The sequence below is a fragment of the Pantoea sp. S61 genome, from assembly GCF_016625145.1.
In the GTDB taxonomy this organism is placed as follows: Bacteria; Pseudomonadota; Gammaproteobacteria; order Enterobacterales; family Enterobacteriaceae; genus Pantoea; species Pantoea rwandensis_B.
The window spans coordinates 518282-575494 of sequence record NZ_JACVUO010000002.1; the positions used below are offsets into that span (position 1 = coordinate 518282).

51 protein-coding genes and 2 pseudogenes (1 of these 53 running past the window's edge) are annotated in these 57213 nt (G+C 51.1%); 7 read left to right on the top strand and 46 right to left on the bottom strand.

Annotation, left to right across the window (positions count from 1 at the left end; all coding sequences use genetic code 11):
* The 11 genes from IAE30_RS07815 to IAE30_RS07865 form a co-directional block, all read right to left on the bottom strand.
* Window positions 1–2, bottom strand: partial view of a single-stranded DNA-binding protein gene (locus tag IAE30_RS07815; RefSeq protein ID WP_200678989.1) — a 2-nt sliver only. The gene continues 547 nt to the left of window position 1, outside the view; only 2 of the gene's 549 nt are visible here; its start codon straddles the left edge of the window (only 2 of its three bases are visible, at window positions 1–2); its stop codon lies beyond the left edge, outside the window.
* 75 nt (window positions 3–77) lie between these two features.
* Complete coding sequence (locus IAE30_RS07820; RefSeq protein ID WP_058970687.1) at window positions 78–569, bottom strand: STY4534 family ICE replication protein; 492 nt, start codon at window positions 567–569, stop codon at window positions 78–80.
* A 635-nt stretch (window positions 570–1204) separates the two neighbouring features.
* Window positions 1205–3217: a DNA topoisomerase III gene (locus IAE30_RS07825; RefSeq protein ID WP_200678991.1), complete on the bottom strand. Its 2013-nt coding sequence runs from the start codon at window positions 3215–3217 to the stop codon at window positions 1205–1207.
* A gap of 16 nt (window positions 3218–3233) precedes the next feature.
* A complete protein-coding gene (locus IAE30_RS07830; protein ID WP_200678993.1) occupies window positions 3234–3956 on the bottom strand; it encodes a PFL_4669 family integrating conjugative element protein in 723 nt (240 codons plus the stop codon).
* A 369-nt stretch (window positions 3957–4325) separates the two neighbouring features.
* Complete coding sequence (locus IAE30_RS07835; protein WP_370585517.1) at window positions 4326–5171, bottom strand: STY4528 family pathogenicity island replication protein; 846 nt, start codon at window positions 5169–5171, stop codon at window positions 4326–4328.
* Window positions 5149–6849 (bottom strand): ParB family protein, encoded by a 1701-nt coding sequence (locus tag IAE30_RS07840; RefSeq protein ID WP_200678995.1) that lies wholly within the window; start codon window positions 6847–6849, stop codon window positions 5149–5151. The genes IAE30_RS07835 and IAE30_RS07840 overlap by 23 nt, the downstream gene beginning before the upstream one ends.
* Window positions 6846–8210 carry an SPI-7-type island replicative DNA helicase gene (gene dnaB-PI / locus IAE30_RS07845; protein WP_200679115.1) on the bottom strand — a complete coding sequence of 455 codons (1365 nt, stop codon included), beginning with the start codon at window positions 8208–8210 and terminating at the stop codon, window positions 6846–6848. The genes IAE30_RS07840 and dnaB-PI overlap by 4 nt, the downstream gene beginning before the upstream one ends.
* A gap of 123 nt (window positions 8211–8333) precedes the next feature.
* Window positions 8334–9248 carry a ParA family protein gene (locus tag IAE30_RS07850; RefSeq protein ID WP_200678997.1) on the bottom strand — a complete coding sequence of 305 codons (915 nt, stop codon included), beginning with the start codon at window positions 9246–9248 and terminating at the stop codon, window positions 8334–8336.
* Window positions 9249–9557: 309 nt separating this feature from the next.
* Window positions 9558–10559 carry a site-specific integrase gene (locus IAE30_RS07855; protein ID WP_200678999.1) on the bottom strand — a complete coding sequence of 334 codons (1002 nt, stop codon included), beginning with the start codon at window positions 10557–10559 and terminating at the stop codon, window positions 9558–9560.
* Between the two features lie 55 nt (window positions 10560–10614).
* Window positions 10615–12225 carry a TraI domain-containing protein gene (locus tag IAE30_RS07860; protein WP_200679000.1) on the bottom strand — a complete coding sequence of 537 codons (1611 nt, stop codon included), beginning with the start codon at window positions 12223–12225 and terminating at the stop codon, window positions 10615–10617.
* Between the two features lie 66 nt (window positions 12226–12291).
* The gene (locus IAE30_RS07865; protein ID WP_200679002.1) at window positions 12292–13800 is read right to left on the bottom strand and encodes a UvrD-helicase domain-containing protein; all 1509 of its coding nucleotides are present in this window, start codon (window positions 13798–13800) and stop codon (window positions 12292–12294) included.
* Window positions 13801–14484: 684 nt separating this feature from the next.
* On the opposite strand from IAE30_RS07865, the pseudogene IAE30_RS07870 reads away from it, so the two are divergent.
* Window positions 14485–14772, top strand: a pseudogene (locus IAE30_RS07870) (tyrosine-type recombinase/integrase); the annotation flags it as partial.
* A 77-nt stretch (window positions 14773–14849) separates the two neighbouring features.
* Here IAE30_RS07870 and IAE30_RS07875 read toward each other — a convergent pair.
* The 10 genes from IAE30_RS07875 to IAE30_RS07920 all read right to left on the bottom strand — a co-directional run bounded on the left by IAE30_RS07875 (window position 14850) and on the right by IAE30_RS07920 (window position 29081).
* Window positions 14850–17735, bottom strand: a complete 2886-nt coding sequence (locus IAE30_RS07875; protein WP_370585522.1) for a TrlF family AAA-like ATPase — start codon at window positions 17733–17735, stop codon at window positions 14850–14852.
* A gap of 506 nt (window positions 17736–18241) precedes the next feature.
* The gene (locus IAE30_RS07880) at window positions 18242–18925 is read right to left on the bottom strand and encodes an N-6 DNA methylase (protein ID WP_200679015.1); all 684 of its coding nucleotides are present in this window, start codon (window positions 18923–18925) and stop codon (window positions 18242–18244) included.
* A 108-nt stretch (window positions 18926–19033) separates the two neighbouring features.
* Window positions 19034–19966, bottom strand: coding sequence for a DUF1281 domain-containing protein (locus IAE30_RS07885; RefSeq protein WP_200679024.1), 933 nt, complete (start codon window positions 19964–19966; stop codon window positions 19034–19036).
* A 105-nt stretch (window positions 19967–20071) separates the two neighbouring features.
* On the bottom strand, window positions 20072–21058 hold the full coding sequence (locus IAE30_RS07890; RefSeq protein WP_200679026.1) for an ArdC family protein: 987 nt from the start codon (window positions 21056–21058) through the stop codon (window positions 20072–20074).
* Window positions 21059–21168: 110 nt separating this feature from the next.
* Window positions 21169–21804, bottom strand: coding sequence for a hypothetical protein (locus IAE30_RS07895; RefSeq protein ID WP_200679028.1), 636 nt, complete (start codon window positions 21802–21804; stop codon window positions 21169–21171).
* An 82-nt stretch (window positions 21805–21886) separates the two neighbouring features.
* Entirely contained in the window at window positions 21887–22252 is a 366-nt protein-coding gene (locus IAE30_RS07900; protein WP_200679030.1) for a hypothetical protein, read from the bottom strand.
* An 88-nt stretch (window positions 22253–22340) separates the two neighbouring features.
* Window positions 22341–22709 (bottom strand): hypothetical protein, encoded by a 369-nt coding sequence (locus IAE30_RS07905; protein ID WP_200679032.1) that lies wholly within the window; start codon window positions 22707–22709, stop codon window positions 22341–22343.
* Between the two features lie 393 nt (window positions 22710–23102).
* On the bottom strand, window positions 23103–24281 hold the full coding sequence (locus IAE30_RS07910; protein ID WP_200679034.1) for a GIY-YIG nuclease family protein: 1179 nt from the start codon (window positions 24279–24281) through the stop codon (window positions 23103–23105).
* Complete coding sequence (locus tag IAE30_RS07915) at window positions 24274–26319, bottom strand: DEAD/DEAH box helicase (protein WP_200679036.1); 2046 nt, start codon at window positions 26317–26319, stop codon at window positions 24274–24276. Before IAE30_RS07915 ends, IAE30_RS07910 begins: the two co-directional genes overlap by 8 nt.
* Window positions 26316–29081, bottom strand: a complete 2766-nt coding sequence (locus IAE30_RS07920) for a class I SAM-dependent DNA methyltransferase (RefSeq protein ID WP_200679038.1) — start codon at window positions 29079–29081, stop codon at window positions 26316–26318. The genes IAE30_RS07915 and IAE30_RS07920 overlap by 4 nt, the downstream gene beginning before the upstream one ends.
* 450 nt (window positions 29082–29531) lie before the next feature.
* Here IAE30_RS07920 and IAE30_RS07925 point away from each other — a divergent pair, with 450 nt between their 5' ends.
* A complete protein-coding gene (locus IAE30_RS07925; RefSeq protein WP_200679040.1) occupies window positions 29532–30149 on the top strand; it encodes a recombinase family protein in 618 nt (205 codons plus the stop codon).
* A 65-nt stretch (window positions 30150–30214) separates the two neighbouring features.
* Here the strand turns inward: IAE30_RS07925 and IAE30_RS07930 are convergent, their stop codons facing one another.
* Both IAE30_RS07930 and IAE30_RS07935 read right to left on the bottom strand, forming a co-directional pair.
* A complete protein-coding gene (locus tag IAE30_RS07930) occupies window positions 30215–31114 on the bottom strand; it encodes an integrase domain-containing protein (protein WP_200679042.1) in 900 nt (299 codons plus the stop codon).
* Window positions 31115–32009: 895 nt separating this feature from the next.
* Window positions 32010–33044 carry a hypothetical protein gene (locus IAE30_RS07935; RefSeq protein WP_200679044.1) on the bottom strand — a complete coding sequence of 345 codons (1035 nt, stop codon included), beginning with the start codon at window positions 33042–33044 and terminating at the stop codon, window positions 32010–32012.
* A 354-nt stretch (window positions 33045–33398) separates the two neighbouring features.
* Between IAE30_RS07935 and IAE30_RS07940 the strand changes: the two genes are divergently transcribed.
* A complete protein-coding gene (locus tag IAE30_RS07940; RefSeq protein ID WP_200679046.1) occupies window positions 33399–33788 on the top strand; it encodes a hypothetical protein in 390 nt (129 codons plus the stop codon).
* 25 nt (window positions 33789–33813) lie between these two features.
* Here the strand turns inward: IAE30_RS07940 and IAE30_RS07945 are convergent, their stop codons facing one another.
* The 19 genes and pseudogenes from IAE30_RS07945 to IAE30_RS08035 all read right to left on the bottom strand — a co-directional run bounded on the left by IAE30_RS07945 (window position 33814) and on the right by IAE30_RS08035 (window position 48042).
* On the bottom strand, window positions 33814–35340 hold the full coding sequence (locus IAE30_RS07945) for a conjugal transfer protein TraG N-terminal domain-containing protein (protein ID WP_200679048.1): 1527 nt from the start codon (window positions 35338–35340) through the stop codon (window positions 33814–33816).
* Between the two features lie 2 nt (window positions 35341–35342).
* A complete protein-coding gene (locus IAE30_RS07950) occupies window positions 35343–35681 on the bottom strand; it encodes a hypothetical protein (protein WP_200679050.1) in 339 nt (112 codons plus the stop codon).
* Between the two features lie 10 nt (window positions 35682–35691).
* Window positions 35692–37167, bottom strand: a complete 1476-nt coding sequence (locus tag IAE30_RS07955) for an integrating conjugative element protein (protein ID WP_200679052.1) — start codon at window positions 37165–37167, stop codon at window positions 35692–35694.
* Window positions 37167–38156 carry a TIGR03756 family integrating conjugative element protein gene (locus tag IAE30_RS07960; RefSeq protein WP_200679054.1) on the bottom strand — a complete coding sequence of 330 codons (990 nt, stop codon included), beginning with the start codon at window positions 38154–38156 and terminating at the stop codon, window positions 37167–37169. The genes IAE30_RS07955 and IAE30_RS07960 overlap by 1 nt, the downstream gene beginning before the upstream one ends.
* Entirely contained in the window at window positions 38156–38554 is a 399-nt protein-coding gene (locus IAE30_RS07965) for a TIGR03757 family integrating conjugative element protein (RefSeq protein WP_200679056.1), read from the bottom strand. Before IAE30_RS07965 ends, IAE30_RS07960 begins: the two co-directional genes overlap by 1 nt.
* Before the next feature lie 249 nt (window positions 38555–38803).
* A complete protein-coding gene (locus IAE30_RS07970) occupies window positions 38804–39352 on the bottom strand; it encodes a hypothetical protein (protein WP_200679058.1) in 549 nt (182 codons plus the stop codon).
* Window positions 39318–39500, bottom strand: coding sequence for a hypothetical protein (locus IAE30_RS07975; RefSeq protein ID WP_004115527.1), 183 nt, complete (start codon window positions 39498–39500; stop codon window positions 39318–39320). Before IAE30_RS07975 ends, IAE30_RS07970 begins: the two co-directional genes overlap by 35 nt.
* 190 nt (window positions 39501–39690) lie before the next feature.
* On the bottom strand, window positions 39691–40068 hold the full coding sequence (locus tag IAE30_RS07980; protein WP_200679060.1) for an acetyltransferase: 378 nt from the start codon (window positions 40066–40068) through the stop codon (window positions 39691–39693).
* Window positions 40065–42306: pseudogene (locus tag IAE30_RS07985) on the bottom strand (conjugative transfer ATPase). The gene IAE30_RS07980 and the pseudogene IAE30_RS07985 overlap by 4 nt, the downstream one beginning before the upstream one ends.
* Window positions 42306–42716, bottom strand: a complete 411-nt coding sequence (locus IAE30_RS07990) for a TIGR03751 family conjugal transfer lipoprotein (protein ID WP_147199750.1) — start codon at window positions 42714–42716, stop codon at window positions 42306–42308. The pseudogene IAE30_RS07985 and the gene IAE30_RS07990 overlap by 1 nt, the downstream one beginning before the upstream one ends.
* The gene (locus tag IAE30_RS07995) at window positions 42716–43072 is read right to left on the bottom strand and encodes a hypothetical protein (protein WP_234472686.1); all 357 of its coding nucleotides are present in this window, start codon (window positions 43070–43072) and stop codon (window positions 42716–42718) included. Before IAE30_RS07995 ends, IAE30_RS07990 begins: the two co-directional genes overlap by 1 nt.
* Before the next feature lie 21 nt (window positions 43073–43093).
* Window positions 43094–44593 (bottom strand): TIGR03752 family integrating conjugative element protein, encoded by a 1500-nt coding sequence (locus IAE30_RS08000; protein ID WP_200679064.1) that lies wholly within the window; start codon window positions 44591–44593, stop codon window positions 43094–43096.
* Entirely contained in the window at window positions 44583–45533 is a 951-nt protein-coding gene (locus IAE30_RS08005; RefSeq protein ID WP_200679066.1) for a TIGR03749 family integrating conjugative element protein, read from the bottom strand. Before IAE30_RS08005 ends, IAE30_RS08000 begins: the two co-directional genes overlap by 11 nt.
* A complete protein-coding gene (locus IAE30_RS08010) occupies window positions 45533–46192 on the bottom strand; it encodes a PFL_4703 family integrating conjugative element protein (RefSeq protein ID WP_200679068.1) in 660 nt (219 codons plus the stop codon). The genes IAE30_RS08005 and IAE30_RS08010 overlap by 1 nt, the downstream gene beginning before the upstream one ends.
* Entirely contained in the window at window positions 46189–46545 is a 357-nt protein-coding gene (locus IAE30_RS08015) for a TIGR03750 family conjugal transfer protein (RefSeq protein WP_200679070.1), read from the bottom strand. Before IAE30_RS08015 ends, IAE30_RS08010 begins: the two co-directional genes overlap by 4 nt.
* Window positions 46546–46557: 12 nt before the next feature.
* Window positions 46558–46944: a TIGR03745 family integrating conjugative element membrane protein gene (locus IAE30_RS08020; RefSeq protein ID WP_200679072.1), complete on the bottom strand. Its 387-nt coding sequence runs from the start codon at window positions 46942–46944 to the stop codon at window positions 46558–46560.
* A 31-nt stretch (window positions 46945–46975) separates the two neighbouring features.
* Entirely contained in the window at window positions 46976–47218 is a 243-nt protein-coding gene (locus IAE30_RS08025; RefSeq protein ID WP_031592991.1) for a TIGR03758 family integrating conjugative element protein, read from the bottom strand.
* Entirely contained in the window at window positions 47218–47565 is a 348-nt protein-coding gene (locus tag IAE30_RS08030; RefSeq protein ID WP_200679074.1) for an RAQPRD family integrative conjugative element protein, read from the bottom strand. The genes IAE30_RS08025 and IAE30_RS08030 overlap by 1 nt, the downstream gene beginning before the upstream one ends.
* A 117-nt stretch (window positions 47566–47682) precedes the next feature.
* A complete protein-coding gene (locus IAE30_RS08035) occupies window positions 47683–48042 on the bottom strand; it encodes a hypothetical protein (protein WP_200679076.1) in 360 nt (119 codons plus the stop codon).
* 133 nt (window positions 48043–48175) lie between these two features.
* On the opposite strand from IAE30_RS08035, the gene IAE30_RS08040 reads away from it, so the two are divergent.
* The gene (locus tag IAE30_RS08040; protein ID WP_187800993.1) at window positions 48176–49009 is read left to right on the top strand and encodes an RNase A-like domain-containing protein; all 834 of its coding nucleotides are present in this window, start codon (window positions 48176–48178) and stop codon (window positions 49007–49009) included.
* Window positions 49010–49333, top strand: a complete 324-nt coding sequence (locus tag IAE30_RS08045) for a contact-dependent growth inhibition system immunity protein (protein ID WP_234472687.1) — start codon at window positions 49010–49012, stop codon at window positions 49331–49333. It abuts the gene before it with no gap.
* 330 nt (window positions 49334–49663) lie between these two features.
* Here the strand turns inward: IAE30_RS08045 and IAE30_RS08050 are convergent, their stop codons facing one another.
* The 4 genes from IAE30_RS08050 to IAE30_RS08065 all read right to left on the bottom strand — a co-directional run bounded on the left by IAE30_RS08050 (window position 49664) and on the right by IAE30_RS08065 (window position 54885).
* The gene (locus IAE30_RS08050; RefSeq protein WP_200538984.1) at window positions 49664–50923 is read right to left on the bottom strand and encodes a phosphatase PAP2 family protein; all 1260 of its coding nucleotides are present in this window, start codon (window positions 50921–50923) and stop codon (window positions 49664–49666) included.
* 112 nt (window positions 50924–51035) lie between these two features.
* Window positions 51036–52721 carry a phosphodiester glycosidase family protein gene (locus tag IAE30_RS08055; RefSeq protein WP_200538982.1) on the bottom strand — a complete coding sequence of 562 codons (1686 nt, stop codon included), beginning with the start codon at window positions 52719–52721 and terminating at the stop codon, window positions 51036–51038.
* A gap of 173 nt (window positions 52722–52894) precedes the next feature.
* Window positions 52895–53968 carry a porin gene (locus IAE30_RS08060; RefSeq protein WP_200538974.1) on the bottom strand — a complete coding sequence of 358 codons (1074 nt, stop codon included), beginning with the start codon at window positions 53966–53968 and terminating at the stop codon, window positions 52895–52897.
* Window positions 53969–54114: 146 nt separating this feature from the next.
* A complete protein-coding gene (locus IAE30_RS08065) occupies window positions 54115–54885 on the bottom strand; it encodes a DeoR/GlpR family DNA-binding transcription regulator (protein WP_200538972.1) in 771 nt (256 codons plus the stop codon).
* 643 nt (window positions 54886–55528) lie between these two features.
* On the opposite strand from IAE30_RS08065, the gene IAE30_RS08070 reads away from it, so the two are divergent.
* Together IAE30_RS08070 and IAE30_RS08075 are read left to right on the top strand one after the other, a co-directional pair.
* The gene (locus IAE30_RS08070) at window positions 55529–56110 is read left to right on the top strand and encodes a TetR/AcrR family transcriptional regulator (RefSeq protein ID WP_200539536.1); all 582 of its coding nucleotides are present in this window, start codon (window positions 55529–55531) and stop codon (window positions 56108–56110) included.
* Between the two features lie 73 nt (window positions 56111–56183).
* Window positions 56184–57026: a nitroreductase family protein gene (locus IAE30_RS08075; protein ID WP_200539535.1), complete on the top strand. Its 843-nt coding sequence runs from the start codon at window positions 56184–56186 to the stop codon at window positions 57024–57026.
* Window positions 57027–57213 lie beyond the last annotated feature (187 nt).

Genomic DNA, 57213 nt, shown 5'->3' on the forward strand with positions numbered 1-57213 from the left:
ATAATGATTTCCTCTTATGAATTGGGTTGAGAGGAGCACATCCACCGGGATGTGTTCCGGTGGTGTGTCCGTGACGCTTAGAATGAGTTCGGATCGTACTCTTTCGGAGCAGATGAACCGGATTCCGGCGTCTGGGAAGCATTGGGTGCCTGGTAAACCACGTCCTGGCCTTTCTTGATGAACTCCACCTTTATCAGGCGGGCCTTCAGAGAAGGGCGACTTTCACCAGCGTGATCACCCGACTGGAGGGTAAACACATCGGCTTTCAGTCCGCTCAGTACAAATCCGAGCAGCACCTTTTCTTCTTCATCAACGGCTTTCTGGCAGCGATTGATCAGTTTGGTTGCTTCCGGGCCCGCGATGGTGACATCAAATCGGGTATAGGAAGCATTGTCAGTCGGACCGGTCAGAGCGTTAATAACAGCGCAGGTGAACTCACCGTTAGGGCCCTGAACGCGACGTATCGAGTTCAGATAACCGATGCCGCTTACATTAAGGTTGAAAAACTCTTTTTTCTGATTTCCAGAGGCAGAGCCATTTGAAGCAGGGGTTTGATTAGTTGCAGTCATGATGTTTTCTCCGGAGTAAAACTGAACAGGTAGCGGAGAAACATTTGTCCCGTACGGGAAATGTTTCCCGCAGGGAGGTCAGCATAATTTGCCGACCGGCTGAATTGGTGAAGTGGACCTTTACCTGACTAACAGGTCCCTGTTTGCAAAGGTTAAACAGGTTTAGAACCGCCCGAAAGCGCCATCTCTCAGGTTGTGATGGCTTTGGCATGTGATTACCCGAAGGCGTCCCTCTCAAATCACTGGAACATTGGCAGTTGTCGGGAAGACAACGATAAGCCCCACAATCATTCATTCAGTCGCAACGGTTGTCAACGTTGAACCGCGCAAAAAATCATCACTGCATGAAAATAAAAAAGCGGCGCCATATGGCACCGCCTTCTGAGGTCTGCACCTTCGACCTGGTGTTAAGCTGTATTTTACAGTAGCTCCGCTGGCGTGTTCAGTTCCCGGCACGGTTTTCACGGAGTTTTCGTGCCTTACCGGCTCCCGTTCAGGTGTGGACGAGGCCAGTCAGACTGTATTCCGTCAGCACATGCATTAGATGATGACAGAACCCGCAGTCACGGGGTGCGGCTTCAGAGCCGGTGTCACAATAGCAAAGCCCCTGATGGCCCGCAATCGGAGACAACGGATTAATTCTTCTTTGATTCAGGAGACTTAGCCTTACGGGAACGTTTATTTTTACTGCCGCTGACATTAATGACGCCCTTACATACCGGATAGCGCTGACAGCTCCAGAATTCCCCTTTTTCTCCCTTTAGAAGTCGGGTTTTACTTCCGCACAGTGGGCAGGGAGGGGAGGGAGGCACGCGAATATTCACCCGCTGCTGCGCGCCCTGACTGACCAGATTGCGCGTCCAGCCAGCCTGCCGTTGCAGAAAGTCGTCAAGTGACATGCGACCTGCAGCGACCTCATCCAGCGCCTGCTCCCAGAGCGCGGTCATTCCGGGTTCAGTCAGTTGTGGGGGAAGAGCATCAATGACGTCACTACCCAGTTCTGTGGCCATAAGCTTACTGCCTTTACGCACAATAAAGCGGCGGTTCAGCAACTGTTCAATTATACCTGCACGGGTGGCCTCAGTGCCCAGACCCGCATTGTCTTTCAGTACCTTACGCAGCGCGATATCGGTAACGAAAGCGGAGGCGTTCATCATCGCACCAATCAGGGTGGCAAAAGTGTAGTGCGCCGGCGGCCGGGTCATTAGCTGCGCTACCTCAGCACCTGTCACGGCGCATGGAGCATTCTGAGAGAGCGGTGGCAGCGCCAGCGCTGCATCGTCATCCGCCTGCGCATCTTCATCTCCGGCTTTGTCAAAGAGAGCCTTCCAGCCCTTTACTGCCTCGGTGCGCCCCGTGGTACGGAACAGCTGCCCGCCGATGTCGAACTGGAGCCGGGTGATATCGGATTCATACAGGGGCAGGAACTGGGCGAGGTAATTGCGACGGATAAGAAGATAAACCTTACGCTCAGACTCCGTCAGGGCCGAGAGCTGAAAGGCGGTTCGAGTGGGAATAATGCCATGGTGTGCCGTAATTTTCCTGTCATTCCATATGCGAGACACAAATGTCAGGTCAAGACGAGTCAGTAATGGCACACAATCCGGATCAGTTCGGCCGATGGCATCGAGTACGCCGGAGACTTCCTCCTGCATGGATTCAGGCAGATAACCGCAGTCGGTCCGGGGATAGCTTGTCGCCTTATGCTTTTCATACAGGCTCTGAGCGGTATCCAGCACCTGCTGGGGAGACATATCCCAGAGTCTGCCGCAGGCCTGTTGAAGGGAACCAAGCGAAAACGCCAGAGGGGCCGCAACTTTTTCACGCTTCGTCTCACACCCGGTGACGACAGCACGTCCTGTCTGCCGGCAGAGTTGCTCCACCTGCTGCGCGATATTCTGGTGGATACAGCGCTTTTCATCGTCAGTATAGATTTTCGCCGGCACCCATTGCGCGGGGAAGGTAAGGCCGCCAGCCGAAAGAAGCGCTTTGACCTGCCAGTAGGGTTTTGGCACAAAAGACGCGACTTCGCGGTCCCGGCGGACAACCAGCGCCAGCGTGGGGGTCTGCACTCGCCCGACGGATATCACGCCGTCAAAGCCAGCTTCGGCGGCTCGCAGGGTGTAAAGCCGCGAGAGATTCATCCCTATCAGCCAGTCAGCACGGGCACGTCCCAGGCCGGCATGATACATGCCGAGCGTGGCCTGGCCGGGGCGGAGGTCCTGAAGTGCTGCACGGATGCTGGGTTCATCCAGAGCAGAGAGCCAAAGACGCTGCACCGGGCCTTCCCAGCTACAATAGTCCAGCAGCTCTCGCGCAATAACTTCACCCTCACGGTCTGCATCGGTGGCAATGACCACCTCATCAACCTGGCGAAGCAACCGCTCAATGACCTTGAACTGATCCTGCGTGTCCTTTTTTACAACGACCTGCCAGGGAGCCGGCAGGATCGGTAGCGCTGAAAGTGACCAGGGTTTACCGTACTGCTGACCGTAGGCTTCAGGAGAAGCCGTTTCAAGGAGATGCCCCACCGCCCATGTCACGGTCACACCGCTGCCCGACAAAAATCCGTCACCGCGACGAGTTGCAACCAGCACGCCAGCAAGATCTCGCCCCTGAGAGGGCTTTTCACAAATATAAAGCCGCATGGCTGCCTCCAGCGTCTCAGACAGCCTGATAACGCAGGCGAAGGAGATTCACGCTTGCTTCATTGACCGGTGGAGAGAAAGCAGAACGCTTATGTCCCAGCAGGATAGCTTGGTCAGGCTCTCCCGCAATTTCACAGGCTTTTTTCCAGATGTCATTATTCTCCGCTGCATCGATTCGGGTAGCTTCCACTCGGCGATATGAAAGCAAGGTTCCATAAATCTGACGCAGCAATCTTCCCCCTTCACTGAGATACGAATCGCGCGCGTTGCGGGTGATCAAACCATAATGAGATGCCTGAAGTACCTTTTTGGCAAACTGATCAAAGCCAACAAGAAGAAATACACATCGGTAACCAAGAGGAGTACGAGTAAAGACTTGAATGTCTAGAGGTTCAACTGATGCCACTTCTGTAAAAGTTACTCCTTTGGGTAATAAGGCGACCTCTTGCTCAAGCTTCTGAATCAATTCAGACATTCTTTCTGTTGCTGCTTTTAACTTTTCTTCAAGCCTGTACATGGCTTCATCTGCCCAAGGATTGTTTTTGAGCGAGTCTTGGTTGATAAGCGTTGCACGATGAAAAAACTGCGGCATTCCGATAATGCCATGCTTTACAGGAACATTACCCTCCTGTTTACCCGGCCGGCGCCCCTGCCATAAACCTATTGCATAATTTGTGTGGAGCGCAATTGTCATCTCTGACTGAAGCGAACCCGTCTTAGTTACTTTTTGATCTGCCATCGTTGTCGTCACCTGTGTTCAGTTAAGATGAGCAGGCATAGTCGTGAAACCTGTGCACTTACAACAATGTGAAACTCTTAATCATCAGCATGAAATTATTCTTCTGTTCATTTTTTAATCTTGTTGCGCCCCGCAACAAGATCATTATTTGAGCAGCTCAGGGTTGCTGATTTTCTCAATGATAGTGTCATTACAACAACATCTCTTCTGTGCATTTTTTAACCTTGTTGCGCCCCGCAACAAGGTCATTATTTGAGCGGTTTAATGTTGCTGATTTTTTGTAGGGCAGGTTCACTGCATTAACAGTACCTCTATACGATTATTAACCTCGCTGCGCCCTGCAAAAATGCTCGCTTTTAAATCGCTGTTTCAGGTGATTATTTTGTTTCGTATGGCACTGATCATTGCCCTGACATCCTCCGGTGACGGGCGACTGGTTGGCATCACTGGCAGATTCGCTGGCGGGACTTTTCGCGTCTCCGTCATACGCAAAGGCTCACCAGCGGCATCGCGCTTCGTCGTCTCGTCGGACAGTTTCAGTTCACCGTTTCGCGCCCGGCGCAGCATGGAAAACAGCCAGCCAGCAGGGTTGGCCAGTTTGCCCCGGTTAAGTTGTTCCTGCAGCATGCCAGCAAGGGCCTTTGCGACAACCTCAGGCAGCGAGGCCATCTGCGAGGTCAGCATGTGACGGTCTTCGCTGTTCAGCCCGTTCAGAAAATCACCAGGCAGATAATGGTTTTCGCAGGGTACGTACGTTTTTTTATTCACACTCTGTGTGAAAGAACGTACGTTACAGTCCGGATTTCGGACTCCGGTGTAACATGTTGATTTATCAATGAGTCCTGATTCAGGAACCGGTATTTTATCTGACGGAGGTGTACTGAGTCCGTTTTCCGGACTCAGTGAATTCTGGCTGTTTTTTATGCTCATTTTACTGAGTCCGTTTTTCGGACTCGGCTGTTCAGTATGCTGCCGACGGACCATCTGAGCAGGCGTCTCCGGTGCGCCCAGCCGACTCTCAATCAGCGCAAGGCGGCTGTGGCGATGCCGCATCCCCGTATCCTGGAGGATGTCATTTACTACGGCCAGCGCCGTCATCCGGACGGCTTTGTTCCGGCTGAGGCAGCTGTCTTCGACCAGCTTCAGCCAGCCCGGGTCAAAGGTTTCTGCATCACGGTAACCCAGCGGCTCATCATGCTGTGCATAAATGTTCACGCAGGCGACGGATAACCCGGATAAGGCGCATTGTTTTCACTACCGTAATATCATCAAAAACGGCGGTATCCGAAGGAACCTGCGACCCAAAGAAATTCAGGCAAAACATAAACATATTGAACTGCGAATTGGGAACTGAACCGGAAAGGCCCGCCAGAAACAGCGTAAATTCGCGGGTGCTGTCGGATACGGCAAAGCCGGCAGACAAAGGATTTTTATCTTCCCGGACACAGTCCGCGCAGCCCATGGCCTCAGCAATCTCAAACACAAGGCGATATGCCATATCCTGCAGATGTTCCGTATCGTCCTGCAGCGCGGAGATGTGCCAGATATCGCTGACCGGTTCCAGCCCGGTTTCCGCGAAAGCAACAGAACTGATTACCTCAGCAGAGGAGGCCTCTTCAGGATCTGTGAACGCCGAGACAAGCGAGCCGGTACTGAACTCAGGCGAGGATAAGGACGCATCCTCATCCGTGATAACTTCACTTTCGCCGCTGATGACAGGACGCCCGCCAAACAAATCGTTCTGCACCTCGCGACGCGGTTCACTGCCGGCAGTGACTGACGCTGCGTCAGGCAGTGACGTGTTCAAAGTCATGTCCGGCGCTGGTTCAGGGCGGCCGGTAGACGTTAACGTACCGCTCCGGAGACCCGTAGGCTGTAGGGCTGATGAAGTATCCGACGGCAGAATGGTCACACCTGGCTCAGCGCGTTCACGACCAGCAGACCGCCCGGGCGGCGGCGTGAGCGAGGGTAGCGGTGGCGGCTCACCAAACTGCTCACGGCGTTTTTGTTCGCGCGGGTCCAGTTCAATCAGCCAGCGATCGTAATTGAGGCTCGGATGTGGCAATGCCTTAACAAGCTGGCCGATAAATTCATCCCTGAACACATCCAGTGCATAGCAGTCAGGTTCGTCAAAGCCCTTGCATGTCGATCCAAAGACTTCATCCAGAGTTGTATCGGGCCGGACGTCACCGCTGAAAATTTTCCAGACCTTCATCGCCGAAGAACGAAGACTGAGCAGAGGCGTTGCCTGTCCCCGGCTCATACCCGATTCCAGCAGTCTTGGCATATGTGGGTACAGATAGTTGAGGGTGTCCTCCATCCGGCTAACGCTAGAGTAATCAATCGGGTAGCCCTCCTGCCCGAGAAGTTCTGAAAGCTCCCTCAACGTGACGCTGCGGCCCAGTTGCTCCTCATAAATGACGCGCGCTTTATGCACCCCGAAAGCTTTCTCTATATACGTCAGGTCGCCCCTCACCTCATTCTCGGCCAGATGGCCTACGAGGCATTTGAGCCTGCCCGGCCACGGCTTGAAAATGGTGTGAACACGGTGAAACCGTTCATCACCGGTCTCCTGCCAGAGCTCACAAAGGATCTGATATCGCGTGTTTCCTCCGTCACTGAAGATATAAACATCTTCGCCATCAGGGTCACGCGTGACCTTAGGTATGGAATCCAGACCGCGTGCACGCACCGAAGATTTGATCTCTTCATAACGTGGGTTACGGCCTTTACGCGGGTTATCGGGGTTGGGGCGCAACTGATCAAGGGTCAGTACCATCGCCATCTCACTGACCGGCAGTGGAGCTGTATCAGTACCGGCATTAACCTTAGCGGGCGATCTGCCCCGCTGTAGCATCGCTGAGCCCAGGTCCAGTTTGCTGACATTGCTCATACTGATCTCCCCGCCTGTTTGTGCATGGCATTAAAGCGGGTATAGCGACCTTCATACTGCAGGCGTATTGTCCCTGTGGGTCCCTGACGTTGTTTGCTGATAATGATTTCAGCAACACCTTTATCTTCAGTTTTCTCGTGATAAACCTCGTCACGGTAGATAAAAATAATCAGGTCAGCATCCTGTTCAAGTGAGCCAGAATCACGCAGGTCACCGTTGTTAGGCCGCTTATCCGCACGGTTTTCCAGCTGTCGGTTCAGTTGCGAAAGTGCAACGACCGGGCAACCCATCTCTTTGGCCAGCGCTTTCAGGGAACGGGATATTTCGGCGATTTCTTGCGTGCGGTTCTCCTGGTCCGGACAGCGCATCAGTTGCAGATAATCAAGCCCGATAATGGACGGGTGACCGTAGCGGCGGGCATTACGACGTGCGCGGATACGCAGCATCGCCGGCGTGAGCGAGCCTGTATCATCTATGATTAAGCTGTCCTTGAGATCGCCCATAAGCAAACTGGCCGCGGATGAGGCACGAGCCCAGTCCTCATCATCCATTAATCCACTTTTAAGATGGGTAAGATCAACATTGCCCAGTGATGCGACCATGCGCATGAGGATTTGTTCAGTAGGCTGCTCAAGACTGTAAAACTGGCCTATTGAACCCACTTTTTTCTGCAGTGAATTGAGCAAGAGGCTTATCAGAAACGCCGTTTTTCCCATAGACGGGCGGGCCGCAATGAGCACCAGATCACCAGGCTGTAGACCGCTGGTCATCGCGTCAAACTCGTCAAACCCGGTGGGCGTGCCGGTAATGCCATCGGGAACGTTGCACCGGCGCTCCAGCTCCGTCAGCAGCTTTTCCATACCATCAATTAGCGTCACGGCCTGTTCAGGCTCAGCACGTTCTGCCAGGCGAGTTATTTTCTGCTCGGCGGTTTCCATGAGCTTTTCAATATTCGTTCCGGGCATTTTGACTTGTTCGGTAATCTCAGCACCAATGGCCGCCAGCTGCCGCCCACGGCTGTTTCTGGCAACAATTTCACTGTAAGCAACAATGTTTGCTGCACTGGGCGTATTTTTTGTCAGCTCAGCCAGGTAAGCGAATCCCCCCAGTTGCTCAAGAGCGTCTTTACCGCGACGTTCAATGCTTTCAGAAAGCGTAATCAGATCAAGTGGTTTACCGGCTGATACCAGCCGGGACATTTCCTGAAAGATGGCCTTATGCACCTTGAGAAAGAAATCATCAGCACTCAGATGGAGAGCAACGTCATCCCAGCGATCGTTATCCAGCATCAGGCCACCGATAACAGACTGCTCGGCATCAGGTGAATAAATACCTGGAATATTTCTGCGGTTGTCAGACATACGCACCTCCCTTGAGAGAGGGCATTGCCGAGGGCCGCTTGATAACACCTATACTCAGCTGCCGTCCGGCATTGATTTTATTAACTATCATGGTGAGGGCTGCTGAAAAAAAAGGGGAAAGGATCATTTTGATCCCCCTTCTTCCGCAAGCACGTCGAACTTATGCTTCCATTCAGGGAACAGTTCGCAGGCAAGTTTGTGCATTGAGTCGAATGCTGAATCGCTCTTACGGGACGTTTTTTTCTCCAGGCGGTGAACAGGCTGACCGGCCGCATGCCCCTGCTTATAAACATCAAGATCATAAATGCGCGTCTGTAGCATGTTGATGACGATCTTGTCTGAATGCTGACTGTAATCGCCACTCAGTATGATGCTTTCAGCCTGTTCAACCGTGGTTTTCGCTAGCAGCGTATAGTCCATGCAGTTAACCAGCATGCGTATACTCGGAAGACTGATCCCAAAAGCCATGTAAGGGAGCAGTTCTTCCATCAGAGCAACTGTGCCGCGCATAAATTCACGCACATCAGGCAGCACAGGCTTGACCATTCCAATCATCTCGCCGGTTGCGGCCAGAATAATCAGTTCTGACATCACTGAACGTGACCCCTGCGAATCAATCAGGATGACGTCATACTGGCTAAATACCGAGTTTGACAATGCATTGCGCAGACGTACGCGCCCATCTGCAACATTGAGCATATAGGTAGGTAAAAGATTGCGCGGATCGTTTGAGACAATGACATCAAGGTTCGTGAACGCGGTGCGGGAAATGATGTTTTCGGCCTCGGATAGGTCGACGGTTTGCATAAGCAACTCGTAGAGCCCGCAAGGTGCTTCATATTCTAAGGGATAGATACTGCTGGCAGTTGGCTGGGCATGGTCGCCGTCAATGATGAGAGTTTTTATACCTGCATCTGCAAGAAAACCACCCAGATTTGCGGCTTGAGTTGATTTCCCTTCTCCACCTTTGGTTGAAACAACAGGTAAAATTTTGGGCTTTGAACCCTGTTCTTTATAAAGCTCTGATTTTGAATGCATTTGATACACCTGAAATTGATTCAGGTGCGATTAGCAATCCAGCAACAAAAAAGACCAAAACGTTAACACCCGGACACGGGGATTGAAAATCCCCGTGTCGGTGGTTCGATTCCGCCTCCGGGCACCACTATTCGAAGCACGCTGGTCAGAGGTGAGAAAACTGACGGGCGTTTAACGGGAGTGGTACTTGTTGATGTTGATCCTCACATCAGCATACATCAAGAAGTTACCCTCTCGATTAGGGAGCCTGTTCGCAGCAGGCTCCCTTTTCTCGATCACTGTGAATAATTACAATGACGTGACTGAATGTCAACCATTGTAAAACATCTCTTCAGCCTTATCGGTGTAAAGCGCCATTTCTTTCTCCAGCGCCTTACTGACAATATCCATACTGATATCAACGTATTCCATTGTTGTGCTCACATTACGATGCCCCAGCAATCCCTTAACCAGTTGCAGGTTTCGTTCAGGGGAGCTCATCAGTGTTGTGGCAAGCGTATGCCTGAACCGATGGGGTGAAATGTCAAATCCGCACTCTTTTGAAAGACGTCGGAAAAACGAACGTAATGGCTGCAGAGAGGGTTTTTGAGAAAGGGATACACTGTCAGCAGGCGAAGATACAAACCTCTCATAATGAAACAATGCATCATTGTTGCCGGCACCGCAGTCTCTTGCACGTTGCAGCAATCCCTCCAGTCGCGGACGTAAATGGCTGACAACGGGAACCCGCCACTCACGGTAGGTTTTGCTGCCTTCTGTCCTCAGCTCAATCCAGCCATCTTCAAGACAGACGTCTTTCAGACGAATGTGCAGCAATTGATTCTGACGCATTCCTGTATAACGCAACGTGTCCAGAACTGCGAGCCAGTACCACACTGGCTTTAATGCACATTTTGATTCGGTTATTCGTTCAGATGAAAACTGCTGCATGGTCAGCCAGATCTTTGTCATCTGATTTTTGGTGAGCGTCTTTTTTCTTTTCTTATCGTGTTTAACCGAAACACCGTTGAAGGGATTTTTTGTTAAGTCCGTCAGTTGAGAAGTAATGGCAAAATTATAGAGTGCGCGCATATGAGTGACCTTGTTATTCCAGGTGTGTGCTGACAGCCCCTGTTTTTTCAGGACGTGTCTTCGCCACTCAAGCACTTCACGACTGGTTATGCTGTAAGGTGTTCGCGCTTCCCCAATATGTTTTCTGAACCCGCGAACCACTTTCTGATAACTCCATTCTGTATCCTCACGTAGCGACTTACAGAAAAAATATTCATCCAGCAGTTCTTTCCATAGCCAGTCAGTGTTCATTTCGTTCATTTTCCATTCCTCTCTAAGTTACAGATACGCACCAGATGTCAGACCGGGATTACGGTCATGGAAACAAAAGGAACTGACTGTCCTGAGGGATTGTCTTTTTGAATACCTGTCTGCTTTTAACCAGATAGCCTTTCATCCGTTTAAACTTGCCTGACTTATCGGGGATATCGAACAACTGAGCAAAGTAAAACCTCCTGTTATCCCGGCGCTTATGTAAATTAAGTTGTTCAAAAGACGCCTGAACTTTCTCCCGATCATCTGCGGAGCCGGTGGCCTTAAGGTAGTCAAAAAAAATGCCGGGGACGGGCAAAAAGACGTAACCGGCAATAACGTGGACTTTGTCATCTTTACCATTAAAAGTGATCTCTCCCCGGTTGATCCCTTCCCGAAGCCAGTCAAAAAAACGCGTTCCTTCCACTTCTTCAGTACCGCTGACTGCCCCGGATGCGGAATGTAATCTTTCCTCACGTTTGTTAACAAATGCAACCGCAGAATTATCTGAATTCCCCTCGCCAGCATGACTATTTGCGCTTTCAGAAAATTCAATAGTTTCAATGGGGTATGACGGATCTATTTTTTCGTTCACAGTAAGGGGTTCCTCAGGTGAGACCTCACTGCTATTACTGCCTGTTGCCATTTTTTCTGGCACTTCAAACAGAGACAAAAGCGCGTCAGTGTCGTCTGAAACTGCAGTCATTACCGGTTCGTTAGCTGGATTACTGAGTTCCTCTGACAAAAGACTGTCAATTTGAGAGGCCGACTCAATACTGGATGCAAGATCAAAACTTGCCGGAGCCGCGAGAGCATCTGCCGTATTCGTTTCTGATTGTTGAGAAGAAATGTCTGGGGATAAATTTGAAGCATGTATAGTCTGGACAGCGGTTTTATCTCCAGGTAGTCCACCTGCTAAGGTATTTACTACTTCGTCAGCCTTCGACTCTATCAGAGGAGAATCTGTTTTCTCTGCAGCCTGCTTCATCAGACTGCGTATCAATGGCATGCCCGGATGCTGATTCCAGAGTGCGCCGGCAAGGTTGCCCAGTGCCTCGGGATTCTCTGCCAGCCAGCCCGTGGCCTCTGACGGCATAAGTTGCCCGGCGGCAAGCGCCGCAAGCGCTGATGCGTTCTCTGCCTCCCGGAACCGGAAACGATAAGGTGAGTCCGGAACGGTCATTCCCGGAAGCCAGCTTTTACCGTCAAGCAACTCCCCCTCCAGCGTCGCAAGAAGAGGCAGGTGCCAGAACAGCGCAGACCAGAAAATCACCGCATTCCACATCACGTTCTGCGCTGCCTGCTCTTCCGGTGCCGCTCCGGGAGGGAACATGTACCCTTTTGCCAGCCTGACCGCACAGGTTGTGAACTGCAGCGTAAGGTCGCCGAAGCCGTCTGACTGCGACCACCTTCCCTGCTGCGTGGCCGGCACATTCTGTACCCGGGCTAATAAACCATTAAGAGGCGCTAAATAGAGTCGCTGATACAGGTCTGCGGGCAGAGAGCAGTTCTCCCATATCTGCTGCAGGCAGGTTTTTCGGAGAGGGGTGGCACACAAGATACCGGCCCCACGTGGGGCGTGGTAGCCGGCAGGCGTGACTGTGGCTATATGATGTACTGCTTCTGGTTCACCTTTTGAAAACGGAGACCCCAGGGTCCGGATTTTGCTGAGCATGATGTTCTCCTGGTACAGGGCTGGTCAGTGTTATGACCCTCCCTGCTCCACACCATAAAAAACCAGTTATTCAGTCCCGGAAGTTTCTCCTGTGTCGCCAGGGATATCTGCATCGTTCTCATTATCGCCCTCACCGGCTTCGCTGACGTTTTCATCATCGTCCTCGCCGGCCTCGCTGAGCCAGCGCATCAGCTCGTTCAGCACGAGCGTCTTTCTTGCCCGTGTGACAGCCACATACAGCAGATTAGTCTCATCCTGTCGCTCTTCCTGCGAGAGGAGCGGGTCCGTAATGTCAGTGAAATCCTCACTCAGCATCACCACCGGCCATTCCAGCCCTTTGCTGCGGTGTGCGGTTGAAACCGTGACCTGAGCGTCTTTTTCATGAATGGCGACCTGGCGGCGCATAATGGCCAGCTTTTGAGGAAGCGGGAAAAAGTCATCGAGCAGGCGAACAGCCTGATTCATCTCCACGTCCTGGGTGGCTTTGGCTATTGAGCAGTACTCGTCAAAATCCCGGTAGTCCCGGCTCAGGCGCGGGGACTGCATCTTTTCAGGCATATCGGCGGAAAACCAGTACAGGTCTTCCAGCTCCTCTGTTTTGTAGCCTTCAATCCCTCCGACCCAGAAGACTTTTTTCTCCATGAGGCTTGCCGTCAGGGCGCTGTCGATCACGCCGGACACCGTCCGGCTCAGTACAGCAATGTGCTCAGCCTCATCCGGGATGCTGCTTACGACGGCGTCCTGTCCCCCGTTACCCGTCACCCGCTTTTCTTCTCCGGCACGCTCCAGCAGGATATTGGCCATACGTGCGACCTCAGGGCCGAAACGAAAACTTGCCGTCAGCCATAACCGATCTGCCTGCGCCAGCTGGCGGGCATTGAGAGCGTTGTCTGCCCCGCGAAACCGGTAAATCTGCTGGTAACGGTCTCCGACCAGAATGACCCGGCAGGGCTGATTCAGAACAAACGCACTGGTCACCGGGTTGGCGTCCTGAGCCTCATCAAAAAGGATGGTGTCCCAGCGTTTAGACAGGTCAGGCTGAGAGAGTTGGAACAGTTTGAGGTAAGTATCGTGAGTAACGGGGAAGGTAGAATCGGTCCGGCTCATTTCATACCAGAGGATCTGAATCGCCCCCAGAATTTTACCGGCATCCAGACCGTGGCGATCATCCTCAGCGGGCAGATGTATCAGTCCCGGCTCGGGGTCTGCGCTGCAGAGGAACATGTTCAGCCCACTGAGCGCCAGCCTTGCCAGCGGCCAGTGGCGGGTATTGAGCTTTCTGGCCACATCCGTAATGCGCAGACTGGCTGTCAGCCGGTCACTGAAATGTTTACCGAAGCGTACCCACGCCAGCTGATGCGACGTTTTACACTCTACGTTATAGGGGAACCTGCGTTCAGCCTCATCGCGCACGGCGCGGTTGTAGGCAAGGTAAAGCATTTTGCTTTCCGGGTTGGCTTCAGCGTAGCTGACTAACGTGGTGGTTTTTCCTGTGCCTGCAAATGCGTTTACCACTAGATGAGTGCCCTTCCACTCGATGATGGCGTTTTGCTCGGCTGTGTTTTTCCAGGTCATGGGGTTCTCCGGCAGCTGCATATGAAAAAGCCAAACTGACAGTTGGAAACAGGCACTTCGATAAAAAACCATATTCCTGTGTTAAAAATTTATAACGAGCCTAGGCAGAAGCGCCAGCGGTTGTCTCACTTAAAACACGTCGAAATCGGAAGCTATCTCTACGTTCTGAAAAATGCTGAATGCTCTGCAGAGGTAAATTTTTGACAGTAGTAACTGTTGTTTTATTGCCCGATCATATGAACAGAAGGAATGCTCCGGCTTATGTAAAACATGGCTAAAGAAGTAGACAGAAATGATGAACTATGAAGTAAATAATCAAAGGCGCATTTTTTACCGTAAAAAATGGAGAGGATATTATCTTCGAATTGCCTTCTTTCGATAGTTGTCTCTGAATCATAAATGAATTCATAACACATTAAAACTATATGATATGTGTTAAAACAACGGTAAAAGAATAAAGCGCCGGGACAGATAAATCATTATAAATTCTAATCACTGGCATGCCCGTCAGTCACTCAGATGATTTTGAAACCCTGCGTAAACAAATACTAAAAATAAAGTCATCAGAGATTAAATAGCTACGTCTAATACCGCTTCAACTGCCATTTACTGATGGGGGGCATGGCATGTTGCATATGAGCAATATATCTCCAGTTCAGTGTAGCACGGTCAGCCTCTTTAACCAGCCCTGATGCCTTGCACTGCATGGGCTGGCAAAAAGTGGAGAACTACCCCACGCAGCTATTTTGTAGGAATATTCCAAAACAGCCGATGAACAGTCAAACTGCAAATGCTGCTTTGAAACGTGTAGGATACGGCGGCAGACTGATCGCACATGGATTGCGTTCTATAGCAAGCACTGCTCAAAACGAACATAGATGCAATGCTTATGTTACAGATACGGCCCTTGTTCATAGTGAAAAAAACGAAGCAAGGCGAGTGTATAACCGCTCCACCGATTTTAATAAATGAATCGAGCTAAAGAATTTGTGGGGGAATTCTTATCGCTGATCAATTAAAAGTGACTATTATATAGTCACTTCTTCAAATTAATGTTTCATGCCGTATTTTATTTCTCGCTCTTTAAATGCTTTCACGCCCCCCTCAAGAATATGGCAGACATGATCTCTAATCGTGCTTTCAAAAAGGATGCCTTTTCTATTCGGGTCTATTTCATTATTCTCCAATGAACCAAAATTGTATTCAAATTGATATTTTTCATTTTCGTTCCCAGCTTGCTGTCCCGATTGGTTGGCCACAATGATGCACTCAGCGTCCGTTGAAACAACCAGATTAGCATTATGCGTTACCATGATTATTTGTCTATCACGTTTCTTGCTTCTAATGTAACCCTTCAGTTGGTCATATATCGTCCTATTATCTAAGTTATCTTCTGGCTGATCAATTAATATAGGATGCTCTGAGTTACTCAGATGTAATAAAACACTCATAAGCACCAACCCCCTTTTGCCAGGTGACATTTCAAGTATCTCATCATTTTTATAGAAAACAGAATAATCGATCCTAAAAAAATCTGAATATAACTTACTTAGAAGATCTTGAGTAGTTATGCCACTTTTAAGATTAGGTAAATCCTTACCCAATCTGATCTTATCATAAACTGCCGTTATTTTTTTTGCATGAGTACCGTGATCGTACTGAATATTTCCTTTTTCATCTAAAAGTCCTACCATGAAGTCTAATAAATTAGTTCTACGGTCAAATAAGTCTAAGAAGGCATTAAACTTCTCGTTATCATAAGTCACTTCTGCTCTAACTGTAATTTCATCATCGAAGGAGTTTATTGGGTCATTGACTAATGAAACTATAGAGCCATAACCATCCATTACAGATTGATAACTTTTTTGTAGTGATGCTTTAACATCAATTCCTATCTGAGTTTGCTTATCTATTTCAGTCTGCTTTTCGACGATACGCTTCAACTTTGTATTTTCTACGATAAGCTTTTCATTTATCTCTTTTAGCTTTGACTGCTCTTTCACCTTTGTTGTAAAAGGAAGTAATCGCTCATTTATCTTTAAATTTTCAGCTGTGATTTTTTCTATCCAATAGGGTATTTTTTTAACTTTATCTCTTAATTTTGACTCTATAGTAGGGAATACGGACTGCAAGGTTGATTTTATGAGTTCGAAATAATTATTCAATGCTTTTGAATTTGTGTCGTATCTAACATCTTTCTTAATAAGTGACAATAAGTTTAAAAATGAACTTGGTGAGTTCTTCTCGTATGAAAAAATGATATCTCTTGTAATCTTATCAAAGTCTATCAGAAACTGTTTCCGGTTAAGTATAGTTTTACTTCGAGACGTCAATTCAGAGTATACTTTTTGTTCTGCCTCTGAAAAACCTGACTTTTTTCTAATCTCCTCTGCTTGGCCATTAAGTTCTCTTATTTCCTTTTCTATATCACCTTTTAATCCAATTTCGAGAGACTCTTTTTTAAGTATATTGTATTGTTCAATGCAAGAAAAAAGCTCGCTTAACTTAGTGGATATATTGATATTGTTATCAGAAATTTCACTTCTAATCGCGTCTGATTCTGATTTGAACGTTTCCCTCTGACATAAAACCTTGCTAATTAATTCATTCAGATCATTCTTACCCTCTTTTTCAGCAAGTTGATTAATGTATAGCTGAGGTATATATGTTATGGGTTTTGTTTTTTCATCAGATAACGTACATACTTCACCATTATTCCACTCAACCTCAAAGTCGTAAGAATGAGACTGAGGATATGGCTGCATTTTGGCAAGAGCCATTTTCTCGACCACCTCCACCTTATTATTAGCTTTTGCCAAATTATATAACAATAGAGATTTACCAGAAGATTTACCGCCAATTATAGTATTCAAATCTGCATTGAAATTTATCCATTCATTTGTAAATTTTTTGTTATGAGATTTATCAATAAACCTAGCGCGTTTAATAATTTGATAATCACTCTTCTGTTGTGGGTTATTTTCTTGAATTCTCACTCTAGATTCTGGATCATATACAACTTGTTTTAATCCTGAAAAACTCAGATCAGCTTTAACCCATGTACATCTATTCAAATCTGGTTTAAAAAGCTCTTCTAAAGAATGTGCATCTGATCCCCACAGGCATGGTTTAATCGCACCAAATTCATTTACATGTAGTTCTTTATTATATTCTCCCAACATAAAACTAATTGTTTTAGCGTTTGAACTGAAAATAAAATGAGATTGTTTTATCAAGTTTTTCCTAATACTATGGCTTTGCGAGTCCCAGCTAACTTGGCTTAAATCCTCATCACTTGGGATTCCCAACATGTACTTATTATTAAAGCGACTATTATTTTTTAATATCTTTGCCAAGTCAGACTCATTTATTGAAGCATTGCACGCACCAATGTAAAAATCACTTCCTTTAAATTTAGAATGTTCTGCTTTGAGACGATGACCAAACTCTTCGATGTTACGTTTAGTTAAAGGCCTCCTTTCTGTCGCATCTCCAATATCTGCATCATATTCAATACTTAGTTGGGAAATAATATCACTTTCAATGCAATCAATATCCAAATCACCGCAAAGCAATAGGTGATAATTAAATTTATTACCCCAACCCTTAGTTTCCTTATCGCTTGTTAGTAACTTACTTATCCTGAACTCAATGTTTGGGAATATATATATATTACGTATCAACTCAATTTCTGAACCTGTGAATAACTCCTTTAATTTACATTCATTATTAAGATAATCTTTTTTAATCTTCTTGTAACCTTCTGGTATATAGTAGTCAGTAATACCAATCGCCTGAACACCTTCTTTAATTGCTGCTTTAAATAGCTCTTGAACGTAAAAATCCCAATCTCCAAATTGATTATTAAGTACTGAAGCTGGCGTATGCACATGAAAATCCCACTTCCGCCATTCAGATCCTCTTGATAATTCCATAACAACCCCCAAAGGATTAAATTGACGCATCAGAATGCTCTACTTAGGTTTTAGATGCACACCCTAATGCACTGTTTATTTAGACAGCATTTTGTTATCACTGACCAAAAATAATTTACAACCACACATTGAGAAATGCGATTGTTTTTCATCAAACCATTAAGGATTTTTTACGATAACGTCGGGTAGGTACATGTCCACATGAAAAGAGAGCAAGCCTAATCTTCTTAGTAATTAGTTGCACCTGAAACCGCTAAACTTGCTGTTAGCTGTTGGGTGGCATGTTGCTTATGGGCAACATATCTCAAGCTCAATGTCGTACGGTCAGGCACAGGAAACAGCCCTGATGCCCTGCACTACATGGACTGGCAAAAAGTGAAGCACTATTCCGCGCAGATATTCATTGCCCCATTTAAATAAACCGTTGAGTAATTCATTGTGTCGAGTAGTCGGGTATTTCCCCACAATCATAAAAAACGCTCCCGGTCGGGAGCGTGTGGTTATGATTACGCTGCCTGAAAGTGACGTGGATCCAGACGAACAGGCCAGCCGCCAAGATAGTGCCCGGGTGTGTGGAGTATCCGGCGTCGCTCATTCGCCAGGGTGTTACCTACCACCACTTCCCCGGCAATCCCGCACAGTGAAAGCTGTATATAAGCCATTCCGGCCGCAAGCGGATCGATATCTGTCGCGGAGACCCACAGATACCGGTGCGGTGGCCACCCTGCCTTTTGCAGAACATCAGCAAATGCCAGCACCATGCAGCCGGCCCCGCACGCAGGTTCACTCAGGGTGACGAAGGGTTTGTCACGGAACAACGCTTCCGTGTCGCCCAGCTGCATGGCCGCCATCATTCTGGCCACGTCCCAGGGCGTGAAAAACTGCCCCCTGTATTTGTCACCCAGCTCCAGCTGCATAAAGACGCGGCCAAGGAAGTCTCCCGGCGCGTCACCCAGCCCGTTAACAACGTGGGCAAGCAGCTGCGCCATGCGCGTGACGTCCTCCTTTTCGTATCCACCGACTATACGCAGATACTTTTGTTCCCGTATTTCACTGAAGTGAAGCCGGTTTTCCAGCGCGATGACGCTGCAGCTGATGAAGTCTTCAAACACTTTGAACCGGTGATGATACCGGGCCGTCTGACTGAACAATTTAACAAAGGCTTTTTCGTGGTTAATCATGTCAGGCATGCGTTTCTCCATAAAAAAAGGGACACGCACCCTGACCAGGGGACGTGTCCCCTGAGGGTAAAAAAAGCCACGGCAGTGCCGTGGCGGGATTAACGGAGGCGCAGGCTTTTAACCCCTGACCTCACGATATGATGCAGCGTCCTGAACCGGTGAAGCGGGCTCATCGCTGACCAGATAAAGCACCTGACCGGACTGAGGCGCGCCGGACGCGCCTTTATGTCCGTCAACATGTTCACCACCGTCATAGCAGTCGTATCCGCTGAGGCCGCTCACGGGCTCGCTGAAGCTGTGACGCACCTCGCAGTCAAACACCGCTGAGATTTCCCCGACGACCTCACCTGACGGCGGGAGCCAGGGCGTATCCATCTGCAGCGTCAGACTGTTTGGCGAATGTCGCTGCCAGCTGACATTGTGCCCGGCCGGCCACTCCATACCGTACTGCCGGCAGTAGAGGCTGGTTGTGGTCGACACACCGGACATCAGCCCACCGGCCCCGTTCAGCTCTGCAGCCAGACGGGAGGGTATGACGGCCAGCATGTCGCAGGGCTGGGAGCGTTCAGGATACTGGCTGAGCCGTTCCCAGGCAGTTGCGGTATCAGACTCATCGCCGGCACTGACCAGACCAAACCAGTCGGTATATTGCCTGGCAATCAGCTCCGCCATAATCTCACGTGCCGGGGCGGGTGTATTCTCCCACTTCAGCGCGCCGAGACCTGACTGGTGATACAGCCGGTCAATGGCCCGGATGGTTTCCGCATCAAGGACGGCATCCTTCAGCAACAATGCCAGCCAGCTTTCAAACGCCTGGCTGGCCGCAGTGGAGAGTCCTGTGCCTGCACGGACCAGCCCCTGAAAAGGCGGATACGACGTGGTGCGCACCGGCTTGAGTATCCCCGCCGCGCCGGCCAGAAACAGCTGTATGCTCTGCTGCACGGCATGGCGGTGACGCGGGACGTCAGTCCCGTTTATCCACTGCAGCAAAACATCGATACAGACGGATTTACCGGTAATTTCCAGGCGGTTATGACACCATTCGGACATAGTGAATACTCCTCTTTCATGAAAAAAAGAGGACACAGCCCCGTGAGGAGCGGTGTCCTCACGGGACGGTGACAGTTACGAAATAACCGCCACCGGATAAGTTACTTACGCCGCCACAGCCTGACGTTCAGGCAGTGCCAGCAGGTATTCCGACGCTTCCCGGGCATGCCGGCAAGCGCGGAACAGGGCCTTTTTGTCAGATTTCAGCACCTTCAGCCAGTGGTCCACATAGCTGTCGTGCTGAACCTCACCGGATACGCCGAGCTGGGCACACAAAAACGCACTGCCCATCTCGGCGATGAGCTCTTCAAAGGCATACACCGGGTCCCCGAACTGCCGGGATGAAGAGGTTATCCCCTCCCGGTTAAGTCGTTTCGCATGACCGGTGCTGTGTACCAGCTCATGCAGCAGCGTGGACCACCAGTCCGCTTCCGTAAAAAACTGCCCTGCCATTGGCATCACAATTTCATCCGTCAGCGGGCGGTAATAAGCCCGGTTCTGAGGCAGCGTCCGGTGCTTAACCCCTGAGGCGTTAAACATCCGGACCACCCTGTCCATCACGTCCGGACTGAGTATGCCGTCCTCATCCACCGCCGGCGGTTGCTCAGGTGAAGCCGCCACCTCTGCCGGCAACCCCTCACACTGCTCAGCGTTGAACAGCTGCAGGGGTTTAAGCATCGGCACGGTTTCCGTCAGCGGTTTGCCGTCACTGTCATAAAGGCGGTTGCCCTCACGGTCCTCCGCCTGTTTCGTCCAGTCCTTGTACACCACGGCCAGGGTGGCTTTCTCACCCTTACGCACCTGGCCGCCGGCCTGCTGCGCCTGCCGGTAAGTCAGCCAGCGGTCATTGCGAAAACCCTGCTCTTCCGCTGACATCCAGAGAAGCAGGACATTCACACCGCTGTAGTGACGTCCGGTTGTTGCATTCAGGGGGAGTCCGGCCAGACCGCTGCCGGCAGCTGCACGCCACGGCTTACGCCAGGGTGCGACACCGTTTTCCAGCGCGACGACGATACGGTCGGTTATCTGGCGATAGAGATCAGTCTGTTTTGCCGGGCGGCTGACCGCCTTACGTGAAGTAGTTTTTTTCATGAGATATACCTTTAATCGGAGGCATACCCCTGCGCCGGCGGGCGCAGAGATACGCCCGTCAATGGGAACACTCACTCGGGGGTGAGCGAAAGATAAGAGATTACAGCGGGTCAGTTTTCAGTGACGCGCTTCAGTTCGTACAGATGGAATTCCGCCAGCACGAAGGCATTCCAGTCCTCACTGCTCAGCACCCGCTCACCACCGGACAGCAGCTGCAGCAGCAGGGAATCAAACGCGCCCTCACTCACCGGCGTTTGCAGTACCGGCTGAGGCGTTGTCAGTGACGGATGCTCAGGCAGACCAATATGGCGCTCAATCCAGCGCAACGGTATTGCCCAGCTGCGGCCTTCGTCAGAAGAATGTATCCGGAAGCTGCCCGGACACAGGTTGTGCAGCAGGACCATCACCACACGCGCAAAGAAATCGCAGGGCTGATGCTGAAAATCCAGCTCCTGGATACTCAGCGTATTGTTGTTGCGCTCCCGCTCAATGGTCATGTTGACCGGCCAGAAACTGCCGCCTGTATCACCACAGAACGCCATGACATCAGCAACCGGAAACAGGTCAGCCGCGCGATTAAGCGAAGGCAGATACATATTTCCAGGACGCAGGCGCACCGGCAGTTGCCAGAACGTTTCTGTGACGGCCAGAACGAAAGCATGCCAGTGACGTAACGGAACCGTGCTGACGTGCTCAATGGTATAAACAACCGACATGGAAGCCGGGGAAGAAGACAGGTGTTTCATTGATAAATCCTCCGCAAAGAAAAAAAAGGGGGATTTATCCCCCGGACGGGAGTCAATCCCCGTCAGGGTGTGCTCTGTCTGATTACATCATTTCGAGGGCGGCGATAGCTTTGTCACCACAGGCCTCATCCTGCCTGCGGGCCACAGCCTGCTCCCAGAAAGGCCGGTTAATTTCTTTACCGAGACCGTCAAGGGTGCAGAGCAGTTCTCTGGCAGAGGCAGGCAGCGGTGGAATATCACCGTCCCTGAGAAAACAGACAAACCAGCCATAGGCTGTGCCGGCGTTAATGATGGCTTCTTCCGGATACGTCAGCTCATTCGGTTCATCCCGGTCCGTATGAAGGCCGAGACGCTGAAATGCCCTGATGCTCAGAAGCTCACTCTCAAGCAGGCAAAGCCAGCTGAGTGTGTCCAGAGGTGTTTTGAGTGCGTAAACGTCTGCGTACATGGGTATATCCTCAGTTAAATAACGGGATATCCCCTCCGACGGAGAGATATCCCCGTCAGGGTCCACAACATTTGCTGGCTGACAGCTATCAGCCTTTCAGTTCAGAGCATATAAGGAAACGATAGCGCAGGTGTGCCAGGTGCTGTGCCTGACGGCAGGCATAACGGTATGCGTTCCGGCGACCTGTCATTCCCTCAGGAAAGGAAACCGGCAGACGGTGAAACACATACTCAGCGCGGTGGCACCCGGTACGGACGGTAAGAAAGACCCTGACGCCCTGGTCTTTGACGGAGGTGATATACGCACGAACGGCATAATTGCCCGAGCCGTTGACATACCAGCCGCTGTTGCGGCGCAGATAAAAGAGAGATTTTAATCTCCGGACAGATGCGTCGGCAGACTGCTGAAGTTGCGTAAGAAGGTGTTCAGGGAAAACCGCAGAAGAGATGACAGACATGATGTTTCTCCATAAAAAAAAGGAAACACCTGCCCGATCGGGAAGTGTTTCCCGTCGGGGAGTCAGAAAAAATGACATTCTGACTGTCTGATTAGTTGAAATGACCTCAATCACTGTTCAGTGATCTCCGTTTCCAGAGGTTAAACGGATTTACCACCCGAAGGTATCCTCTCTCAGGCAATGAGGATTTTCCGGCCACCCGAAGGTGTTTCTCTCAGGCCGGTGAAACGTTGGCTGGCAGTCACCCGAAGGCGCTCCTCTCAGACTACCGGAGCATTAGCTGGTTGCACGAAGCAACGAGTAAGCATATTCATTTTCAGAGCAAATAGTGATTATGTCAACTGACGAACTGGCACAATACTACGGCTAGGATTATTTATATATTTCGGTGTCTTATACTTTGACTAACTTCGCAGCCATGGGGTCGTAAACGTATCCGATAATGCTACCATCCTTGATACGTGCAACAGCTTCGTCTATGACGAACAACGGAACGAGAAACCATTCTTCGGGGTGCACAGGATGGCCGAAACGGTCATTAATAGTGATGCTAAGCCGAGAGGGTGCGAACAGCCTGTGAAACAGGTTTTCCATCCGAGCTCGGTTGATGCCTGCCAGCTTGTATGAGGCTACCACCTCGACCTTCGCCAACAGATAGGTGGAATCGTGTTCAGCATTAGCGATACGAGTCTCAACTTTGCCGCCAGTCACACCAATCTTGTGAATGACGTCACGATGTGATGCCACATAAGGGTTATCAGATAGAGAACGCAACACATAAATGGTGCCACTTTCTAGATCGTTCTCTTCTAAAGCATCGCTGAATAAAGGCCCCATATCTGGATCGGAAATTCGGCGTGCTGTTTCATCTTTATACAAAGCACGAACCAATGACAGTCGAAGTAAGTTGCTTTCCGTACCATTTGAGTAAACGACACGCAACCGAGCATCTTTCTTCCCCTGTGGCGAATCAAACTCTTCACCTTCCTCAACCACATAAGCCGTTTGACCATCTAGGATGAACCAATGGCCTACTTCAATCGTTGCATACTGCCCAAAAGGTCGGGTTACTCTCAACCCTGAACTTAGATCACTGCGCACCTGCTCAAATAGCGGTTTAAACGCATCAAAATCCTCGCACGGCTTGCGATCCGCGATCCCTTGAACAGCACGCTTTTCGGCACTAGCACGAACATGACGTAAGACTGTGATATCGTCCTGGCTGGTAACATCAGCCAGTTCGGCAGCCAAATTATCGATATCGATAATTTCGTCCGCTGACTCCGCTACCTCACCCCCTCCGATCAATAAGCCCTGATGATCCAGCGGCTGAAGCAAAGCACGGCAGTCTGGAAGATTGCGTAGACGGTCGAGTCGCACAGCATAGAGGCGCTCGAAGACATCACGATCTTCACCATGTTGAGGCACACGCCTATGCTGCTCAGTGAAGCGCTGAATCTCCTCAAAACCGCCGATGATGCGCTCCTCGGTAGCTGGACGTCCTTTTTTCTTCTCAGGTGGTGCAAACTCGGCAAGTTCGCCGGCCAAATAGTCTAAATCAGAATTACTCATAACGCCCCTCCGCCCTGAAACGCATAAACGCTGCTGCTCCTTCGGCAAGGTGTTTTTCCCACGCATCCGACGAAGTTAACGATGGAAGTCGCTCACGTTCACGCTTGAATTCAGCAGCACGCTTAGCGATCACTTTAGCATCTTCAGGCGTAATCGAGGTGCGCTTAGCGGAGATGGCCGCCGCGACCTGCTTCAAACTATCTTCGCTCATCGTCTTAGCAAGGATGGCATAGGCTTCCCCGAAGGGGTTGATGCGGTCGATAAGATCTATGTCTAAATCGCGTACGTCCATCGCAAAGCGACGCACTCCGTCGATAAGTGCAGTATTAAGCGTCCCATCGTTCTCTTTGGTGATAAGCTGCTTGGCCTGCTGTGTGAGGTTAAGGGCGGCGATAGCGTGCTGACGCACTGCCTCCTGATCTTCAGCGTCAAGTTCAGGATATTTTTCTTTGACGATCTTACCCATACGAACCTGTGTTAATTCTTCGGGAATCAGTTCTTCATCGAATAGACCTCGTTCGAGGGCAGGCTTATCCTGCACGAAGGCCGCGATCACCTCGTTTAGATCTTCCTGACAGATGCGTGCTGCTTCTTTACTTTTGGGCTCGGTAAGTCCCTTAATCTCAATTTGATACGTCCCAGTCTCCTCATCAACACCAACATTACAGCTATCCGGGTCATACCCTCCATCGCCATAGTCAAAACCTGGAGTCGGGCCGCTTTCAGGATTCTTGGGCTTGAACTCGAAGCGTGGAGCCAGTACCTGCTCCATCAGCAGGCTTGCCGCAATGGCTTTTAAGGTATCATTAACTGCCTCGGTGACTGCGCCCTCTACAGCGTCCGGCTCGGCGATCAGGTTAGTAAATTTCGCGCTGGTCTTACCCGGTGCATCGCGAGTGGCGCGACCGATGATCTGTACGATCTCAGTCAAACTGGCACGGTAGCCAACAGTCAGTGCATGTTCACACCAGATCCAGTCAAAACCTTCCTTCGCCATACCTAATGCAATAATGATGTCCACATAGTCACGGTCAGTATTCATTTCGGCAGCACGAAGGCTTTCCTGAATCTTACCTTGGCTGGTTGGGTCCACCAAGTCAGCGATACGTAACACTCGGCCATCAAGGCATTTGACTAGTTGGAAACCAGTAGCAGGGTCTGCTCCTTGCCAATCTCCAAGCTCACCGAGAATGTGCTCGACCTCCTTGATCTTATCCTTAGTACTCTCGCGTGAATTGACGTTCGGAATATGGATGATGGTCTTCTTTGCAGGATCAAGGACATTGAGGATGTCATCGACGTAGGAGTTGCTATAGAAAAAATAACCGATATTGAGCTGCTTAAGGTATTCGTAACCGTTGAGCTGTTCATAGTAAGTATAGGTAACGGTATCGAACCTAGATTCATCCTGCGGGGCTAGCACAGCCTCAGCATCGCCCCGAAAGTAAGAACCAGTCATTGCGACGATATGCGTTTTGTCCCGTGCGATGAACTGCCCCAAATGCTGACCGAGCTTGTTATCTGGGTTGGATGATACATGATGAAATTCATCGATGGCAATCAGGCGGTCATCAAATGCTTCTATGCCGTAGGCATCAACTGCGAAGCGAAAGGTCGCATGTGTGCAAACTAGCACCTCATCACCACCATCAAGAAAAACGCCGAGAGATTTCACCTTACCGCCGTTGTCGTTACCAGGCGCGTTGCACAAATTCCACTTAGGTTCAACATGCCAATCGGTCCAGAAGCCATACTGTGACAGAGGTTCATCATTAAAGCTTGCTCCGATGGATTTCTCCGGTACAACGATAATTGCCTGCCTGAGCCCCTGGTTTTCGAGTTTATCGAGTGCGATGAACATCAGCGCACGGCTTTTGCCGGAAGCGGGAGGTGACTTAATAAGGAGGTATTGTTCTCCGCGCTTCTCATAAGCCTGCTCTTGCATGGGCCGCATCCCAAGGACATTGGCCCTAGTCGATACTCCGCTGCGTGCGTAAGAAACTGAAACGGACGGTACTGACTTAACCTTGATGGTCATATGTTGGCTCCTGCTTTATGCTTCTTGCCCTTTGCCGGTGCAGCCGAAGCAGCTATCTTGGTATAGAGATCGAACAGCTTATCAAGCCGCTCTGTATCATTCTTAAAGCGACGACCGATGTAGATGCGCTCAAGGACTTCGTCGTTGCGGTCATGCGCAGCTCGCAGGTCAGCAGGCATGTTTGCCGGGTCGTACAAGTCCGCAATGGTCGCGGGGAAGTGATGCTCACGTGCTAGCAGGATATCTTCGGTACAGCGGGTGAGATCGGCTTTGTTTTTCTCGGTCAACGTCGGCACAGGAAAAGTGTTCCAGCCGAGAGTATTAGAGTAGCGGTAGCGCGTTTCCAACTTGCCGCATACTGTTGCGATCCAGACCAGATGTAAGCGGCTGGTAAGAATTGCCATGTTCCAGAGAGGAGCGTCGTAGAGCGCATAAGCCTGATTAGTCGTTCCCGTCCGACCAGGAAGTACCGCAACCGGGAGGTACTCTCGAACTTCAGAACTCACCGTAGGCGCAAGAATGGTCAATCTGGTTGCTAAATTTCTGTCACGGAATTGATGTGGTCGGTCCACAAGCGCGTTGTAGCTCGAGTCACAGCTTTCCTCGCGTATTCTTCTTACACCGTCCAACCGCCGCCGCACAAACTCACTCTGACGAGCAAATTCAAGATCTTCTTCGTCAATCCATAAGCAATAGCGTTGCAATCCCCGAATGAACTCTTTAGCGCCGTATAGCGGCAATATAATCCGCTCAAACTTAGGGTTCTCATGTAGCAGTCGGTCTCGATCCGACATGCTCAACGTCAAGAAATTTCCATCACCGGGCAGGTTTCCATAGTTCATCCGAGCAAGAAGTGAAATCGGAGTACTTCTTGTTTCCACTACTTGCACATCAGAGCTTGTCAGATATGCATTGATGTGGGCTACCTCATAACGCTGAAGATCATCGAAGATGATCTTAGGCAACCGTGGGTGGCCAATTCCAAGAATTACACAGCTCACTCCGGCGTTGTCGGATGCATTATTACTCCAACGAAACGAACGATGAGCAAAGTTGATCCGTAAACCTTTTGAGAACAAATGCGGCCAGTAAATGGGAATTTGAGTGCCCTGCGACACTGAGTTTGTTGTTACAAATGCGAAATTGCAACGTGTCTGAAACGCATAGTCTGCAGCTTTCTCAATCCAGCAAAATACATAGTCCAGCGATGCACTAGATTTAACCTTCTTCCCAAGTACGAGCTTGATTTCCTCTTTCTGCAGAGCAGTCTGATTGCGACGTCCAACATAAGGGGGATTGCCACAGATGTACGTTTCCCCCCCTTCGTTCGCGAAGTCGATCTCCGCCTGATCGAGCGGCGCCTCAGAAAGGTCATCGACCTGCAACTTCACCCCCGTTCCAGTCGCAGGACAAACGCTCAACCAGTCAATTCTTAGCGCGTTACCACAAGTTATCCAGTTATCGTTTCGCAGGGGTAGAAACTCGGCCAACGCTAGCTTCAAGCCTCTATACAGCACATCACACTGATACTCGGCGATAACCAGCGCAAGCCGCGCAATCTCTGCAGGAAAATCACGGAGCTCGATCCCGCGAAAATTGGTGATCGGTATTTCCGATCTTATATCTGGCTCGCCACGACGCCGATTGATTTCCGCCTCAATGCCACGCATTTCTTTATAAGCAATGACCAAGAAATTGCCTGAACCGCAAGCTGGGTCGAAAATTCTTATTCTGGCGATACGTTTGCGTAGGTTAAGCAGGGCACGCGGGTTGTCGCCAGCCTCTTCTAGCTTCGTACGCAAATCTTGAATAAACAGAGGGTTAAGCACCTTCAAAATATTGGGAACGCTGGTGTAATGCATGCCCAGCTCACCGCGTTCTTCGTCTTCGGAAATGGCCTGAATCATCGATCCAAAGATGTCTGGGTTGATTCTGGTCCAATCCAGATTACCAACATGCAGTAAATAGGAACGTGCAATCCGGCTAAAACGCGGAACCTCATCACTACCTGAGAACAAAGCACCATTAACGTAAGGAAAATCGATAGCCCAGCGCGGAATACCGAGGGTAGTTCGCTCATTGCGCAGGGTATTCATCGCGCGGAACAGCGTGGCGATGACCTCGTGGGTATTTGAAGCGTCTCGATCACTCATCTGCGCAATGGTGTCAGTGAATGATCCCTTGCCGATAAAGATCTCAGTGTCTTCGGCGAAGAAGCAGAAAATTAGGCGCGCCATGAATTTGTTCATGTCGTGACGACGCCCTGCAGTGCCCCATTCAGGGTTATCTTTCAGTAATTCGACATACAGACGGTTTAGACGGCTGGTAGCGCGGATGTCGAAGGCGTTTTCGCTAATCTGGCGAACTGTGCTGATACCCGCCAGAGGCAGAAAAAAACCAAAGTGGTCGGGAAAGTCTTTAAATGCGCAAGCGATAGTCTGACCGCTTGTGAGATCTTCGGCTTCGAAGTCTTTCCCATCCGTGGCGAGAATGAACTTGGCCTTGGCCTTGCTTGTTGACGGGCTGGCCTTGAGAGCGGCCAGCATCTCTGTCACCGACCCAGCTTCGCAGACGAGAATATGAATATTGCTACTCTGAAGAACACCACCCAAATCAGACTTGTTCGATGCGCCGGCGCGCAGGCGTTTGATAGTCGTTGCTTTGTTACCAAAAGCTTCAAGAAATGTATAAGGAAACTCCGAGGGCTCAAAGGGTTGTTCCGCGAGATCCGTTATGGCTTGTTCAATTTCTACGGCGTTCATTTGCGTACAGCTCTCCTTTGGCATGTGGCCGCCCTGCAGCTACCAGTGTGCAGTGTAATCATGGCTTATCCTGCATTTTTTTTGAAAATTTTTGACAGCAAGCTTAACAGAATAGAATCCGGCTCTGTAGCGGATTCAATCCCGGTAGGAGCTTCACGAAAACTGTAGTGGCGCATTAACTAACCTATCCTAATAAAGATGTGGGATGCCCGCTTCTAACACACAGTAAACAGACATATGGCGCGTAAGGTCTGCTATATGCTGATGAAGAATTGTCTTTTGATGAAATGCAATTGCTACAACTTTAAAAGTTATTAACATGAGCCCATGCTGTATCTTTAGGGTAGACCTGTAAAATACTGTCCAGTTTATTGACAGAATATAATTAAGTAACTATTCAAATGATACTGACTAAAATGTGACTATCTTGATGTTACTACCGGAGGGACTTTGTTCATATTTGGATATCTTCGTGCTTCAACTCAGGAACAGGATGCGTTGCGTGCGAAAACGAGGCTCAAGGACTTTGCTCAATTACACAACCATCGCATAGCTGGCTGGTATGTTGAAAATGCTTCAGGTGCAGCATTGCACCGACCGGAGCTGATGAGACTGCTTCAGGATACAGAGCCAGGGGATGCGATACTTATAGAACAAGTGGATCGGCTTTCACGCCTGGATGACAATGGCTGGGCATCTTTGAAAAAGATGATTAATGAAAAATCACTTTCAATAATAAGCCTTGACCTTCCTACAAGTCACCTTGCCCTTTCCACATCATCAACAGATGACTTTACCAGTAGTATGCTTCGTGCAGTGAATAATATGATGCTGGACATGTTAGCAGCAATAGCCCGTAAGGATTATGAAGATCGACTCAGAAGACAGATGGAGGGAATTAAAAGCGCCAGGGAAAAGGGGAAATACAGGGGAAGGCTGGCAGACAAGGAAAAACATGAATTAATAAGAACGCTTCGTAAGGAAAATGGAAAGTCAATAAACGAAACGGCAAGACTTGCTGGCGTATCACGCATGACAGTTATCAGAGCATGTAAGGATTCAGATTAGTTTTTAATAAGCCACAGCCCTGATTGTGCTGTGGCGTTACGTCCTGAAGTAAGGAGTAAAAAATTCTATTCTGTTTCCTCACGAAAATAGACCTGTTTGATATACCGCCCCCGGCCATCACCATGCCCTAAATCCATCGACACTAATGCCTCGGCTTCATCACGACTCATTCCATTTTTAATGTGATGATTCACAGCATCGCGAGAGTAAGCATACCGTAAACTGTGCGGCGCATTTTTACCATACATTCCTGCCTCTCTTACAATATTACGGTAGCGTTCAATAGCGGTATGCAAAGAGGGTTTATCAATCAGTTTTCCATTATGTTCACTGACATAATTAATTGCCTTATCAAGAATTGATAAAACTTTTTCGCGATTAAAAACTGTCGTTTCCCTTGGACGTCCGCCTTTAGTCCCGAAAACAACACGGACACGCTCATGATTATTAATCAGTGCCTGCCTCCATGTCTTTAAAGACTTTGCAGACTGAACGGTTTCTTCTGTTCTCAATCCGAGATATCGGGAAAGTTGCACAGCAAGAGCAACGCCTTCATCTTTTCTTTGAGCAAAGCTGACCACCGCATTAAGTTTTTCGTCTGTAATAGGAAGTTTAGTTCCATCCCGGTTAGCACCAGAAATTCCGAGCGCCTGATTACTTAGGTTAGTGTGACTGGGATCGGCCAGTTTATTTCTTCCTGCTGACAATAAAACAGAACGGATAGCCGACATCTCATTCTGTAACGTCCTTAGAGACAAATTGTCTGCCTTCCTGCTCTCAATATACTTTTCAATATGGGAAGTTTTAATATGTTTTACGTCCCTGATCTGAATATTCAGTTCAGACAGTCGTTCAGAAAAACGTTCTGCAATTCTTGAACGGTCAGCCACCGTTTTATAACTTCCCCGCCCCTGACGGGCAAGAGTGACGAGTTGTTTGCACAGCTGTTTACTGAATCTGGACATTTCACCCTCTCCAAAGGCATACACGTCCCTCTGCTTGTAGAGAAGCAGACGGATCTGTAGACCAGCAATTCATTCCCCGACGACACGGTTGCTTTTGCGCTTCCTGCGTCTCGACTGGTATCTGTGCATCGGGGCGGCGAATTGTTGAGTTCTTGCGAGGCACCCCAGATCTCTGATCTGTTTGCTGCTTATGCAGAGCTGACTTACGTCAAGCTGCCTCCAACACTACTGCTCGTAGTGTCGCCATCGATACCGAGTCGATTTCCTCCTTACTGATAGTTGAACGTTCAGACGGCCTCCCGTCGTGCTTACGTTGATGTAAAAGTGATTTTAAAACCGTACTGATGCGGGCTACATGTTGGTCAGATTGTAATAAAACGTTGAAAACCACGTCGTACGTGGGTTGAGACGTTATGCGCTGCGCGCGTCACTTGGTAGTGTCTTCGCCACTTCACAAGTGACGCCGCGCAGCTTCGTGCTCCTAATGCAACGCCGTAAGCGGCCAAATGTACCAAATGGCCTTATCCGTCGATGCAAAAGTCGTACGAAACTCAGGGCGTATCCCTGACAAGAATCATAACGTAGTGAAAGATCAGAGCCTGATTCAGCTCCTTTGTAGACAATTCATCATCATAAAGACGTGAATCATTGATGTGATAGCCGGTCATTCTCAACCGGTAACCTTGACCAGATTATGGTTCCCGTTTTCAAAGGTTAAACGGGTTTCCCGCCCAAAGGCGTCCCTCTCAGGTTTTCGGGACTTTAGCTGGCAGTCACCCGAAGGCGCTTCTCTCAGACCGCTGAAGCATTAGCTGGTAACCGCCCGAAGGCACCCCTCTCAGGTTACTGGGGTTTTGGATGGTCGCCGTAGCGACGGTATACGCAATCAATCCTATCAATGTGTGGTTTTTGGGTCAACCGCTGCTGCTGCAATACAACTAATTTCAGGGAGGCTGTCATCAATAAATCTATATTCAGAAGAATAATCTTTATGGTCTTTCGACAAATAAAAAATTCTACCTGGATTTGCAACGACATTAATACGAGAATATTTGGTCGTAGCAACTGGAGTGATTATCCTAGTAATGAACTCATCAGGGATTTTTTTGTTTCTAAGATCGATATCGTAAAAACATCGTTGCTCTAACCCTAATCCGCTAGACCTAATACTTAGCGAAGTTATTTGATCTGGCATGCTAAAGAAAAATATTTGAGAAAGACATAACGCTACTAAACACTGAAGAAAAAAGCCAGGAGACTGATTACCTCTATAAGGAATGAAAACAGTTAAAAAAATTAGAAATTGAAACACACACAGAGACGCAATGGCTACACTATCTGGAATCCCCCTTAAAATTTCCTTATATAAAATGGAAAGCATGCCTACAGAAAATAACATTATAAAAACATTTGCAACACCAACTATGGATATTATTATAAATTCCTTTATCAGGCGTTTTTTATGTTCATTTATTAGCAAGGTGAAATGAACCATTAAAACACCAACTGGGAAAATAAGTGCTATTATAATTGAATAATTTATCAGTAGAGGCCACAGGGAAACAATAAGGTAAAATAACAGCATTTTTAAGTTTGTGCTTTTAACCAATTCGAACCATTGCTCGCCGGAAAATAAACTTACATATTTAACTTTAGCATTAACATTAAGAGGCAAAAGAATAGTAAATATCGCAATAATTATGGCGCACGACATTAAAAAAATAGATGAGAATGCAATAATAAGATTACTCTGGAGAAGATCAATAAATCTTACATGATGCTTTTTTGAAAAAATAAAAAGCTGAAAAGATCCTGAAACCAACAGAAAAAACACTAATACTGGAATTACCTTTGCAAGAACATCTATGAACGAAGAGCTTTTTCTTATTTTCAGAAAACCATTAAATTTACTACCTTCATAATTTTCCATAGTCCCTCCCTTAAAAATCGTCACACTAATAAAAAACTTTTTAAGTCTGGGGAATGTTATTTCCCATCCTTATTCACTACAATAAATCCAGAAGCAAAAGAATATTTATCGCGCCACCTCTATAGCTATATTAACTTGCGAAACTTTTAATACATGTTTAAATTTAAGATAACAGATTTATTCCAATAAGGCGATCTAAGTTAATTTTCATAATCTCTCTGAATTTTGAGACTCATAAATTATAGCCAACTTCATGTGGATAACGATTAACATTAAAGACGCTATGAGTCGCACAAAAAATCGGCTATAGTTGTATGGGATTGTATCCAGCTTAATCTCAATCTGGAGGGGGAAATGCATCAGGATCAGGAAGAACGGGCTTTACAGCGCGGAGCTCGCGCGGCGGTTCTATGGAAAAAACTGTGCTTGATTATTTTCGGGCTTGATCACCGCTGTGTCGTATGGGCACAACGGCATAATCTGCCAGTATGGAGTGGCCACATACCTATTATAAGCTTGGTGATAGCATCAGTGGTTATATGTGCAATTGGTGGATTCCTTTTAATAAGTGCAGTCTTTATCTGTTGGGCAGCTGCGCTTGTTTTTGGCTTCCTAAGAACTCCTGTACAAGTTGAGATAACAAACTGGGATGACCACAGAAAATCCAGCTATGAACGATTCTCCTGGGAAGCTGACAGACATAAAAACACGTATGATAAACATTCTTGGCATCAAGATGATTAGCCGGGAGAAAACCCGGCCAAAGAAGTTAAAGTCGTTTTGCTGCTTTCTGAGTTATTACGCTGCTAGCCGCACTGCCTAATTGGCTTCCTGCTGCTTTTGCATCCTGCGATCCAGATGATAGGGATTGCCCGAGTGTTTGACCAATACTCACCCCAGCCCATGAAAGCGCCCCCAGCCATACAGCAGGTAGTACGAGAAACATAGTGCCCATAACCAGATTCATAATCAGGTCATCGGTACTGTTCTGCAGCCCTGCCATATTAAAGCGGCTGTGAGTGTCTGAACTGTACAATGCGGTTAACAGCCAGCTGTCCAGCCATCGGGCCAATTCCCACCAGAACGTGAGGAAGTTCAGGGCGAACATCACAAAGGTCAGCGTAATAACGGTCTTGAACTCGTAAGCCGCAAACGCCAGGATCAGCGGTAACATGACGTAGACTGCCATCAGCAGGATGGCCTGCACCATCGGCAGCGCCTGCCGCATCGCATCGAACGCCGGGAACGCGGCCAGACTGCCCAGAGAAGCGCCGGCAACAGAGGCCACGCGCGCAGCTGCATTATCCAGGGTAAAATCGGCGTTACCGCCATAGCCGGCATACACATGCCCGGTCTGTGAAACTGTCAGGCTTTCAGGACTCACCAGACGACGGATGACGGCTTCCTGATAGTCACTGTCGTTAAAGCCTGACATTTTCATGGCGGCCGAGATACGCAGCCACATATCCGGATCGGCCTGGTCCTTCACGCGGGCTTTCAGACCGGTATCCGCACTGCTCCACCACTCGCTGCAGGTGGGATACCCGCCTCTTCCGGTATTGGGCCGGCCGCTGTCCCGGCTGTCGTTCCACGGGAACGCTGCCCGGGGCAGTTTCGACTGCAGCGAGGGATAGTACCGGCTCAGGAAGGTACTGCTGCCAATCCATTCGATATCACGCAGCGTGGTTTTATCCTTTGTCTGCCCCTGGTCCTGCTGCTTCCAGAGATAGAGCGCGACTGAGTAACAGTCGTTGGTGAAGTCCTGCAGCTCCTGCGCCAGCGCTTTGTTATCGATGCGCGTGTGCTGCACCTCAAAGCGGATTTGCCGCATGTCCGGCCGGCAGGGAATGGTCGCCACGGCCGCCTGGGTGACCCCCTTCGAGAGTTTATGAATCAGCACCCACCACACCGGTGCTGCAGCCGTCTGGTCGTTGAGACTGGAGACCACACCGGCATAGCCGCTTTCATCCGGCGCTTTCGGGGTCCAGACGCCACAGGTTTTAGCCCGGGTTGTATCATACTGCATTGTGCTGAGGCTGACGTTAATCAGCGGCACACAGCAGGCAATCATCACCAGGAACCCCGCATACAACGCATTCTCGATACGGGGCAGCGACAGCATCCCTTTGTTGCCTTCATCTTCCCCCTCTTCACGGACCTTCAGCCAGATCCCCACCACTTTAAACGCCAGCGGCAGAACAAATAAGCCGGTGCCAAGCAGGACGTTCCACAGGCCGTTATTGATCACCCAGCCGAGCAGTGTAAGAAAGTACTCAAGATAGCTGTTTGTTGTCATCGTCAGACTCCCGGACCGGTAAACATCGCGTACTCACACAACGCGATAAAAAGCACACTGACCACGCTGATGCGCAGCAGCGGCCACCGGTACTCTTCCCGAAAACCCGGCGCATGCCGGATTTTCCAGAGGCCCCACGCAACCAGCGCATACAGCGCCAGCCGCCATATCAGCCAGCCGTCGCGCGTCGACTGCATCCAGCTCCGGAATGCAGCAGCCTCCCCCGGGTGTTTCATGGCGGTGTCCGCCACCATCAGTGAGACCACCATGAACAGCGCCATGCAGGCCAGAAAGATGCCGGTGCGGGTCAGGGCTTTCCTGACAGTCATTTTATTGTGCATGCCTGTTCCCTCATTCGGCCTGTTTCGGCGTGGCCATCTGATTGAAGCGGCTGTCAGTATTGTCATCAGCCTGGGTCTGCGGGTTGGTTTCAACACGCTGATTTTCGCGCTCGATAATGGTCAGAACAGAGTTGCGGGACAGCTCGCGCTTCATCTCCATCTCGGTTTTGAGCGCCGCGATTTCACGGTCCAGCGACTCAATGCGCTCACCGGCAGCACCAATTGCTTTTGGCTGGGCGGCGGCATTGGGCTCTGACATGCCCGTGACCATCATGCGGCGCATCAGGAGGGCCGTTTCAACCGTGTCGGACATGGCCAGCTCGCCGGCAAGCCGGGCGGTCAGGGCCGCATTATCCGGATCACGCTGCAGGGCTTTAATCACACCGGCCGTCACCGGCAGCCCGCCGGTTTTCAGCTTCGCCAGATTCTCCGCCGTGGGCTTCTCTGTGCCGTTGACCAGTTTCACCAGCTGTTCCGCATTGGCTTTGGTTGCGTCTTCCAGCAGGGGCGCAAAGCCGGTGCCGGCAACGGTCGTCCCGGGCTGGTTCTCGGTGCTACCACTGGTGCATTCGCTGGCGTTGGCGCATGTGCGCATGGATTTGTCGCCCAGCACCTTGACGGTCATGGCAGCCGCCTCTTCCGCGCTACCAAACTTTGCACACGCACCGCCGTTACAGCTGCTTTCGCCTACCGTTGAATTTGCCGTAACCGGCAGACCGTTCATCATGTTGTAGCCGGCAGCGATCAGATCATGGGTGACCCGTATGGCGGGCTGGCCCGCGCCGCCGCGTTTTTCTCCCCCGATCCAGTTGTTGCCCGACGAACCGGTCACTTTTCGACCCGCCTCATCGGCCCGGATCGCATCAGCCTCGCCGCTGTTCACGATGGACTTGTACTCATCCATCATGGCCTGCTGCGTCCAGTTACTGCTGTCGCTGTAGTCCATCATCTTTTTCGCCATGTTCTGGCAGTTGAGCTGCGCCTTGTCGAATGACACATTGGCCTGAAGCACGCCGTTGGTGAGCATGTCATACAGCCCCGGGTTGGCCCGCTGAATGACCATCGCCGGCAGACTGGCCACCGCGCCGGTGGCCCCCTGAATCACGTCCCCCATCAGGTTTTTAAAGCCGGATGTGACGCCGTTGAGCTGGTTGCCGACGGTGGTTTTCAGGTCGAAATTGCCGCACATCATGTCACTGCTCCAGCCGGTGTTCAGCCCCAGCTTCTGCATATTCCCGCGCGTGGCCGGCTGGGAAATGACCGAGCCGCCCCCGAGGGTGTAGAACAGTTTGTCAGACACCGCACCATCGACGGACTTGCCGTAACCGATGGCGCTGTTGTTCACCTGCGGCAGGGACATGCCCAGGATGGTATTGTCATCATCGGCCGCGTGCGCGGCCGGGAGGACAGTCAGCAGGGAGCCGGTCAGCAGCAGGCTTACGCGAACGGCTGAAAATGAAGGTGATTTTTTCACGGTTTTCCTCATCAGATATCAGTGCTGCCCAGAAATTTCTGCCCGCGCTTTTTGCAGCAGCTATAGGGCTGCCAGAGCGCAAAGGCTTCATTGTTATCGCTCGCTGCGGTATAGCTCCCGTCCGGGAAGACGGCACATGACTGTGTCATGTGGGGGGCCAGCCGCTGCCATTTGTGATTGCGTATGCCGGTGTTTTCCGTGACCTCGCCCGGTGGCCAGTACCCGTCATGGCGGTTGCCTTTGAGCACCTGATAAACATGGGGCTGCCCGGCTCGGGTGATAATGTCTGCCACACGCTGCGCCACCACGGCAGAGGCTTTGTCATCATCGGTCTGGCTGATAAACCCCGAACGGGGATAGACGTTGCCCCACATGTTCGCCGCTGCCTGACTGCCGATTTCCCGCTGGCCGGGCACAAGCGCTTCCGGATACAGGGACTCCGGCACGCCCGTGCGCCAGGCCGCCGAATCCAGCGTACTCAGGAAGTAAGGCATTAACGGGGTGGCGGCGGTATCACAGGAGTAGCCCGGAATACTGCCGCCAATGAGGGACGTGGCCGGGTGACCAATCGCATCGGCATACTTGAAACGAACGGCGGACTTGCGCTGGCCGGGATTTTTCATGTCGGCCGGATTGGCTCCGCCGGCAGAAACACCGGAAAGCCCGCTGGTCACGGCACTCTCCAGCCCGCCGGCAGTCTGGCTGACAAACGCCATTTCCTGCCACGAATTGCCGCCCGGCGCGACATAGGTCGAAACGACTGTCTGGGGAATAAAGTGGGTGACCTTGACGGATGTGCGAACCTTGCAGCCAAAGGGGGTGCAGAACAGCCAGTAACAGATGCCGCTCACACGCCAGCTGATACAGTTTTGCGACACGGCGCTGGCAATAATCTGCGCAGTATTAAGTGCTGCGACAGCAGCCGGGGCGGTTGCCGTACCAAGCACCGTGGCAACCGCCAGCGAGCACAGCGTGGTTCTGATGCGGGAGGGTTTTGTCATCACTGGCCACCTCCCCGGTTACGCAGGGAAGTGGCCACGGCCACATCCGTGGTGCCGTACACCACATCTCGGTCATCAAACACCACCGCCGGCACTTTTTTAAGGCCCAGTTCCCAGGCCCGGACCACCTGGCGATAAGAATCGTTTAGTTGCAGCTGTTTTTGTTGCCAGGCAGGCGACGCCATAACCTGCCTGACCTGCGCCTCAGCCTGTTGCGGGTCTGCAGGCAGTTCCCCGAACATGTCGGCCTGCAACCGGTCGGGGCCATCAAGAAGCACCATCGGCACGTCCGGCGGCAGATTTGTTGGCAGATGCTGACTGTCGGTGAAGACGACCGTGCCGGCCAGTACGGATACCGGCAGCAGCGCCGGCAGGAAAACAAGAGAGGTCAGTTTCATGAATCGGGACTCCGTCAGACTGAATCGCCTGACAGCGTGCCCGTGGTCGCTCAGAAAAGCCGCATTAAATTCTATATCCAAAACTACAAATTAATCAGAGGGAATGATTTGCTAATGAGGTAGGTTCGAGAGTGTAATTTATGACTGAGAGGAGTAAATGGGTGGTACACATACTGATGTCAGGTAGGCAACTGATGTACATAACTTAAGCCAGGTCAGGCGTTTAAGTTATGTACATGTATTAAGGCTTTAAGATGGGGATGATTCATCAGGGCTGCCTTCGGAATCAGAACTGTTCACATCCACGGAGTAATTGAGAGTCTGAGCATTTTTTTTGCGCTTTTCGCGCATGTGTTCTGGAAGCTTCTTTTCCCAATTTTCTCCGAAGAGTGTTGGGTGATCGCTGATAGCATGAATAACCGCCAGCTCAAACCCCTTATCATATCCTTGCGGAGCAGGAATAATTTCATCACGAAACGATATTACGATCAGGGGATCGTTTTTCCAGGCTTCAACTCGCCCATGAAAAAAGCCAAGATACCAGTTTATGCCGGCATCATTTTTTGAGTCAGATGCCTTTACTCTACCCCAGAGTTTGTCATCGTCATGATCATAAATGAGAATACAATTCTCATCATTCCATTTTGCCTGGAGACGGACTGCGTAGCGCAAGATTGACTGCCCAGTTTTGACATTAACTTTAGAGATAACATCATAACCGTACTTAAAGTCTTCACTGGCTTTTACAAAATCTTCGCTAAACTCAGCCTTCGTAATAAACCTTTTCTCGATCCCCACGGTGCTTCCTGTCATCCTTAGTTCGTGTTGAACTCTGAGCAAACATTTTGCGCAACTGCTCAACCTTTTCATCGACAGTACCGTTTATCTGCATGGTACGGGCATGAAGATTCAGAATAGCTGCATTACGTTGTGGAGAGTGTTTCATAGGGAACCTCCGTTAATCTACTTATACAGTATAAACTGTGTGCAACCACAAATATAGCCCGATCATTTTTGCTAACTACGACGTTACCAAATGTCAGACTTGGCATAAAAAAACCGGCCCCAGCGGCCGGTATCAAAAAAAGCATCATTTCGTTATTATTATCAAGCCCCTGGTGAAGGCAAGTCTTGGTTTAAACGTCAAGCCCGTTAATCCACAGCATCAGATACACCAGGTCAGCCGAATCCGGCACCGTGATATACCAGCGCGGATGCGCGTACTCGTCCTCATGCGGCCAGCTCGTCTGTCCCGTCACGGTGATAAGGATGTTCACCGCCTGCTTCAGCTTGCCCTCAAGATAGATGGCCACGCTGCTACTGAGTCCCACCCGGTGCGGGTGACACGTCATCCTGACCGGCCCGGCCAGGCGCTGTCTTATCATTGCCCGCAGCCTCATAAGGTGCTGATGGGTCGCCGGGAGCACGCCGGGCTCCCCCTGAGGCGACAGGGTGAACAGGGCTGAGCCACTGTGCTCATGAATGGTGGGTTCAGGGTACTTCAGTGTCATCATACCGTAGCAGGCTCCTGTTGTTTCTCCGTCAGACCGCGCAGACGGTCCAGATTCAGTGCAACGCGTTTTGCCGCCTCCAGTTCGCTGCAGTTAAACTGATTCATCAGCGCGCGGCGTTCGGCTTTCTCTTCTTTTTCCGTCATACCCAGTGCCAGGAAAAGACTGGGCGGCACGGCACGAAACAGCGCCTCGATCCGTTTCGCCAGGACCACACCCTCTGTGTAACAGCCCGACAGTTTACTGGCGGACAGCAGCACCGATTCCTGCTCCGGCGTCAGCGCGCGGAAACGGCTGATATCTTTCACCTCCTCCGGGGGCATGGTCAGGCAAATCCACCATTCCGCCATGTTCAGCATTTTCTCGGCAATGTCCGGATAATCCTTAAGGTTCTGGGTGGCCATCCGGCAGGTCGCTCTCATCCACGGCCTGGGCGGCCAGGCCTTCTTCCACCAGTTTATGGGCGTCTGCAAACGGCGGCAGGCTGACACCGCTCCCGGGTCTGACGCTGATTTTGTTCACCGTCAGCCCGAGGCTGTCAAAGAAGTCGGCCAGCAGGCCGAACGAGTTCCCGGCCTCCGCAATAAACAGACGCGGACGGTGGACGGCCATCAGCTGGGAGAGCGCGGCACACAGCGTGGCCGACTTGCCCGCCCCGGTCGGGCCGAACAGCAGCAGATGCGCATTCTGGGTGCGGTCATGCTTGTTGAGCGGATCGAAGGTCAGGATATCCCCGCCGCGGTTGAAAAAGCTGAAGCCAGGGTGCCCCGTGCCGGTTTCCCGCCCGGTCACCGGCAGGAGACCGGCTAGGTGCTGAACCCAGGTCAGACGGGTGTACCAGTGTTTTTTGTCACTGTCCGGGTTAAAGCACATCGGCAGCGCCCGCAGCCAGCTGTTCAGCGGCCCCTCTTCGAACTCCGGGCGGACCGGCTGCAGGCCGGCCCCGAGCAGCACGGTCGACAGCGCCAGCCGTTTACGCTTCAGGCTGGTCATGTCATCACCGCGCAGCAGGAAAGTGATCCCCGCCCGGTACAGCTTGTGCCGGTTGCCCAGGTACTCCTTGACCGTCTTCACATCCTGGCGGACGCGACCCGATTCGGTATTTTCCCCGACCGCATTTTTCGACAGCCGGTTAAACTGCTCTTCAAGCCGGTCCTGGGGCTGGACCACCACCGTCATGCACACCAGCGTCCCTTCCGGAAACATATCCATCAGGGCATTAATTTTCTTTTCACCCCGGCTTTTCTCCCCGGTCAGCGTGCCCGGCTCCGGCGGTGTACGCAGTTTTTCCACCGACACCGCGCAGTGCGGCTTGTTGTCAATCCACCACACGCCGTTTTCCGGGTCGGAGACCGGCGGCGTGAACCACAGGGTTTCGGCAAAATCATTGCTCACCGGCACGGTGCCTTCGGGCGTCTCACGCGGATCTGCGTAGGCCGCCTGACGATAAAGGGTGGTCTTCTCCACCCAGTCCGGTGACGGATTGAACAGCCGCAGCAGCCAGCCATGCACCTGCAGGCCGTTCTGCCGGGTGCAGCGGATCCCCGCTCCGCCCAGGGCATTCACGACCCGGTCGCACACCTGGTTGAGCATCGCCACCGGCGGCATCGGATCCCGGTTTTTCCCCAGCCAGCGATAAATCACCATCCGGGTGCGGCGCTGCTGCCCGCGCCAGGGCTGGCCGGTAATCAGCGAATCGGTGAAAAGTCCCTCGGGCCGGGAGATACTGCGGATATGACGCTCCATCTCACCCAGCCAGGCGTCGGTAAATGCCGTGCGCTGCGCATGCGGTCTGACATACCCGCGCAGCCTGTCGAGGTACGCGTCAGTGTCGTCCTCGTCCTGGCAGAAGAACTGCACCACCCAGGGATTCACGTCATGTTCATCAAAGCTGTCCTGAAGCGCATCCTCCACCGAGTCACGGATCTGCTCCAGACGGTCTTCCGTCCGCCCTTCGGTGGCCACCGGCGTCACATCATAGACCGCCCCCACCGACACGCCGTCATCGAGCAGGAGACACTGCTCTTCATCGAGAAACTCCGCCCACGGAAGGAAGTCAATGATCGAGGGATTTGCATGATAAATTTTTGCCTCATCCTGGTGGGACATTTTCCCGGGACGCGTCAGGGGCTGACGGCCCTTCACGCCCGTGTTCAGGCTCTCATCGGCCTGACTGGACTGAGCGTCATCAACCGGCGACGGCCGGGCAGGCGAGAGGGTGCGCGAAAACAGTGAAAACATTACAGGGCCTCCGTGCGCTCGCCAGGCATGGCATACTGCGTCTGGCTGTAGAACGGAAACACGGTGCTGTACCCCGGCACCGGCGTGTTACCGTCGGCCAGATGGGGATACAGGTACATCACCATGTCAGGGTTGGGCAGCCGGGGAAACTGCTGCGAAATTTCACTCTCCTGAGTCCGGCTGTAGCTGCGGTCGGCCTGCGCGTCCGCCTGCGTTTCGCTGCCTGTCAGCGGACGGCGCAGCGTGTCCCGGGCCTCTGCTGACTGGCGGGCGGTACTGCCGCCACCGTCCGCGCCGTTCCACAGTTCAAGCATGGTGTTATCGCCCGCCGGCAGCATTTCCTCCTTGGAGGTTGAGCAGCCGCTGAGCACTGAACAGGCCAGAGCCAGAATGAAAACCGTTCTGTACATTACCGGTATCTCCTTTGTGAGGCGGCAGGTTCATAGCCGCTACAGATAAAAACAAATGCACTGACATTCAGCAGGTGCGCCAGCTCCTGCAGGGACATATAAGGGCAGTGAAGCCGGCGCGAAAGTTTCGGGCTGTACCACGACACGGCACAGTCGCAGGCACTGAGCGGCAGGGAAAAACGGCCGGTATCCAGTAAAAGCCGGCCCCGCTGCCAGCGCAGTGAGGGTAGACGGGCAGACAGCAGCGCCACCGGACGCAGTTGCAGGACGGCCGACGGCGAGGGCCGCACGTCAATGTGCCAGCCCGTGCCATCGCTGAACGTCCGGCACACGGCTGACATTGGCAAGAGCGTCATGTGTCCCGTCATGGCCGTCACTCAGTCCAGTCCGCCGCTGTCGCTGACGCCACCCGGCAGGGTGAAGTCGTAGCGCACCCTGCGGCCCTTATCTTCATAATCGATGGCCAGCTGACGGGTGATATGCACCGCGAGACGGGCCCCCGGCGGCACATAAATGGCATCAAACGTCATCCCGTACCGCTGCTTGATCCAGTCCGTGGTCTCCGACATGCCGCCGGAAATGGCCTTGCCCAGCGCCGCCTGTCCGGCGTCGCCGGTCATAGTGGAGGAAATCCCGTTAACGTTGTTCTGCGTGGTGTACTGGCCCTGACTCAGGGCATCCCCCGCCGCACCGGCCGCTGACAGGCCAAAGATGGTCGGCAGATAGGTGGAGGCGTTGGACTTACGTTCGCCCCCGATACATGGGATCCCGTTTTCATCCGAAATCCAGCCGATACCGCCACCGGTGCCGGTATCCTGTTTGGCCTGACTGTTGTTGTTCTGCCCGCCGCTGTTAACGGCCTCAGGTTTCGGGAGGGTGCGCACCGTACCGTCGGAAAAGACAAACGTGACGCTGGTCACCTGGCCGCGCACGCAGGACAGCGTCCAGTCACCGCTGGCCGTCCCGGAAACGATGGCCCCTTCAACGTCCGGCAGCTCGATACCGTTTGCCGTCAGGTTATCCTTACCGATAAGCACCTTGAACGGGTAAGGATCGGTCACGGTCCCGTTGATCGGTACACGCCCCAGCAGCGCCGTCATGGCGCGGCTGCCGACCAGCGTTGAGTTTTCCGGCAGGGTGTACACCGGCTCGGCGCTCTCTTCCGCCCCTTTCTCATTCGTGTGCCCCTTCACTTTCTGCTCATAGGCTGCTTTCTGGCGGGTCAGTTCATTGTCACCCAGAAACGAGGTCGGGAACTGAGGTGAAGCCTTGCCGCTGGCCGCATCACGCGGATCCGTCTCTTTCTGGTCCGTCGGCGTGACCCACATCATGCCGTCACTGCCCTGAGACGCGGTCCCGCCGGTGCTGCTGCCCATACCGTCCAGCCCCAGCCCCAGCGGGATATCGCTGTCTGCCGCCTTTTTCTCAGTACCGGGGTGTTGCAGCTTGTCGGTCAGACTCTGGATCTTCGCCGTCAGGCTGAGCTGCTCATCCTGCAGCTGTGCCTGGCGTTTGTCGTACTGCTCGCGCAGACCGTTCACGGCCTCATTCACCTGCCCTGACACGTCCTGGTTGCGCTTGCGCAGGCGCTCGTTCTCCTTTACTAACTCAGCATTCTGTTTATCCAGCGTTTTCTGACGGTCGCGTACATCGTTCAGCCGCCCGATGAGCGTGCGCAGCGTGTCCTCCGGGGTGTCACCTTCCACGCCCAGCGCCTTCAGCTCATCCGGCGAGAGGTTTTGCAGGGCACCGCCGCTTTGTTTTGCCTGCGGTTGCTCTGCCGGTTCGTTTTTGCAGCTTTTGAGCCCCACGGCCAGCCCGGCAATCACCACGGCCGGCACGATAATCTTCACCAGGGCATTGGATTTAATCTGCATGGCGGGCCTCCTGTTTTACGGCACGGGCCGCTTTGCGCAGCGCAGACGGTTCAGCAATAAATGCGCTCTCCGGACGTCCGGCGGTCACCACATACACCGTGGTGGTGTCTTCCGGCGTGCCGGCAGGACCGACCCAGCGGTGCTGGAAGGTGGCGGACACAAACTGTCCCTGCAGCGCACGCGGATCCAGAACGACCTTACGGCCGCCGGTGTTGGTGAGCCTGAGGGCCACCACGCTGCGGTTCGCCACCCCCCATGCCGCCAGCGGCGTGACCGTCACCGGTTCAGAGGGATACAGCGTGCTGACACGTCGGGGCAGATGCGGGTTGACCGGGTGAATACCGGGCACCGCCTCGACCGTACGGGCCGGCCCATAAAGGCTCTGGGCGGCATAGCGGGTCAGCAGCACCGGAATGGGGGCGCTGTAGCGGATTTTTTTACGCCTGGCCTGCGTGCCGTCATCGCTGCCGGTCGGGGCCGGTGAGCCTTCTCCGGAAGCAGCCCGGTCTGCACCACCTGACTGACCGGCCGCATCAGACGCCTGGCTCAGCGTGCTGACATCACCGCTGTAGACCAGCCGGACCGGTTCGGTCGGCCCTTTTTCACCGGCGGCGATATCAAACAGCAGAACCTCGCCGCTTTCCACATCCTGCAGCTGCACCCGCGTCTGCGGGAAGGCGCTGTCGGCTTTCAGGTAGACGGCCCCGCCGGTGCTCTGCACCCGGAGTTTGCCGTTAAGCGCCGGCGGAAAACCCACGCGAACGTTTTTGTCCACAAAGACCACCCGCTCCTGCCCCACCTTCAGGGGGATCTGCAGCGGAATACGCTCCCATTTCATCAGCTCATCTGCGCCGACAGGACGTGATACCAGTATCGCCAGGGGCAGCAGGGCGAGGGACAGCGCCATCAGCCCGGCGCGGGCGTGGGGATTTTTACTCATCACTGAAACACTCCTGACTTCTCCGGTTTGGGTGCAGGCGGTGCCGCTTCCAGACGCTGGGGCACACCGGCATAACAGTCCAGCGCCAGACCGAACGGGTTGCGCTCCGCATCCCCTTCCCAGCGCACCACTTTCATGGGATAACGCACCAGGGCGCGTTTGACCGGCTCGGCGTGAAAATATTCGTCGGCCACCACGTCCAGGCGGGCAATCCAGTGATCGCGATCCTGTACGGTCACACTCTGTGACTGGTAACCGCGGCCGGGCAGTTCATACACCACGCGCACGCGGTCGGTGAGTTCGCCGGCGTCACCGCGTTTCTTCGCGTCCGCTTTCAGGAAATCCTGACAGGACGGCGTCAGATACGGCGACAGCGCATTGATTTTGGCGGAATAGTCCACCTCGCCATTTTTCGGCCAGGCATTCAGTTGCTGGAAGATATAGAAGGCGAAAGAGTAAACGGTCGGGGGTGGCACCTCCCACCAGGGTCGCGTGCTGCCGGAGCGTAAATCCGGTGGGTTATGCACGGTCAGCTTGCTGGGTGCCAGCATCCAGCCGGCACAGGTGAATAAAAGGAAAAAGGCGAGCACGGCGCAGGCGATGCGCAGCGTCTGAATATGCTGGTCGCGGTCTTTTACCGCATGGCGAAAACGGCTCATGAGGCTCTCCTGTTACGTTTCACTGACCAGCCCCGGGCATCCACAATCAGTTTCGGATTACCCATTCCCAGCCGGCGCTTTTTGGTCTCCAGTCGCTGCCAGAGCCAGTTCTCGGGCTTACCGCGCTTGAGCCTGGCCATCCAGCGGCCGCCAGACCAGATCAGCAGCAGCGGCATGACCAGCAGGCCGGTGGGAACAACAACCCAGCCGGCCAGCGGGATAAACGGCAGTGACAGGAGCAGACCCACTCCCGCGCCGGCAAGGGCTGCCAGCCCCATCTCATGGGTGGTAAACCCGCGAAACACCACGGGTTCACTGTTGAGACGGTCAGGGAGAAAACGAATGGTCTGCATCGTCGTGGACTCCTACAGCAGAATGTCGGCAGACTTGCCGACCAGCCAGATAACGGTAATCAGCAGCACCACACCCACCACGATAATGGAGCCAAATTTGGTCCAGGTGGCCCGCTCGTTACGGACTTCGGTAAACGTGTGCAGGGCGGCAATGGCGACGTTGATAAAGGCAACCGCCGCCACGACCAGCCCGCCGATGACAAGGCCATCCTGAATGTAACCCTTGATTTGTCCGGACAGGCCGCTTCCGCCGCCCGAGGTGGGGGGTTCAACCTGCGGTAAATCAGCAAAGGCCGGTTTGCAGGTGAGCCAGCCCAGAATAGCCAGCGTACCGGCGCGGGTCAGCGCACGGCGGCCAAGACGGCGCAGGCGGGCAACAACAGACTCAGATTGGTGCATGAAATGTATCTCCTGAAATGATTTGAATGCGTTAACTGGCGAACATCCAGATACACGCGAGCAACAGCAGCACGACGCGGATAACAAAGCGCCCCAGCGCCGCATCCCGCACTTTGGTGTTACTCCAGCCGGTCCAGACATCCGACAGCCCCCACGCGGCCCACAGAAAAAGAAACGCTATCAGTGCCCCGATGCTGAGCAGATTAAGAATGCTCAGGTCAAGGCTGCCGGAGCCGGCCTTAAACGCGTTGGTTTGCTCGGGTGTCATGGGCATCAGGGCCGCTCCCGCCGGTAATTACCGGCCACAAAAGACGGGTCACGCGGTTGCGCGCGGGAGGGCTCCAGATAGCGGTCGATACCGCTGCGGATGGTGTTGAGATCGGATGTGGCCTGACGGTAATCAAAGAAAAAGCGGCCACGGTCAGCCGGGTCAGCCTGTGCTGCCGCCACGCGGGCCCGCTCAAGCGACGCCTGCACCTGGTCCAGCTGACGCTGAACAGACGCAAGCTCGTCTTTCTCGGATGCCTGTGCAGCAGCTGATGCCAGACAGGTCAGCAATACCAGGACGGTGATGCCCGGGACACGACGGTTGTGCCGCATAGCCGGACGATTTGAGTTCATACGCACCTCCAGAAGGATTAAGGGGTGCGGACAGGATGCGGAAGGAGAAAGGACGGGTCAGCGATAAACCCTAAACAGGTTTTTTAAAATTAATCGATAAGGCGGCCCGGGTCGGATTTATTCATCATATTCGGCAGCGACCCAGGTGCTTCCCCCTTTTGATGTCGTCACGGTTGTGACCAGAAAGATATGTCCTTCAAGGCCTTTTTCTGAAAAATCGATCCCGCCGTCTTTAGGGGTATAACGTCTCGTTCCATCCCCCTGGCGGAACGCTGACAGCCTGTAACGCTGCGAATTATCAAGAGACGTCATATAACAGACAAGATGGCCGGCCGTGGATTTATTGGACCATATTTTGAAATCCAGCCGGGCCTGCCATGTTCCCTCGGGTATATTTTTCCAGTCATATTCTTTAGGTTCGAAGCCTTCCCGTAATGCCATGTCGTAGGTCAGGCCTCTCTTTACCTCTTCAGCCATACTCTGTTTCCCCTTTTATTCATTCAGCTCTAGACGTAATAAAAGCAGACCCGATGTGACACAGCAAGTTATCCGGGGATAAGCTGTATTATGCTGTTTATAATTCAGACGTCTGATAAGGGAGTGCAGGAGCATGAGTGAAACGAATGGTCTCAGAATAGCCCTGTCGCCGGTGCAGCTGGCAGCCACACTTTCAGAAAAAAGTATCAGCGAAGGCGAAACGCTCAGCAACCGTTTATGGGGCGGACTGGGTCTGGCAGGCGGCGTGGTGGAAATGTTCGGTGCCGGTGTGATGTGCGTGGTTCCGGAGCCCACAATGTTAACCAAAGCAGGGTGTGTTGTTGTCGGCACGCACAGTCTTGATACCGTCCAGGCTTCATTTCGCCAGATATGGAGCGGCAGACAGATAAATACAGACACCTACAACTCAGCGGTTCTGCTGGCAGAATCGCTGGGAGCCGATCGCGATACGGCGTTAAAAGTTGGCATGACAGTGGATCTTGCCATTCCGGTTGGTTTCTCCGTGGCAGTGGGAGCTGTACGTGTCGTTGCCGTCAGATCAGGGAGAATAAAACTGGCGGAACATGAATCAGTTACCGGTCAGCACCCGGGCGGGCATACTATCGAAAGGCATATCGGTAAAACACCTGAAGAGCTTGCTGCCAGACTTCAGCGAAGGCCGATGCTGCCTGCGACCAGCTCATTCAGAAACCTTGACGAGGCTGAAATTCTCACGACAAAAGTGCTGAGAGCCCATAAAAATGAGATAGAAATGTTCGTCAAATTTCAGCCCAAAGGCACCCCATGGCGGAAGAAGATATCCATGCAATTCACACAGCCTACCGGGATTGTGATGAAAAGAGGAAGCTCAGAAGTCAGAAACTGTTACCGTGTTGAGGTGTGGCTGGAGCTTACTGAGTACAACGGTAAGCCTTATTTTATACTGACGTCGATGCCCCTGGAGTGAATGATGAAACAGCGTGATAAATCACTGGAGCTCGATAATCTGGTCTGTAATTATTTCGGACATGATTACGACCTGATTGATGACAGTGAGGCATTCCAGCCCAAAATTGACGCCTATAACCGGCAGTCGGGAAAGGCGATGCAGATGGCGCTTCTCGAAGACATTGACGATTTTCTGGCTCTGGGGGATACGCTGAATGTGGCCTTCAGTAAAAGATATGGCGTGTATTTCGATCCGTTGCTGTGGGGCATCACCCCCCATGATTTCCTAGTTCTGGTCAGGGAGCAGGTACACATCGCTTTAGCACACCCTCAAAAAAACTGACGCGCCAGTAACGGTTGTTTCATGGCTTGTCTGCTGACGGCAGGCGCGCAAAACACGTTTTGCGCGCCTCCGTCCAGCCCTGATTTAAAGATAATGGTATGAGCACCTCCTAGTTCCGGGAACAGGCGATATTTCCCTAAGTGGCAGTCCGCTTTATGCCAAAAGCGGTCGCCCATACCACAGTATAAATCGTTAGCTAAATATTTAACCGGGTTACTAAATCCACATAAATATCCCACACCCTATATTTCAGGAGCCCTTATGGAAATTAAAAAGCCGACACTCTGGTCGGCTTACCTTTTACAAATTTACGATAATCGAATTACTGCCTTATTTATATTTTCCCATTTCAAAGGCAGAAACCAGGTCTACACGCTGCCAGAAAGACTGTTCAGCATTATCACCCGAGAGAGGATATCCTGACGGAATGAGGCTTTTAGCCAGCAATTCGCGACGCTGATGCGCGCTAAGATGAGGCAATGCAGTTTCCAGTAAAACTTCAGCGCCATCTTGAACTGCTACCTTTTGGGAACTTTCTTTAAGCTTTGGCAGGTTGTATGTCATTGTAAAGTTGTAGAAGGTCTTCATCTCAGGCGAGAGATACTTATCATCTTTCCCAGCAGACTTTGCACACTCAGCCAGCGATGTACCACATTCTTTTTCAAGAGCGGTACGCATCTGGTCACGAGCTTCGTTAAACAATGCACGATATTTAGGGTCGTTGAGGTAATGAGCAACATTACGTTGCGCAACCATGCGTGAACCCATGATATCTAATGGATAATGCACGCCAAGAACGATACGTGAGAAACCGTAACGTGCTCCGCGAGTCACCAGCGCCTCGAAACGTTCTGGAAGCATTTCAGCAAGCAGCAATGCGTTAGTGACGCCAGTGTTAGTATGGCCGCTTGGGAAAGAACCAGCCCCTGAGCTATATGGCTTACCGTCTTTCACTATTACGTCGTCAGGCACCAGATGGATAGTGTTGCCATCAATAAGGAAAGGACGTGGGTTATTAAAGTGGTCTTTAGCTGCGCCGGTGCTAACCTCTGACGCCTTGATCAGTGCAGCGGCCTTACCTAACTCACCTTTGTCATATGCAGTTAAGAATGCTTTCCCTAAACGTGGTCCGAGTGCATCAGCAGCCCAATAAAGCAGGTTCTGGTTCTCAGCATCGGCCAGAGCCTGATGACGTTCACCTGCTGTAGCATCGCGGTTGATTTGGGTCACTGTGGCGAGGTTTGCTTTAATAACGTTATCTGGCAGCTCACGGAAGCTTGAAAGCAGAGCGATTCCGGCCTGTTGATTATCTTTGACCTTGAAGTCATAACCACTGGCCTTGAGCCATGCGCTATCGGCCTGATACGTCTGCTTTACATGCTTGATCTGATCACGAGTCAGACTGGCAGCATCACCCTGCAAAAAGTGGCGCTCAGCCTTAACCACATCCGCCTCAAGAGCGTTAAATGTTGCACTGGATGATGCAGGAGTCGTCATGGTTGCAATCTGACCAGCTTCCGCAACCGTAGTTGCGTGAACCTGTTGTGCGATTAGCAGAGAAGCGCAAATAACTGTAAGTCTGAATTTCATGTTTTATCCTGAATTAATACAAAGAGGGTACAAACAGCCCTCAGATAGAGGTATTGATTTAACGATTAGCCCACTCATCTCCCGCTAATTAGCGGGAGATGAGTGGTGAGAATTAGGGTTTCTGCGGCACAAGCATCAGAGTCCCAGCAACGCCACGTTCACCGCTAGCATCTGACGGATACCCAACACTCTGCCCTTTTACAACCATGTTGCTTGAGCCACCGCCATCAAGATTCATGGCTGTTTTCGCGCCAAGCCAGGACATTACAGCAGCGGTTTCCGGTATGCTTGTGCCCAGGCTGACCGTAGGCTGTCGGCCAGGTATTTCGACCAGAAGAACTGTCTTGTCTGCAGTTACGCCAATGGCGGTACGACCATTGCGACCCACAACCCATCCCTGATACCAACTGTCGTTTGCTGTGCCCGCTGAGTCACCTTCATCTGTGCCATTGAGCTTTGTTGAGAAGCCTTCTTTCCAGGCATTAGGAAGCAAATTTGCGACGGAAAGCGATGGGCCGGATTCAACAATTGAAGTTTCAGGGGTGAGTTTGATCTCTTTACCCTGTGAATAGACATGACTCTGAAGCGTCAGTTTTGTACCTGGTTTCGAGTGTCGCTTAAGCCAGGCCGCGCTGTTGCCCAATCCCTGAACAACGTAGCCGCCGGTTGGCGCTGCGGCTCCCGGTTTCTCGTGCCCATCCAGCACCACGCCGGTAGCGTTAACAACAAGTTCATATGACTCGCCCTTATAATCCTTATTAATCAATGTATTTGACGATTTACCATGAAGATATAACGCGTCATAAACGACCAGATCGTTAAAATTGGTGCACACATAATCGTGGGCAGGTTTGCTGAATGGCGCTTCGGCAGGAGTACCACAATTGATAACAGTTCCAAGGATTGGACGGTTAATACTGCTTACTTTGACCTTGTTGCTGAGGCTGTCGGAAAGCGTAATTTCTGATGTCAAAGCCGGTAAGATTTCTACCTGTTGATGCTTTTCCGGGCCGGAAATCATTACTGCCGGTCGGCCACCTGCAGCAGTCCCGACTACCTGCCCATGAGAAACTGTCAGTCCGACAGGTGAACGAGGAGGCAGTGGTGTTTTGAAGGGATTGATATTGGAGAAAAATCCGGCGTTAATGCCTGCAACTGCACCGAGACGGTTAGCTGCGGCTGATACGGTTTCACCGTCTCCACCCAAGTCATCTCCACCAGGCAGCGCATAAACCAGCTTGGTACTTGTCTGTCCGGGTTTAATCGCTAAAACGTTAATAATCCAGGGACCGGTTGTAACATCGCCAGCTAAAGCTGTATTGCGTGTTTTCGGTTTTAGTTTGCCGCGAGTTTTTGATTCAATTACCTTTGCCTCATTATCAGCAGACTCCTTGGAAGAGAATTTACCTACTGAAAGGAAGTAACCAAGCACTTCACCACGGCTGTTTTTGCCAGCCGATGGATCAAGACGGGATGTGAAGCCTGCAGACTTAAGTGCAGCAACGTCCGTTGATGCAGACTGAGCAGAGGTATAGAAACCAATATTTACCGTCCAGAAATCTCGCTCTCCTGCTTCACCGCGCTTGATCTGATAAAACGTTACGCCCTGTGAAACAAGCTCACTGCGAACCGTTTGTTTTAGTCCGGGTTGCCCAAGCGGAACCTCGTTTGTAGGTAGTGACCATTCGTTCCCTGAATGATTGGAATCAACGCTACTTTGGCTACACCCGGAAATTAAAAATGATGATACGACTGCGATAAGTGAGAGATTAAAGCTTTTTTTATTCAGGGAATTCATTTTTATAAAACCTATAATTTCAGGAAGGTCAATTATCATAAATAAATATGACACTTTTATTAAAAATAAAAACTTTAAAAAAGATAAAATAAAAAAGACCGGCGAAGGCCGGCCTCGCAAACATTGAGCGATAAAAGGATTGATCTTTACTTGATGCTACATGCTAGAAGTAATCAGAATTGATAAACAAGCCCCATGCCTAAACTATCTTTTGTGCTAACTCCGGTCTCTTTAGTGAACGTATTATCCTTGAGGAGATTTAATTTATAGTCAACATAAGCGAGCATGTTTTTATTAAAGTAATAGTAACTGCCAAGTGCAATATACTTTTGAATTGTCTGGTCGCCGCCAGAGAATTCGTCATAGCGCTGAAGATTATCTCCCCACTGACTTACAAACCCTACCGATGGGCGAAGACCATTCAGGAACTGATACTGAGCGATAATTTCAACTGTACGTGTTTTATCTGCTATCTGGCTTTGACCATAAGGATTCATGTCTTTTGACTGGCTATACATTGCCGCTAAATAGACCTGGTTATTATCGTACTTAACTGCCGTAGCCCAGGCTGTGGCGTCATCTCCCTGACCATCCTGCTGCTGTAGCAAAGTACGCTTAGACTTTGTGTAAGCGCCTGCCAGAGAAATTTTGTCTGACAGGGCATAAGTCAGCGCAGTGCCGAATCCGTCGCCGTTCGACTTGGTTGCCTGCGTGCGGTCATTTTTCCCCTGATACTGCAGAGTCAACTTGAAGCCTGCTAAATCCGGTGAGCGATAGGTAAACAAGCCGGTGGAACGCTTCGACATGAAGTTATCCTGGCTGTAAGTTGATGAACCGTAAATCGGCGCAAAGTCGGTATAACCGATAGCGTCGTACAATACGCCAACATTGCGACCATAATCTATCGAGCCAAGCGAGGCTGATTTGATACCTGCAAATCCAAATCGGGTAACAGTTCCGTTTTGTGCATCGGACCCGCCTTCGGTTTTGTTTGCTGCAACCTGAGATTCCCATCGGCCAAAACCGGTAAGATCATTGCTAATCTGCGTCTGCCCTTTAAAACCAAAACGCACGAATGCGTTATCACCATTCTCAGAAGAGTTATCTGAAATAACGTGTCTGGCATCAACCTTACCTGTAAGGTCAAGTTTATTGCCATCTTTATTAAATACTTCCGCTGCCATACCTTGCGAGGAAACCAGTAGACCGGCAATAAGCAGACCCAACCCATGCTTTGGATAAATCATTACACACCCCAGTTAAATTAAAAATAAAACAGCCGAACGAGAGCCATGCAGATATTGCATGAAGCTCAGAAATTTAAATCATATTAGAATTTACATGGGCGCGCCAAGTAGCCATTAAAATCACCAGGCGCGCACATTAAAAAGAATCAATCGGAGAAAACAAACTTTCTTTTATATTTGTCTGGAATGTTTTTTATAATCTCTTTAGCTCCAGAATCCGTGAGTATTATATCGACATCATCAATTCTTACGGATGTAGATAAATTCGACTTCATAAATTTTGAGTGATCTGCCACAACTATTACGTAAGTTGCAACTTCTATCATTGTCCGCTGAATGCTCGCATTTGTCGGATCAGAGTTAAAAATCATTCCTCGTTCAAAATCAAATGAACTGGCGTTCAGAAAAAGCTTATCTACATTAAACTGACGGATCATCATTTCTGCCAGTGGCCCTCTGAAAGAACGGTCTGGTTCAGAATACTCCCCACCCACAGAATAGAAGCTACGGCCCAGGGTCTGTGTCAGTTCATTTATAACATCTGCGCCATGCGAAATGACGGTAAGATCACTTCTGCCTGCAAGCAGTTTTGCGATTTCAAGCGTTGTAGTTCCGGCATCCAGCAGTACTGCATCACCGGTGGCTATTCTCGCAATTGCCTGTTTTGCGATTGCTCTTTTTTGCGGTAGATACGACACAGCTCGGGTTTTAAAACTCACATCCTGCGCAACCTGGTTAACAGCAACAGCACCACCATGAGTTCTTCGTATCTTTCCAGCATGTTCCAGCTCGTCCAAATCTCTGCGAACTGTTGCGACAGAAACATGAAGTTCTTCTGTCAGGAAGTGCAGGTCAACAAAGCTCTGTTTTCCGAGCAGCTCGATAATCGTCTGCTGTCGTCTTTCCGCTGTATTCATTCAGGTCGCATCCTGTTTCTCATGATTTTTCGTGAGAATATGAGCGAAATCTATCATGGTCAACCTAATAAGCCTCCATTTTACGGTGGAGCTTGTTTGGCGCGGATGAATATTATGAGCGATTTGAGCGATTTACAACAAAACAATCATTAAAGATTTGTTAAAGTTAAAAGTCATTATTATTTATACAGCAACCAACTGAAAAGAAAGGAAAAAGTACTGGAGTGTGTTTTCTTTAATGAGTCAACTATGAAGTAATTCGCTCATGAGCTTGCTATTACAGACATGATTTGCAAGTTTTTTTGCAACTTCGGCTTATCGATCAAAGCAGTCATTCAAATAGACTACCTTTTCATAATTGGATGTGATTCTGCCGCGCCGCTACTGCGGCTTGCCTGCTGACGACAGCGCACAAAGTCGAGCTTTGCACGCTGTCGTCCAGCTTAGAGGTAATGGTATGAGCACCTCCCACCACAGGGTGCATGTGTGATTTACCATGCTTAACAGTCCGCTCAGTGCCAACAGCGGACGTTTACAGGCATCGTCCAGAAAACATCAAAGAAATAAATGAGGCTACTGCAATTCTTGACCAATCATTCCATAATTGATAAGGTGACTACCGTCTTTACTACGGGAGAACCTGATGGCAGGCAGACCGAGAGAATTTGATGATCAGTTGGTGATTCAGGCGGCAATGGATGCGTTCTGGCGAAACGGCTTTGAAGCGACATCAGCTCAGGAACTCGTTGAGAGCACCGGGCTGGGCCGTGGAAGTCTGTATGCGGCTTTTGGTAATAAAGAAAATCTTTACCATGAAGCCCTGCGCCGTTATCACAGCTCAAGCATTGAGTTTCACGAGGCTGTATTCAGCCAGGCCGGTAGCGTTAAGGACAGGTTACGCAGCCTGCTTGAAAAAGGTATTGAACTGGATTTCAGCAACATTGAGCGCAACGGCTGTATGGCAATATTCTCTCCCCTGGAAAGAGCCGCTAAAGATAAAACCGTTGAAGAGCTGAGCCGCCGTTATATTAAAACGCTTGAGGCAATGTTCATCAGGCTTTTCGCCGCCGGAATCGCTGCCGGAGAGTTTCAGGCCGAACGGCAACCTGAAGTCATGGCTAAGGCATTTATGTGTGCCTATTTCGGTTTCCGGGTGTTCGGCAGGATTGTGCATGAGCCTGAATATCAACGTGATGCAATCGAATCGTTAATAATGAGCATTTAGTTAAAAGGCTACCCGGCCTTTTTATTTACTCAATTCTTTAATGAACATTACAGTATTATCAGGAGAAAAGTTAATGTCTGAAGATTTAAACAAGGTTCAGCTGATCACTGCCCGTTACGGTGAGAAAGACCGACCAGAAAATATTCTCTGGAATTCGCAGATTGAAGGTTTGCTCAGCCACCGTTCCGTCAGGAATTTTTCACAGCAAGCCCTGCCGGAATACTGGTTTGAGACGCTTGTAGCGGCCGCTCAGTCTGCCTCAACATCCTCAAATCTTCAGCAATGGAGCATGGTGGCCGTTACCGATCCTGCACTAAGGGCGCAGGTCAGAAAGCTCTCTGCGGGAGATAAAGGTCTGGCGAATGGATACATTGAGGAGGCACCTGCGATACTTCTCTGGGTTGCAGACCTGTCACGAAATCACGATATGACCGTCTCAGACGGCCTTACCCCGGGTGTGCATGATTACCTTGATTCATTTGTAATGGCGACAGTTGATGCCGCACTGGCTTCGCAGAATGCAACGGTAGCAGCAGAGTCAATCGGGCTGGGTACGGTTTATATTGGTGCGACACGTAACAAGGCTAAAGAGCTGGCTGAACTTATTCAGCTACCGGCCCACAGCTATGTTGTTTGCGGCCTGGTAGTCGGATGGCCTGCAGCCGACAGCGATGCAGCGATCCGTCCGCGCCTGCCGCAAAGCGTGGTGGCTCATCACAATCTCTACAGCGCTTGTGATCTTGACACTCATGTCAGAAGTTATGAAGAGGCATTCCATGCATTTCGGGAAGGTCTGGGAATGAAAGATAAAACATGGAAACAGGCAGTCCAGGGCGCAGCGACCAGTCTCGCTTATATGGATGGCCGCCAGAATCTAAGGGCCACTCTTGAAGAGCGCGGTTTCGGTTTTAAGTAGGGCAGATCGGGCGGTTGGGTATTCATGCGCAGCCGCAAAATCATCAACTTTCTCGTCTTCCAGCTTCATGCTTTCAAACTTCCGCTTCACGCCCTGAGACCTCCGGCAAGCAGCATGTCTGCTACTATACCTCTTAAGATAGCTTCCAGCCTTGTAGCCCGTGTCGCAATCCATTCGACCTTACGCG

Bases quoted from the DNA above. Each gene is read 5' to 3' on its own strand.
- IAE30_RS07820 (WP_058970687.1), bottom strand. From the start codon at position 569: ATGACTGCAACTAATCAAACCCCTGCTTCAAATGGCTCTGCCTCTGGA.
- IAE30_RS07825 (WP_200678991.1), bottom strand. From the start codon at position 3,217: ATGCGGCTTTATATTTGTGAAAAGCCCTCTCAGGGGCGAGATCTTGCT.
- IAE30_RS07830 (WP_200678993.1), bottom strand. From the start codon at position 3,956: ATGGCAGATCAAAAAGTAACTAAGACGGGTTCGCTTCAGTCAGAGATG.
- IAE30_RS07840 (WP_200678995.1), bottom strand. From the start codon at position 6,849: ATGAGCAATGTCAGCAAACTGGACCTGGGCTCAGCGATGCTACAGCGG.
- dnaB-PI (WP_200679115.1), bottom strand. From the start codon at position 8,210: ATGTCTGACAACCGCAGAAATATTCCAGGTATTTATTCACCTGATGCC.
- IAE30_RS07850 (WP_200678997.1), bottom strand. From the start codon at position 9,248: ATGCATTCAAAATCAGAGCTTTATAAAGAACAGGGTTCAAAGCCCAAA.
- IAE30_RS07855 (WP_200678999.1), bottom strand. From the start codon at position 10,559: ATGAACGAAATGAACACTGACTGGCTATGGAAAGAACTGCTGGATGAA.
- IAE30_RS07860 (WP_200679000.1), bottom strand. From the start codon at position 12,225: ATGCTCAGCAAAATCCGGACCCTGGGGTCTCCGTTTTCAAAAGGTGAA.
- IAE30_RS07865 (WP_200679002.1), bottom strand. From the start codon at position 13,800: ATGACCTGGAAAAACACAGCCGAGCAAAACGCCATCATCGAGTGGAAG.
- IAE30_RS07875 (WP_370585522.1), bottom strand. From the start codon at position 17,735: ATGGAATTATCAAGAGGATCTGAATGGCGGAAGTGGGATTTTCATGTG.
- IAE30_RS07880 (WP_200679015.1), bottom strand. From the start codon at position 18,925: ATGCCTGACATGATTAACCACGAAAAAGCCTTTGTTAAATTGTTCAGT.
- IAE30_RS07885 (WP_200679024.1), bottom strand. From the start codon at position 19,966: ATGTCCGAATGGTGTCATAACCGCCTGGAAATTACCGGTAAATCCGTC.
- IAE30_RS07890 (WP_200679026.1), bottom strand. From the start codon at position 21,058: ATGAAAAAAACTACTTCACGTAAGGCGGTCAGCCGCCCGGCAAAACAG.
- IAE30_RS07895 (WP_200679028.1), bottom strand. From the start codon at position 21,804: ATGAAACACCTGTCTTCTTCCCCGGCTTCCATGTCGGTTGTTTATACC.
- IAE30_RS07900 (WP_200679030.1), bottom strand. From the start codon at position 22,252: ATGTACGCAGACGTTTACGCACTCAAAACACCTCTGGACACACTCAGC.
- IAE30_RS07905 (WP_200679032.1), bottom strand. From the start codon at position 22,709: ATGTCTGTCATCTCTTCTGCGGTTTTCCCTGAACACCTTCTTACGCAA.
- IAE30_RS07910 (WP_200679034.1), bottom strand. From the start codon at position 24,281: ATGAGTAATTCTGATTTAGACTATTTGGCCGGCGAACTTGCCGAGTTT.
- IAE30_RS07915 (WP_200679036.1), bottom strand. From the start codon at position 26,319: ATGACCATCAAGGTTAAGTCAGTACCGTCCGTTTCAGTTTCTTACGCA.
- IAE30_RS07920 (WP_200679038.1), bottom strand. From the start codon at position 29,081: ATGAACGCCGTAGAAATTGAACAAGCCATAACGGATCTCGCGGAACAA.
- IAE30_RS07930 (WP_200679042.1), bottom strand. From the start codon at position 31,114: ATGTCCAGATTCAGTAAACAGCTGTGCAAACAACTCGTCACTCTTGCC.
- IAE30_RS07935 (WP_200679044.1), bottom strand. From the start codon at position 33,044: ATGGAAAATTATGAAGGTAGTAAATTTAATGGTTTTCTGAAAATAAGA.
- IAE30_RS07940 (WP_200679046.1), top strand. From the start codon at position 33,399: ATGCATCAGGATCAGGAAGAACGGGCTTTACAGCGCGGAGCTCGCGCG.
- IAE30_RS07945 (WP_200679048.1), bottom strand. From the start codon at position 35,340: ATGACAACAAACAGCTATCTTGAGTACTTTCTTACACTGCTCGGCTGG.
- IAE30_RS07950 (WP_200679050.1), bottom strand. From the start codon at position 35,681: ATGCACAATAAAATGACTGTCAGGAAAGCCCTGACCCGCACCGGCATC.
- IAE30_RS07955 (WP_200679052.1), bottom strand. From the start codon at position 37,167: ATGAGGAAAACCGTGAAAAAATCACCTTCATTTTCAGCCGTTCGCGTA.
- IAE30_RS07960 (WP_200679054.1), bottom strand. From the start codon at position 38,156: ATGACAAAACCCTCCCGCATCAGAACCACGCTGTGCTCGCTGGCGGTT.
- IAE30_RS07965 (WP_200679056.1), bottom strand. From the start codon at position 38,554: ATGAAACTGACCTCTCTTGTTTTCCTGCCGGCGCTGCTGCCGGTATCC.
- IAE30_RS07975 (WP_004115527.1), bottom strand. From the start codon at position 39,500: ATGAAACACTCTCCACAACGTAATGCAGCTATTCTGAATCTTCATGCC.
- IAE30_RS07980 (WP_200679060.1), bottom strand. From the start codon at position 40,068: ATGATGACACTGAAGTACCCTGAACCCACCATTCATGAGCACAGTGGC.
- IAE30_RS07990 (WP_147199750.1), bottom strand. From the start codon at position 42,716: ATGTACAGAACGGTTTTCATTCTGGCTCTGGCCTGTTCAGTGCTCAGC.
- IAE30_RS07995 (WP_234472686.1), bottom strand. From the start codon at position 43,072: ATGACGCTCTTGCCAATGTCAGCCGTGTGCCGGACGTTCAGCGATGGC.
- IAE30_RS08000 (WP_200679064.1), bottom strand. From the start codon at position 44,593: ATGCAGATTAAATCCAATGCCCTGGTGAAGATTATCGTGCCGGCCGTG.
- IAE30_RS08005 (WP_200679066.1), bottom strand. From the start codon at position 45,533: ATGAGTAAAAATCCCCACGCCCGCGCCGGGCTGATGGCGCTGTCCCTC.
- IAE30_RS08010 (WP_200679068.1), bottom strand. From the start codon at position 46,192: ATGAGCCGTTTTCGCCATGCGGTAAAAGACCGCGACCAGCATATTCAG.
- IAE30_RS08015 (WP_200679070.1), bottom strand. From the start codon at position 46,545: ATGCAGACCATTCGTTTTCTCCCTGACCGTCTCAACAGTGAACCCGTG.
- IAE30_RS08020 (WP_200679072.1), bottom strand. From the start codon at position 46,944: ATGCACCAATCTGAGTCTGTTGTTGCCCGCCTGCGCCGTCTTGGCCGC.
- IAE30_RS08025 (WP_031592991.1), bottom strand. From the start codon at position 47,218: ATGCCCATGACACCCGAGCAAACCAACGCGTTTAAGGCCGGCTCCGGC.
- IAE30_RS08030 (WP_200679074.1), bottom strand. From the start codon at position 47,565: ATGAACTCAAATCGTCCGGCTATGCGGCACAACCGTCGTGTCCCGGGC.
- IAE30_RS08035 (WP_200679076.1), bottom strand. From the start codon at position 48,042: ATGGCTGAAGAGGTAAAGAGAGGCCTGACCTACGACATGGCATTACGG.
- IAE30_RS08040 (WP_187800993.1), top strand. From the start codon at position 48,176: ATGAGTGAAACGAATGGTCTCAGAATAGCCCTGTCGCCGGTGCAGCTG.
- IAE30_RS08045 (WP_234472687.1), top strand. From the start codon at position 49,010: ATGATGAAACAGCGTGATAAATCACTGGAGCTCGATAATCTGGTCTGT.
- IAE30_RS08050 (WP_200538984.1), bottom strand. From the start codon at position 50,923: ATGAAATTCAGACTTACAGTTATTTGCGCTTCTCTGCTAATCGCACAA.
- IAE30_RS08055 (WP_200538982.1), bottom strand. From the start codon at position 52,721: ATGAATTCCCTGAATAAAAAAAGCTTTAATCTCTCACTTATCGCAGTC.
- IAE30_RS08060 (WP_200538974.1), bottom strand. From the start codon at position 53,968: ATGATTTATCCAAAGCATGGGTTGGGTCTGCTTATTGCCGGTCTACTG.
- IAE30_RS08065 (WP_200538972.1), bottom strand. From the start codon at position 54,885: ATGAATACAGCGGAAAGACGACAGCAGACGATTATCGAGCTGCTCGGA.
- IAE30_RS08070 (WP_200539536.1), top strand. From the start codon at position 55,529: ATGGCAGGCAGACCGAGAGAATTTGATGATCAGTTGGTGATTCAGGCG.
- IAE30_RS08075 (WP_200539535.1), top strand. From the start codon at position 56,184: ATGTCTGAAGATTTAAACAAGGTTCAGCTGATCACTGCCCGTTACGGT.